45 protein-coding genes, 9 tRNA genes, 3 rRNA genes, 2 pseudogenes and 1 other annotated feature (2 of these 60 running past the window's edge) are annotated in these 57671 nt (G+C 46.5%); of the genes and pseudogenes, 54 read left to right on the forward strand and 5 right to left on the reverse strand.

Annotated features, from left to right (window positions below; translation table 11 throughout):
• The 35 genes from ACDJ59_RS01850 to yajC form a co-directional block, all read left to right on the forward strand.
• Positions 1-105, forward strand: the 3' end of a protein-coding gene (locus ACDJ59_RS01850; RefSeq protein ID WP_413407440.1) for a peptidoglycan DD-metalloendopeptidase family protein. Its footprint begins 744 nt before the window's first position; 105 of the gene's 849 nt are visible here — the last part of the coding sequence; its start codon lies off the left edge, out of view; its stop codon occupies positions 103-105.
• Complete coding sequence (locus tag ACDJ59_RS01855; protein WP_413407441.1) at positions 98-958, forward strand: M50 family metallopeptidase; 861 nt, start codon at positions 98-100, stop codon at positions 956-958. The genes ACDJ59_RS01850 and ACDJ59_RS01855 overlap by 8 nt, the downstream gene beginning before the upstream one ends.
• 106 nt (positions 959-1064) lie before the next feature.
• Entirely contained in the window at positions 1065-2315 is a 1251-nt protein-coding gene (locus ACDJ59_RS01860; RefSeq protein ID WP_413407442.1) for an Rne/Rng family ribonuclease, read from the forward strand.
• Positions 2316-2371: 56 nt separating this feature from the next.
• Positions 2372-2456 (forward strand) — a sequence feature (ribosomal protein L21 leader region).
• 14 nt (positions 2457-2470) lie between these two features.
• Positions 2471-2782: a 50S ribosomal protein L21 gene (gene rplU / locus ACDJ59_RS01865; protein WP_017692620.1), complete on the forward strand. Its 312-nt coding sequence runs from the start codon at positions 2471-2473 to the stop codon at positions 2780-2782.
• Positions 2783-2796: 14 nt separating this feature from the next.
• Positions 2797-3126 (forward strand): ribosomal-processing cysteine protease Prp, encoded by a 330-nt coding sequence (locus ACDJ59_RS01870; protein WP_036605912.1) that lies wholly within the window; start codon positions 2797-2799, stop codon positions 3124-3126.
• Between the two features lie 23 nt (positions 3127-3149).
• Positions 3150-3461 carry a 50S ribosomal protein L27 gene (rpmA, locus tag ACDJ59_RS01875; RefSeq protein WP_017692622.1) on the forward strand — a complete coding sequence of 104 codons (312 nt, stop codon included), beginning with the start codon at positions 3150-3152 and terminating at the stop codon, positions 3459-3461.
• Between the two features lie 90 nt (positions 3462-3551).
• Positions 3552-4349 (forward strand): Spo0B domain-containing protein, encoded by a 798-nt coding sequence (locus ACDJ59_RS01880; RefSeq protein ID WP_413407444.1) that lies wholly within the window; start codon positions 3552-3554, stop codon positions 4347-4349.
• Between the two features lie 17 nt (positions 4350-4366).
• Entirely contained in the window at positions 4367-5677 is a 1311-nt protein-coding gene (gene obgE, locus ACDJ59_RS01885) for a GTPase ObgE (RefSeq protein ID WP_413407445.1), read from the forward strand.
• A 228-nt stretch (positions 5678-5905) separates the two neighbouring features.
• The gene (locus tag ACDJ59_RS01890; protein WP_211084557.1) at positions 5906-6343 is read left to right on the forward strand and encodes an ACT domain-containing protein; all 438 of its coding nucleotides are present in this window, start codon (positions 5906-5908) and stop codon (positions 6341-6343) included.
• 58 nt (positions 6344-6401) lie between these two features.
• On the forward strand, positions 6402-7688 hold the full coding sequence (locus ACDJ59_RS01895) for a homoserine dehydrogenase (protein WP_017692626.1): 1287 nt from the start codon (positions 6402-6404) through the stop codon (positions 7686-7688).
• 115 nt (positions 7689-7803) lie between these two features.
• Entirely contained in the window at positions 7804-8874 is a 1071-nt protein-coding gene (gene thrC, locus ACDJ59_RS01900) for a threonine synthase (RefSeq protein ID WP_413407446.1), read from the forward strand.
• Positions 8871-9839: a homoserine kinase gene (gene thrB / locus ACDJ59_RS01905; protein WP_413407447.1), complete on the forward strand. Its 969-nt coding sequence runs from the start codon at positions 8871-8873 to the stop codon at positions 9837-9839. Before thrC ends, thrB begins: the two co-directional genes overlap by 4 nt.
• Positions 9836-10708, forward strand: a complete 873-nt coding sequence (pheA, locus tag ACDJ59_RS01910; protein WP_413407448.1) for a prephenate dehydratase — start codon at positions 9836-9838, stop codon at positions 10706-10708. The genes thrB and pheA overlap by 4 nt, the downstream gene beginning before the upstream one ends.
• 148 nt (positions 10709-10856) lie before the next feature.
• Entirely contained in the window at positions 10857-11741 is an 885-nt protein-coding gene (gene ilvE / locus ACDJ59_RS01915) for a branched-chain-amino-acid transaminase (RefSeq protein ID WP_413407449.1), read from the forward strand.
• Between the two features lie 195 nt (positions 11742-11936).
• On the forward strand, positions 11937-13559 hold the full coding sequence (locus ACDJ59_RS01920) for a LysM peptidoglycan-binding domain-containing protein (RefSeq protein WP_413407450.1): 1623 nt from the start codon (positions 11937-11939) through the stop codon (positions 13557-13559).
• 548 nt (positions 13560-14107) lie between these two features.
• Positions 14108-15660 (forward strand): 16S ribosomal RNA (locus tag ACDJ59_RS01925).
• 308 nt (positions 15661-15968) lie between these two features.
• Positions 15969-18894: ribosomal RNA gene (locus tag ACDJ59_RS01930) — 23S ribosomal RNA — on the forward strand.
• 74 nt (positions 18895-18968) lie between these two features.
• A 5S ribosomal RNA gene (gene rrf, locus ACDJ59_RS01935) occupies positions 18969-19085 on the forward strand.
• The 16S, 23S and 5S rRNA genes sit together here with 9 tRNA genes alongside, the layout of an rRNA operon.
• Before the next feature lie 83 nt (positions 19086-19168).
• A tRNA-Asn gene (locus tag ACDJ59_RS01940) sits at positions 19169-19244 on the forward strand.
• A gap of 4 nt (positions 19245-19248) precedes the next feature.
• Positions 19249-19320, forward strand: a tRNA-Glu gene (locus ACDJ59_RS01945).
• Between the two features lie 6 nt (positions 19321-19326).
• Positions 19327-19402: transfer RNA gene (locus ACDJ59_RS01950), tRNA-Val, on the forward strand.
• Positions 19403-19419: 17 nt separating this feature from the next.
• A tRNA-Met gene (locus ACDJ59_RS01955) sits at positions 19420-19493 on the forward strand.
• Positions 19494-19520: 27 nt separating this feature from the next.
• Positions 19521-19598, forward strand: a tRNA-Asp gene (locus ACDJ59_RS01960).
• A gap of 23 nt (positions 19599-19621) precedes the next feature.
• Positions 19622-19696, forward strand: a tRNA-Gly gene (locus ACDJ59_RS01965).
• Between the two features lie 6 nt (positions 19697-19702).
• Positions 19703-19779, forward strand: a tRNA-Arg gene (locus ACDJ59_RS01970).
• Between the two features lie 16 nt (positions 19780-19795).
• Positions 19796-19874, forward strand: a tRNA-Leu gene (locus tag ACDJ59_RS01975).
• A gap of 7 nt (positions 19875-19881) precedes the next feature.
• Positions 19882-19955, forward strand: a tRNA-Pro gene (locus ACDJ59_RS01980).
• A 201-nt stretch (positions 19956-20156) separates the two neighbouring features.
• Positions 20157-20849 carry a BofC C-terminal domain-containing protein gene (locus tag ACDJ59_RS01985; RefSeq protein WP_076320342.1) on the forward strand — a complete coding sequence of 231 codons (693 nt, stop codon included), beginning with the start codon at positions 20157-20159 and terminating at the stop codon, positions 20847-20849.
• A gap of 308 nt (positions 20850-21157) precedes the next feature.
• Positions 21158-21661 carry a crossover junction endodeoxyribonuclease RuvC gene (gene ruvC / locus ACDJ59_RS01990; RefSeq protein WP_017686765.1) on the forward strand — a complete coding sequence of 168 codons (504 nt, stop codon included), beginning with the start codon at positions 21158-21160 and terminating at the stop codon, positions 21659-21661.
• Positions 21658-22272, forward strand: coding sequence for a Holliday junction branch migration protein RuvA (gene ruvA / locus ACDJ59_RS01995; RefSeq protein WP_036616866.1), 615 nt, complete (start codon positions 21658-21660; stop codon positions 22270-22272). The genes ruvC and ruvA overlap by 4 nt, the downstream gene beginning before the upstream one ends.
• Before the next feature lie 55 nt (positions 22273-22327).
• Complete coding sequence (gene ruvB / locus ACDJ59_RS02000; RefSeq protein WP_413407451.1) at positions 22328-23338, forward strand: Holliday junction branch migration DNA helicase RuvB; 1011 nt, start codon at positions 22328-22330, stop codon at positions 23336-23338.
• Between the two features lie 105 nt (positions 23339-23443).
• Positions 23444-25531, forward strand: coding sequence for a SpoIID/LytB domain-containing protein (locus ACDJ59_RS02005; RefSeq protein ID WP_413407454.1), 2088 nt, complete (start codon positions 23444-23446; stop codon positions 25529-25531).
• A 6-nt stretch (positions 25532-25537) separates the two neighbouring features.
• A complete protein-coding gene (queA, locus tag ACDJ59_RS02010; RefSeq protein ID WP_405170511.1) occupies positions 25538-26566 on the forward strand; it encodes a tRNA preQ1(34) S-adenosylmethionine ribosyltransferase-isomerase QueA in 1029 nt (342 codons plus the stop codon).
• A 43-nt stretch (positions 26567-26609) separates the two neighbouring features.
• A complete protein-coding gene (tgt, locus tag ACDJ59_RS02015) occupies positions 26610-27746 on the forward strand; it encodes a tRNA guanosine(34) transglycosylase Tgt (RefSeq protein WP_413407456.1) in 1137 nt (378 codons plus the stop codon).
• A gap of 67 nt (positions 27747-27813) precedes the next feature.
• Complete coding sequence (gene yajC, locus ACDJ59_RS02020) at positions 27814-28125, forward strand: preprotein translocase subunit YajC (RefSeq protein ID WP_074096232.1); 312 nt, start codon at positions 27814-27816, stop codon at positions 28123-28125.
• Between the two features lie 123 nt (positions 28126-28248).
• Here yajC and ACDJ59_RS02025 read toward each other — a convergent pair whose 3' ends face one another.
• Positions 28249-28641, reverse strand: a complete 393-nt coding sequence (locus tag ACDJ59_RS02025; RefSeq protein ID WP_036616878.1) for a TIGR04086 family membrane protein — start codon at positions 28639-28641, stop codon at positions 28249-28251.
• 228 nt (positions 28642-28869) lie between these two features.
• Here ACDJ59_RS02025 and ACDJ59_RS02030 point away from each other — a divergent pair, with 228 nt between their 5' ends.
• The gene (locus ACDJ59_RS02030) at positions 28870-29583 is read left to right on the forward strand and encodes a YetF domain-containing protein (protein WP_413409691.1); all 714 of its coding nucleotides are present in this window, start codon (positions 28870-28872) and stop codon (positions 29581-29583) included.
• Positions 29584-29590: 7 nt separating this feature from the next.
• On the opposite strand, the gene spoVB is transcribed toward ACDJ59_RS02030, so the two are convergent.
• Positions 29591-31225, reverse strand: coding sequence for a stage V sporulation protein B (spoVB, locus tag ACDJ59_RS02035; RefSeq protein ID WP_413407457.1), 1635 nt, complete (start codon positions 31223-31225; stop codon positions 29591-29593).
• A 227-nt stretch (positions 31226-31452) separates the two neighbouring features.
• Between spoVB and ACDJ59_RS02040 the strand changes: the two genes are divergently transcribed.
• The 6 genes from ACDJ59_RS02040 (at position 31453) to ACDJ59_RS02065 (ending at position 37964) form a co-directional block, all read left to right on the forward strand.
• On the forward strand, positions 31453-31692 hold the full coding sequence (locus tag ACDJ59_RS02040; RefSeq protein ID WP_036617497.1) for a post-transcriptional regulator: 240 nt from the start codon (positions 31453-31455) through the stop codon (positions 31690-31692).
• 91 nt (positions 31693-31783) lie between these two features.
• Complete coding sequence (secD, locus tag ACDJ59_RS02045) at positions 31784-33034, forward strand: protein translocase subunit SecD (protein ID WP_051447453.1); 1251 nt, start codon at positions 31784-31786, stop codon at positions 33032-33034.
• On the forward strand, positions 33024-33932 hold the full coding sequence (gene secF, locus ACDJ59_RS02050; protein ID WP_413407458.1) for a protein translocase subunit SecF: 909 nt from the start codon (positions 33024-33026) through the stop codon (positions 33930-33932). The genes secD and secF overlap by 11 nt, the downstream gene beginning before the upstream one ends.
• A 73-nt stretch (positions 33933-34005) precedes the next feature.
• Complete coding sequence (locus ACDJ59_RS02055; protein ID WP_413407459.1) at positions 34006-34965, forward strand: cation diffusion facilitator family transporter; 960 nt, start codon at positions 34006-34008, stop codon at positions 34963-34965.
• A 40-nt stretch (positions 34966-35005) separates the two neighbouring features.
• Positions 35006-37414: a single-stranded-DNA-specific exonuclease RecJ gene (gene recJ / locus ACDJ59_RS02060; protein WP_413407460.1), complete on the forward strand. Its 2409-nt coding sequence runs from the start codon at positions 35006-35008 to the stop codon at positions 37412-37414.
• 37 nt (positions 37415-37451) lie between these two features.
• On the forward strand, positions 37452-37964 hold the full coding sequence (locus ACDJ59_RS02065; protein ID WP_017686780.1) for an adenine phosphoribosyltransferase: 513 nt from the start codon (positions 37452-37454) through the stop codon (positions 37962-37964).
• A 153-nt stretch (positions 37965-38117) separates the two neighbouring features.
• Here the strand turns inward: ACDJ59_RS02065 and uraA are convergent, their stop codons facing one another.
• Positions 38118-39434: a uracil permease gene (gene uraA, locus ACDJ59_RS02070; protein WP_413407461.1), complete on the reverse strand. Its 1317-nt coding sequence runs from the start codon at positions 39432-39434 to the stop codon at positions 38118-38120.
• Positions 39435-39807: 373 nt separating this feature from the next.
• Here uraA and ACDJ59_RS02075 point away from each other — a divergent pair, with 373 nt between their 5' ends.
• The 6 genes from ACDJ59_RS02075 to ACDJ59_RS02100 all read left to right on the forward strand — a co-directional run bounded on the left by ACDJ59_RS02075 (position 39808) and on the right by ACDJ59_RS02100 (position 45927).
• Positions 39808-41985, forward strand: a complete 2178-nt coding sequence (locus ACDJ59_RS02075) for a RelA/SpoT family protein (protein WP_036616894.1) — start codon at positions 39808-39810, stop codon at positions 41983-41985.
• Between the two features lie 12 nt (positions 41986-41997).
• Entirely contained in the window at positions 41998-42459 is a 462-nt protein-coding gene (dtd, locus tag ACDJ59_RS02080; protein WP_339185966.1) for a D-aminoacyl-tRNA deacylase, read from the forward strand.
• A gap of 76 nt (positions 42460-42535) precedes the next feature.
• A complete protein-coding gene (locus ACDJ59_RS02085; RefSeq protein ID WP_156946186.1) occupies positions 42536-42703 on the forward strand; it encodes a hypothetical protein in 168 nt (55 codons plus the stop codon).
• A 267-nt stretch (positions 42704-42970) separates the two neighbouring features.
• Positions 42971-43477, forward strand: coding sequence for a type 1 glutamine amidotransferase domain-containing protein (locus tag ACDJ59_RS02090; protein WP_036616900.1), 507 nt, complete (start codon positions 42971-42973; stop codon positions 43475-43477).
• Positions 43478-43581: 104 nt separating this feature from the next.
• Positions 43582-44028: a hypothetical protein gene (locus tag ACDJ59_RS02095; RefSeq protein WP_036616903.1), complete on the forward strand. Its 447-nt coding sequence runs from the start codon at positions 43582-43584 to the stop codon at positions 44026-44028.
• A 630-nt stretch (positions 44029-44658) separates the two neighbouring features.
• A complete protein-coding gene (locus ACDJ59_RS02100; RefSeq protein ID WP_413407462.1) occupies positions 44659-45927 on the forward strand; it encodes an SEC-C metal-binding domain-containing protein in 1269 nt (422 codons plus the stop codon).
• A gap of 29 nt (positions 45928-45956) precedes the next feature.
• On the opposite strand, the pseudogene ACDJ59_RS02105 reads toward ACDJ59_RS02100, so the two are convergent.
• Both ACDJ59_RS02105 and ACDJ59_RS02110 read right to left on the reverse strand, forming a co-directional pair.
• Positions 45957-47758 (reverse strand): annotated as a pseudogene (locus tag ACDJ59_RS02105) (response regulator).
• Between the two features lie 117 nt (positions 47759-47875).
• Complete coding sequence (locus tag ACDJ59_RS02110) at positions 47876-48463, reverse strand: sensor domain-containing protein (protein ID WP_413407463.1); 588 nt, start codon at positions 48461-48463, stop codon at positions 47876-47878.
• A gap of 204 nt (positions 48464-48667) precedes the next feature.
• On the opposite strand from ACDJ59_RS02110, the pseudogene ACDJ59_RS02115 reads away from it, so the two are divergent.
• From ACDJ59_RS02115 to ACDJ59_RS02140, 6 genes and pseudogenes are all read left to right on the forward strand, one after another.
• Positions 48668-50660, forward strand: a pseudogene (locus ACDJ59_RS02115) (serine hydrolase).
• A 695-nt stretch (positions 50661-51355) separates the two neighbouring features.
• Positions 51356-52609 carry a histidine--tRNA ligase gene (hisS, locus tag ACDJ59_RS02120; protein WP_017686789.1) on the forward strand — a complete coding sequence of 418 codons (1254 nt, stop codon included), beginning with the start codon at positions 51356-51358 and terminating at the stop codon, positions 52607-52609.
• 214 nt (positions 52610-52823) lie between these two features.
• Positions 52824-54602 carry an aspartate--tRNA ligase gene (gene aspS / locus ACDJ59_RS02125; protein WP_036616911.1) on the forward strand — a complete coding sequence of 593 codons (1779 nt, stop codon included), beginning with the start codon at positions 52824-52826 and terminating at the stop codon, positions 54600-54602.
• An 18-nt stretch (positions 54603-54620) separates the two neighbouring features.
• Complete coding sequence (locus tag ACDJ59_RS02130) at positions 54621-55379, forward strand: ThiF family adenylyltransferase (RefSeq protein WP_076320351.1); 759 nt, start codon at positions 54621-54623, stop codon at positions 55377-55379.
• A 475-nt stretch (positions 55380-55854) separates the two neighbouring features.
• Positions 55855-57153, forward strand: coding sequence for an NCS2 family permease (locus ACDJ59_RS02135; RefSeq protein WP_074096222.1), 1299 nt, complete (start codon positions 55855-55857; stop codon positions 57151-57153).
• 73 nt (positions 57154-57226) lie between these two features.
• Positions 57227-57671 carry the beginning of an ABC transporter ATP-binding protein gene (locus tag ACDJ59_RS02140; protein WP_413407464.1) on the forward strand. Its footprint extends 1355 nt past the window's final position, so 445 of the gene's 1800 nt are visible here — the first part of the coding sequence; it begins with the start codon at positions 57227-57229; its stop codon lies beyond the right edge, outside the window.

Genomic DNA, 57671 nt, shown 5'->3' on the forward strand with positions numbered 1-57671 from the left:
GGGAGTCTCAAGGCTACGGGTGGTGAACAACCGGCCACGCTCTATTTTGCGGTCAAAGAGGGGGAGGAGTACGTAGACCCGGCGGAAGTTGTTGCCCTTGATTAGGGTGTGGGGAGTCCGTATTACGTTTCATCCGTTTTTTGTAATTATTATGATGGCCTCCCTTCTGACTGGACATTTTATTGAACTTATTACGTTGTTTGCCATCGTATTCATTCATGAATGTGGACATGCTGCGGCGGCGGCACTTCTGGGCTATCGTGTCTTGTCGATCCAGATGCTTCCTTTTGGAGGAGTAGCGGTTATCGAAGATGGAGGTACGATCACGGCCTACCGGGAAATCATCATTGCTCTGGCTGGTCCATTACAAAACATCCTGATGGTTGGCGTGGTTATGCTGTTGCAGTATGGCAATCTGGGCGATCCGGTATTTCTCAACTATATCATTCAGGGGAACCTGCTCATTGCTCTCTTTAATCTGCTGCCTGTACTTCCTCTGGACGGAGGTAAAATTGTTCAGGCACTTGTCAGTCTGTGGGCACCCTACTATACAACATTAATGTGGACTTACAGAATTAGCATTCTGTGTAGCGTAGGGGTTATTTTATATGCTATCAGCCGATGGTTTACTGGAGACTACGGCCTACCGCTCAACATTCTGTTAATCGGCCTTTTTTTGTTCTATTCCAACGTAACGGATTATCGAAATGTGCCCTATCGCTTTATTCGTTTTCTGATGAATCGAGAGGGTGTGTTTGCTCGTCACGCGGCTACTGGCAGTTTGGCGCAGCCAATAATCTCATTCCCGGCGAAACCTTTGGACACTATTTTGCGTCTATTAAAGAGAGAAAGATACCATATGGTATACGTGATGAACAGACAGGGTCGAATTATGGCCGTATTGCCTGAGCAACGGATTATCGGGTCCTATTTTCAACAAAATGGTGATAAATTGTAGTGTTCTGGTGGACCTGTTCTGGAATGGGTTAATATATGTACAATGAGAATTGAAAAGATACTGAAATGGATGTGGATGATTTGAATTGTCTTCTAGAGGTGAAGCCATGAAACAAATGATAGTACATAATGAACATAACCTCATGCAAATGGCGCTTCTGGAAGAAGGCAAAGCTGTGGAATTTACGGCAGAGCGTACACGCGATCGTGGACTGCTGGGTTCCTTTTTCAAGGGACGGGTCGTGAATGTGTTACCAGGTATGCAGGCTGCTTTCGTGGATATTGGTCAGAAAAAGAATGCGTTTCTCTATGTGGACGATGTGTTGCATCCCCATCTGGAGAAACAGCCCAAGGTGAAGCCTTCCATCTCGGAGTTGCTTCGTCCGGGTCAGGAAGTCATTGTTCAGGTTCTGAAAGAACCGGTAGGAGGCAAGGGAGCCCGGGTGACGACTCATTATTCACTCCCGGGCCGTTGGCTTGTCTACATGCCTGTTGCTGACTATGTAGCGGTATCCAAGAAAATTGCCCGTGAAGGGGATCGTTCCCGTCTTAAGGCACTTGGGGAGCAACTGAGGCGGGATGAAGAAGGACTTATTATTCGGACCGTATCTGGAGAAGAGCAGCATGAAGCCATTAAGTCGGACTTGGAAACATTACGCGCGCAGTGGTATCTGATTCGTGAAAAAGCGGACAGTTTGCCTTCACCAAGCCTCTTGCATCGGGATCATAGCATGGTACAGCGAATCATCAGAGATGTGTATACGCCAGGGAGTGACGAAGTCATCACTGATAGTGAAGGACAAGCCCGTGAAGTAAAAGCATTGCTCGAAGAGATTAGTCCTGGTCATCAACCCAAAGTACAGGTGTATCGGGGAACAGAATCCATCTTTGCTGCCTATGGTGTGCAGGAACAGTTGAATAAGGATTTTGCCCGGAAAGTGTGGTTGCCCGGAGGCGGATACATTGTCATTGATCATACCGAAGCTCTGACTGTAGTGGATGTGAACACAGGCAAATATACGGGAGCTGGCGGTGACAGTCTGGAAGAGACCGTGACAGAGACCAACATACAGGCAGCAGTGGAGATTGCCCGTCTGATGCGCCTGCGGGATATCGGTGGCATGATTATTGTCGACTTCATTGATATGGAGGAAGCCTCGAATCGGCATGAAGTCGCAGCAACCTTGGAGGGTGAGCTCAAGAAGGATCGGACCAAAGCGTTTGTAATGGGTTGGACCAAGCTGGGTTTGCTCGAACTTACCCGTAAGAAAGTGCGGGAAGAAAGTACGTTACCCTATGAGGAGCCATGTTCTTCCTGCCATGGTACGGGAAAAAGATATATTTCACCTTTGCATTGATTTTTGATATATTGCGTGATATAATCTTCAAGTATGTGTTTAGCCTAATGGTCTTGCACATGCTGTAACCGCACTGGCCGGGTATAAGAACAGTTCCGTAAGGACACTGTCACCTGAGAACGGGCGAGTCTGAGACATGAGGAGGTGCAAGGCAAATGTACGCAATTATTGAAACAGGCGGCAAACAGTACAAAGTCCAAGAGGGCGATGTTCTGTTCATCGAGAAATTGACTGCGAACGATGGCGAAAGCGTAACGTTCGACCGTGTCCTGGCTGTATCTAACGATCAAGGTTTGACAGCAGGTACACCATTGATTTCCGGAGCTACTGTAACGGCTAAAGTGGAGAAACATGGCAAAGGACAAAAGGTTATCGTATACAAATACAAACCTAAAAAGAACTACCATGTGAAGCAAGGTCACCGTCAACCGTACACTAAAGTAACTATCGAAACAATCAAAGCGTAAAGAAGGTGCGATAAGTGATTATCGTTCAAATCTTTCGTGATGAGGACGGGAACATCGAACGTTTTTCTATCGAAGGGCATGCTAATTTTGCCAAGCGGGGAGAAGACATCGTATGTGCCGGGGTATCCGCTGTTACAGTGGGTACGGTGAACTCGATTGAAACATTGACCGGTGTCGAAATGGATGCCAAGATGAAGAATGGCTTTTTAAGCGGTTCTTTACCTTTGTTAGAGAGAGGGGAAACCTGGTCCCAGGTACAATTGTTACTCGAATCCATGGTGGTTATGCTCTCTAATATTGCAGAGTCATACGGGAAGTATATTAAAATACAGCAATTCAAATAAGCAAAGAAGGAGGACAACCAATCATGTTGAAATTAAATCTTCAGTTATTCGCATCGAAAAAAGGTGTAGGTTCCACGAAGAACGGACGTGACAGTAATGCTCAACGTCTGGGTGTTAAACGTGCTGATGGTCAAACTGTAACTGGTGGTAGCATTCTCGTTCGCCAACGCGGAACGAAAATTCACCCAGGAACTAACGTTGGCATCGGTAAAGATGACACTTTGTTCGCGAAAATCGACGGCGTTGTAAAATTCGAACGTTGGGGACGCGATCGCAAAAAAGTAAGCATCTATCCTGTTAATGTTGCTCCTGTAGCAGCAGCAGTAGAAGCGTAATATCGGCATTCCGCCTAAGGAGCCTTCGGCATTTTTGCCGAAGGTTTTTTGTATTCTACGGTTATTCGATAATGAACTGGCAGAAAAGACATGTTATACTTGGTTACGGTGGGTGTAGACCAACCGAGTTTTGTAGAACGGGGAGAAGCCATGAAATCTTGGAAAAGAGTGCCGTGGATTGCGGCATGTTCACTTCTGATTCCTTTGGTTTTCGTTATGTTGTATCCGGCGATGATCTCAAGCGTCGTGTGCGCATTGTGGTCCGTCGCAGTATTGCTCATTTCTGTGAATGCGATGAAGAAACAGGCGGAGGCGGAACGCAGAGCCATCATACAATCCATGGAAAAAACAGCAATTGCTTCATTAAATCATCATCGACACGACTGGATGAACGACCTTCAGGTGTTATATGGATATCTTCGGCTGGGCAAACTTGATAAATCCTTGCAATGTGTGGAAAGAATAAAAGAGCGGGTTACAGAAGAAAGCCGAATCTCCAGATTAGGCATTCCTTCCCTCGTATTTTATCTTCAGTCTTTTCGCGCCAGTGGAATCGCGCTGGACTTGCATGTGGAAATAGAAGATGAGTTGCAGCTTAGTGCTCTGGTCTCTCCCGAGGATGGCGAGTCACTTACCGGGGCGATTGCTGATGCAATCAGGGCCTATCAATATGGCGGCGGCCGGTCTTCTTGGGGAGAGGTTCGCAAACTGACCTTGAACTTCGGACAGGATCATGGAGATGTGGTTGTCCGACTGGATGGGGATCAAACACCCGATCCGGAAACACTGCGGCAGCTTACTGCCGTACTCAAAGGAAAAAAAGTCAGAACGGAGCAGATTCCGTCTGAGGATACGTTTATACAATTCAGAATGCCGTGTGGAATATAGGAAGAAGGGGTTAACCAATGTTTGTAGATAAAGCGAAGATTTATGTAAAAGCCGGAGACGGAGGGGACGGAATTATTTCGTTCCGTCGTGAGAAGTATGTACCAAACGGCGGACCTGCCGGGGGCGATGGAGGCAGAGGAGCTGACATCATTTTCCGCGTGGATGAAGGTTTGCGGACGTTGATGGATTTCCGTTACCAGCGTCACTTCAAGGCCCCACGTGGTGAGAAGGGACGTAACAAAAGTCAGCATGGTGCAAACGCGGAGAACATGATTGTGCGCATTCCACCAGGAACAATCATTTTGGATGAAGACAGTGGAGAAGTACTGGCGGATATGACACGTCACGGTCAACAGGTTGTTATTGCTCGTGGTGGTCGGGGCGGACGGGGTAACATCCGATTTGCTACACCGAACAATCCTGCACCTGAACTTGCCGAGAATGGTGAAGAAGGACAAGAGCGTTACATCGTACTCGAACTGAAAGTTATGGCAGATGTTGGTCTGGTTGGTTTCCCGAGTGTCGGGAAATCCACATTGCTTTCTGTCGTTTCGTCAGCCAAGCCAAAGATCGGGGCATACCATTTCACAACCATTACACCGAATCTGGGTGTAGTCGGTGTAGGAGAAGGCCGAAGCTTTGTCATGGCCGATTTGCCTGGACTGATTGAAGGTGCGCATGAAGGAGTCGGACTGGGACATGAGTTCCTGCGTCATGTTGAGCGTACTCGTATTATTGTTCATGTCGTAGATATGTCGGGTTCGGAAGGACGCGATCCTTTTGAAGACTGGCAGAAAATCAATGACGAATTGAAGTTGTACAATCCGCTTCTCGCTGAGAGAACGCAAATTGTAGCAGCTAACAAGATGGATATGCCAGACTCTGAAGCGAACCTGGAGCAATTTTTACAGCAAGTTCGTGAAGCTCAACCTGATATTGAAGTGATGCCAATTTCATCCTTGACTCGTAAAGGGATTCAAGAGCTCTTGTATCGTGCCGCTGATCTGTTGGATCAGGTTCCAGATGAACGAGTGGTTGAAGAGGTAGCAGATGTATCTGAACGTAAAGTATACAGTCTGGACAAAAAAGAAGACGATGGTTTCAAAATTGTGCGTGAGAATGAAATGTTCGTTGTCGAAAGTGCCAAGATTGATCGCATGATGAAACGGATGCAATTGAACTCACATGAAGCAATATTGAAACTCGCACGTACACTGCGTTATATGGGTGTGGACGCTGAGTTGCGTAAGCGCGGAGCTGTAGAAGGCACCATCGTGCGTATTGGAGACTTTGAATTCGAATTCGTGGAAGGCAGCAGTTACTACTAAGTAGCCGTCTTCCGTGGAGAGACAGATCGATATAGGAACGCAGAGAAGTGGGAAGTTGACCCGCAACTCTGCGTTTTTTTGTTTTTTCCTGACATGGGAGAGGGAGAAACTTGTATACTGTGAGGAACGTATTTCAAAAAATAGGCGTGTCATGTATTGCCCTTTTGTCATAGATCCTATATAATGTCCACTATATGAATACATGAGTCTTTGAGGAGAGGACGTTCTGTGAACGAACGCTATTACTTAGTACGGGAAGATATTTTACCAGAGGCAGTGGTGAAGACCATGCAGGTAAAAGAACTACTGGCTTCTGGTGATGTTAAAACAGTGCATGAGGCAGTTGAAAAGGTCGGATTAAGCCGGAGTGCCTTTTACAAGTACAAGGATGGAATACATCTAATCAACCAGCTTGAGCGCGAGAGAATTGTAACGATCTCCATTGATCTGGAGCATCAGTCGGGTATCTTGTCTCGTGTGCTTGGACATGTAGCTGGTTATGGAGCTAATGTACTCACAATTAATCAGAGTATCCCGCTTCAGGGAAGAGCCAATGTTGTCATTTCGGTGGAAACAACACATCTTCATGGCGAAATCGGTGAAATGCTGGATCGAATGCAAGATATGCCTGGAGTAAGACGCACACGTATTGTAGGCCAAGGGTAATTAGGCTTTAACATACAGGACTGACGGACAAGAATAGACATTAGGGGGTAGATCGTTAGTGAAACCAGTAAAAGTCGGATTGTTGGGTCTGGGAACTGTCGGAACGGGAGTCGTTCGCATTGTGGAAGGGAATCAGGAGGATCTGAGCAGTCAGGTTGGATCGCCGATTGTCATCGAGAAGATCGCAGTGAAAAATACAGAGAAAGAACGTGTTATTGCTGTAGACCGTGCCAAGCTTACGGAAGATCCTTGGGAAGTCATTCGTCATCCGGATATTGATGTCATCGTTGAAGTCATGGGCGGCATTGATCAGACGAAGGAGTATATTCTTGAAGCGTTGGAACGTGGGAAGCATATCGTAACAGCAAACAAAGATCTCATGGCACTTCATGGTACAGAGATTTTGGCGAAGGCACAGGAAAAACAATGTGACGTGTTCTATGAGGCGAGTGTTGCTGGAGGGATTCCGATCATTCGTACGCTGATTGAAGGTTTCTCTTCTGACCGGATTACCCGCATTATGGGGATTGTGAACGGAACAACGAACTTTATTCTGACCAAAATGAGTCAGGAGGGTGCATCCTATGAAGAAGTACTGGCTGAAGCACAGGCTCTGGGATACGCCGAATCCGATCCAACTTCCGATGTGGAGGGACTTGACGCAGCTCGCAAAATGGCGATCTTGAGTACACTCGGTTTCCGCACCAATGTGGAGTTGAAGGATGTAACCGTTAAAGGAATATCCTCCGTGACTCGTGAAGACATTATGTATGCCAAAAGACTGGGCTATGAGATGAAGTTACTTGGTATTGCGGACCGTATTGGCGATGAGATCACGATCAGCGTTCAGCCGACGATGGTTAGACAGAATCACCCGATTGCTTCAGTCAACGGTGTGTTCAACGCAGTATATGTACATGGTGAAGCTGTAGGGGAGACGATGTTCTACGGTGCGGGTGCGGGAGAACTCCCAACGGCAACTTCGGTTGTAGCTGACATTGTGGCGGTTACCAAAAACCTTAAACTTGGCGTGAACGGTCTCAAGGCAATTGTGCCTTATAAGATTAAGCGACTACAAAGCGACGAGCAGATCGTGTCGAAAAACTTTATTTTACTACACGTAGACGACAAAGCCGGTGTATTGGCACAAATCACACAAATTTTCGCAGAATATGATGTCAGTCTGGCGTCGGTTGTTCAACAGCCGAATGAGCACAACCCGGATGCAGAGATCATTATCGTTACACATAATGCAAGTAAGGCAAGCATGGATAAAGTGTTAAAACATTTTGAATCACTCAGCGTCATTCGCCGCATTAAGAGTGTTTACCGGGTCGAAGGATAATTGTCCTTATCCCATACGGCATCTCAATTATTTCAGTTATAACGTATAAGTTAATCATGTCCGGTTCAACAGGTCATCATTTCTGATTATTAAAACATAAAGGAGTTTACCCACAATGAGATATCAAGGACTTTTGCAAACGTACAGAGAGCACCTTCCAGTTAATGAAAATACACCCCTGCTTACACTTCAGGAAGGAAATACACCGTTGATTCATGCAGAGAATCTGTCTGAGGAACTTGGCTTGAATGTTTACTTCAAATACGAAGGCTTGAATCCTACGGGTTCTTTCAAAGACCGCGGAATGGTTATGGCTGTTGCCAAAGCACTGGAAGAGGGCAGTCGCACGATCATGTGTGCATCCACAGGTAATACATCAGCAGCGGCAGCGGCTTATGCCGCACGTGGTGGTCTCAATTGTATTGTGCTGATCCCGAATAACAACATTGCACTGGGTAAACTGGCCCAAGCCATGATCTATGGCGCCAAAGTGATTGCGATCAATGGTAACTTTGACCGTGCACTGGAGATTGTGCGTGAGATCACAGCCAAACATCCGATCACACTTGTAAACTCTGTGAATCCGTTCCGGATTGAAGGACAGAAGACAGCAGCGTTTGAAGTAATTGAACAACTTGGCGAAGCGCCTGACGTTCTGGCTATTCCAGTCGGTAATGCGGGGAATATCTCGGCGTATTGGAAAGGTTTCAAAGAATATAAAGAGGCAGGCAAATCCAGCACGCTTCCACGTATGGTTGGTTTCGAAGCAGAAGGTGCGATGGCCATTGTCAAAGGTGAGCCGATCCTTGAACCTGAAACAGTAGCAACAGCAATTCGAATCGGTAATCCGGCGAGCTGGAAAACGGCAGTAGCTGCAGCTGAGGAATCTGGTGGACAGATTAACTATGTAACGGATGAACAAATACTGACGGCGTATCGTACACTTGCTTCTCGGGAAGGAATTTTTGCTGAACCTGCTTCTGCTGCTTCCCTTGCCGGTGTATACAAACTGAAGAGTGAAGGGTACTTTAAAGGCGGAGAGACTGTAGTTTGTGTACTGACAGGTAATGGCCTGAAAGATCCTAATATTGCGATCAAAACAGTAGCGACTGAGCCACTTGTTGTTGAAGATACGGAAGAAGCAGTAATGGCGGCCATTGCACAACTGGAGCAGCAATCTGTATGAGTTTGCGTGAAAAGGTAACTGTAAAAATACCTGCAAGCACAGCCAATCTCGGTCCGGGGTTTGATACCCTGGGCATGGCATTGTCTTTGTATGCCTGGTTGGAAATGAAACCTGCCGAGCAGACAACATTTCATCTTCACGGCAATCATTTGACAGGCCTGCCTACAGATAAATCGAATTTGATTTACGAAGTGGCACAGATGGTATTCAATGAAGCCGGGGTGTCCTTACCTGAATTGGAGATTTCCATGTATTCCGATATTCCGCTCACGCGCGGGCTCGGGAGTAGTGCATCAGCCATCGTTGGGGCATTGGCAGCAGCGAATGTACTAATTGGCGCTCCTTTATCCGATGCCAAGCTTCTGGATATGGCCACATCCCTAGAGAAGCATCCTGATAATGTGGGAGCATCTCTGTATGGCGGTATTATTACGGCTGCATGGAATGGTCAACAGGTAGATCATATACGTATTGAACCACACCAGGATCTGCAGGCTTTGGTTATTGTACCTGAATTCCAGCTGTCTACTTCAAAAGCAAGGAATGTGATTCCAGAGCAATTTGGCATGTCTGATGTGGTGCATAACATTAGCAGATCCTCACTGCTCGTTGCCGCTTTGGCGAGTGGACGACTGGATATGATTCAGAAGGCGATGTCAGATCGAATTCACCAACCATATCGGGCATCATTGGTGCCAGGCATGGCTGAGATATTGGAACATGCCGTCGATCATGGAGCGTTGGGAGCTGCCCTGAGCGGAGCTGGACCGACCGTATTGACTTTGGTAGATCGTCATGACACCCGGAAAGAGGGATTGGAACAATATTTGCTGGACACCATGGAGCGGGAGGGCATATCTGCTTCTGCACTGTGGCTCGATCCGGATTTGGACGGTGTAACCGTGCTGCCTGATCAAGACGAACGTCCTTTTCTGGACAGAATCAAAGGGGAAGTTAATGCATGAAACGAATTGCAGTATTACCTGAAGGCTCAGTCTCTCATGAGGCAATTGATTTCCTTTTCAACGGGGAACCATTAAATTTGCTTCATTCCAAGCTGATTTCGGATGTGTTTAGAGCAACGGATAGCGGGAATGCAGAATACAGTGTCATTCCGATTGAAAATACAATTGAGGGTTCCGTTAGTCTGCATATGGACTGGCTTGTGAATGAAGTCGACATTCCAATGCAAGCGGAGTGGGTATACCCTTCCATCCAGAATGTCATTGGACATGGCTCGGAATTTAAGACAGAGAGCGGCGAGTATGACTTTGGTAGAATCACAAAGATTATGTCTCACCCTGTGGCTATTCCGCAGTGTCAGAATTTTATTCGGCTGCATTCGCCTGGGGCGGAGCTTGAAGGTGTGAACAGTACAGCCGAAGCTGTAGAAATTGTGAAAAAAAATCCGGGTAAGGGCTGGGTAGCGATCGGAACCAAGCTTGCAGCTCAGAAGCATGGCTTGGACATTATGGCTGAACGGGTTACAGATCATGACAACAACTACACCCGTTTTGTGCTCATTGGCCATGAACCTGTGAACATTCCACGTGAACCGGATCATGTAAAAACCAGCTTGCTGGTGACGTTGCCAGAAGATGCACCGGGAGCGTTGCATCAGGTATTGTCGGCTTTTGCATGGCGGAAGCTGAACTTGACTCGTCTCGAATCTCGTCCAACGAAGAAACGATTGGGCAGTTACTATTTTTACATTGATGTTGTGGAAACGGTCGATTCGGTATTGCTTACCGCAGCCATGGCAGAGATTGAAGCATTGAATTGTCAGGTGCGTGTTCTGGGTAGCTATCCTTGTTATACATATCCTTCGAGATAATTGACCTGATGGTGTTTGGGAATGTTAGAAGGTTGTCATAAGTCGGGGTAGAATGAGCGAGTAATGGCTTGTCATTTGGTGTACAATGGACGGGTTAATAACGTTTCGGAGTAAAGGGAATGGATATTTTATGGAGGTGCAGTCATCGGTGGCAGAACAATGGATCTATTTGGATGGTCAGTATGTGACCAAGGAGAACGCAACCGTTTCGGTGTATGATCATGGATTTTTGTATGGAGACGGGATTTTCGAAGGTATTCGGATCTATAATGGAAATATTTTCAGATGTAAGGCCCACTTGGATCGTTTGTATGATTCGGCAAAATCCATTAGTTTGAACATTCCGCTGTCCATTGATGAGATGCTGGAAGTCATGGCTGAAACGGTGCGCCGCAATGATATGCGTAATGGTTATATTCGTCTTATTGTATCGCGTGGCCCTGGTAATCTGGGGTTGGACCCGTTACGTTGCCCTAAGGCATCCGTAATCATCATCGTGGAGCAATTGGCGATCTATCCGGAGGAAGCGTATCTTACTGGATTGAAAGCCGTGTCGGTATCCCAACGCCGGAACATTCCGGACGCATTGAATCCGAAAATTAAATCGTTAAACTATCTGAATAACATCCTGGTTAAAATCCAGTCTAACTATTCAGGTGCTGGTGAAGCAATTATGCTGAACTCCCAAGGTTACGTAACTGAGGGTTCAAGTGATAACATCTTCATCATTAAAAATGGTGTAGTGTACACGCCGCCTTGTTATCTCGGAGCACTTGAAGGGATTACACGTCAAGCGATTATCGATCTATGTGGCGAACTGGAGCTGGAATTAAAAGAAGTACCATTCACCCTGCATGATGTGTATATCGCGGACGAAGTCTTTTTCACCGGGACAGCTGCAGAAGTTATCGCTGCATATGAAGTCGATGGAAGAACAATTGGCACGGGAGTAGCAGGTCCGGTAACGCTGAAACTGCTGGAAGCATTCCGTCAGATTGTTGACAAAGATGGATATAAAGTGTGGGAATCTTAAGTTAGAATTGCATAACATAGGGAACAGGAATCCTCCTTGTCCGATAAAATTCTGCATACCTGGCGTATGGGGATTTTAGAGACAGGAGGATTTTTTTTGTTTAGTTGATGTCATTAGCCCGGTTTCTGCATAGGATGTAGTAACGGTATGGGCGAATGTACTGCCCAAGTATGACGTCTAGGAGGTTAGTTCCCTGTGAAAATACACATGGTGAAAAAAGGCGACACATTATATCTGCTGTCCCAAAAATACAATGTAGCGCTGGACAAATTGATCGCGGCTAATCCGCAAATCACAAATCCCGACAAGCTGGATATTGGCATGAAGGTCAAAATCCCTGCCGAGCCAGTAACACCGAAACCGGAGGGTGTGCTCCACAGTCACAAGGTGCAGCAAGGAGATTCGTTATGGAAGTTGGCACAAGCCTGGGGAGTTCCTTTAAAAGATATGGTCAATGCCAATCCACAGTTGAAAAATCCGAATGCTCTGCTGGTGGGGGAGACAGTTTATATTCCATCTATTCACGCACAAGGAAACAGCACATCTAATTCGGGTGCCAGCAATATTGCTGCTCATGAAAAGTTGTCACCTGAAGGTAAGGAATACACGGGAGTCAAAGAACCGGAACCACCGGCTCCAGTTACGCCAACTCCCCCTGCTCCGGTAGCAGAGGTTCCTGTTCCGGTGCCTGCTCCACCACCAGCCAATACGGAGAAGCCGAATGTGAAGCCTGAACTGGAGGTACTGCCGCAGTTACCGGAGCTTCCTGAAGTGAAACCCGAAAAGGAAACGCACAAAAAAGAAGAGGTTAAACCCGAAGTTTATGTAAAACCGGTAGCAGAATCCAAGAAATACACAATGCCTAATCTATCGCCTGAAATTATGCCTTTGCCTGTAATGCCCAACACAAAGTCTCCAACTGAGGTTGCACCAGCAACGAAAAAGCCTTGTGGTTGTGGTAATAAGTTGCATCATGCGCCAGCCGAGCACCCTTATGCTCAAATCCAGGTTCCTGTACAAGAGGTGTACGGTGCTCAGCAAGACATGTACACGGCTGGAGCGAGTAACAATGCGTCGTTTCCAGGGATTCCGGAAGTTAGTCCTTATAGTGGCAGTGATCTGCCTAACAGTCCGTGGACTGGCGCGGAGCAGGGTTATAACCACAATAACGTTATGCCGAATCTGTCCGCAGACATGCAAAACAACTCATTTCCGATTGCGCCAGCTGGCGAAGTGAATAGTCCATTCCCAACGTATGCAGCACCTAGTCATATGAATCATCAGCCGCCTTTCATATCTCCATACTCAATGCTTCCGTACCCTCCATGCGGATGTGGCTCACATACACATATGCCTCAGTATACTTATCCTTCTCATGGTTATCAGGATCCGGCATGGAATATGTACGGTCCTTCGTACGGTATGCCGCCTGAAATGTCCACATCAACGATGCCAAACCAGCCTATTGAGTATGCTTATCAGAATCCGTACCCTACTCAGAACATGGTTCCCCCGTCCCCGCTTGGAGCATTTGGTGAAATGTATCCTCCTCAGGGGCAAGGGAAGGGTGGCAAAAAAGGGGGGCGTGAAGACGCTAACTTAAGTCAGGTAGCAATTGAAGAGGTTGGATCAGATTCGGAAGGGAAGTCCAAGCAAGCAGGGAGTAAGCCGGCCGCTGCAAAACGCAGAACAAGCAAGGCTCCTCTGAAGAATAAATCCAAGGTATCCGTGTCCGGGAAAACATCCAGAGAGGGTGCAGCTGCTTCCAACCAACGGAAATCTGATAAAAAGCGTCGTAATCCATGGATACAGAACTAACCTGGAGATTGCGATTGATGAATAAGTGAGGTGCCTGTTATATAAGCGGGAAGCCAGCTCTGTAATAGAGATCGGGCTTCCCGCTTACTTGAGTAAACATTGAGTTGCGTATAACGGAGATATAGTTGTTCAGGAAGTGCATAGAACGCATTTTATTGAGAAGTTGTTGTAAACCTTTTCATGAATGTGTTAAAATATTTGTACCCTATGAGCATGACCTAATATGATAGGACAAGATAGGGTACAGATATGATAGCTTTAGCTAATGTAAAACTACTAAAGAAAAGAAATGAAAAAAACTGTTGCATTACATTCAGCCGTATGATATATTATTTAAGTCGCCGCTGAAACACACGGCTGACACGGGAAACACAAGGGATAACAAAATAAGTTTGATCTTTGAAAACTGAACAACGAGTGAGTAAACATTCTGCTTGCAGAATGAAACGCGAAAGTTTGAAACAAGCCTTGGCTTGGATCGACTGGAGCACAAATGAGATTTTTAATCTCGTCAGATTCAAAATGAGCTTATCGCTCTTTTCAATACTTTATTGGAGAGTTTGATCCTGGCTCAGGACGAACGCTGGCGGCATGCCTAATACATGCAAGTCGAGCGGAGTTGATAGGAAGCTTGCTTCCTTGATACTTAGCGGCGGACGGGTGAGTAACACGTAGGCAACCTGCCCTCGAGTTTGGGACAACTACCGGAAACGGTAGCTAATACCGAATAATTGTTTTCTTCGCCTGAAGGAAACTGGAAAGACGGAGCAATCTGTCACTTGGGGATGGGCCTGCGGCGCATTAGCTAGTTGGTGAGGTAACGGCTCACCAAGGCGACGATGCGTAGCCGACCTGAGAGGGTGATCGGCCACACTGGGACTGAGACACGGCCCAGACTCCTACGGGAGGCAGCAGTAGGGAATCTTCCGCAATGGGCGAAAGCCTGACGGAGCAATGCCGCGTGAGTGATGAAGGTTTTCGGATCGTAAAGCTCTGTTGCCAGGGAAGAACGCTTGGGAGAGTAACTGCTCTCAAGGTGACGGTACCTGAGAAGAAAGCCCCGGCTAACTACGTGCCAGCAGCCGCGGTAATACGTAGGGGGCAAGCGTTGTCCGGAATTATTGGGCGTAAAGCGCGCGCAGGCGGTCATTTAAGTCTGGTGTTTAATCCCGGGGCTCAACCCCGGATCGCACTGGAAACTGGGTGACTTGAGTGCAGAAGAGGAGAGTGGAATTCCACGTGTAGCGGTGAAATGCGTAGATATGTGGAGGAACACCAGTGGCGAAGGCGACTCTCTGGGCTGTAACTGACGCTGAGGCGCGAAAGCGTGGGGAGCAAACAGGATTAGATACCCTGGTAGTCCACGCCGTAAACGATGAGTGCTAGGTGTTAGGGGTTTCGATACCCTTGGTGCCGAAGTTAACACATTAAGCACTCCGCCTGGGGAGTACGGTCGCAAGACTGAAACTCAAAGGAATTGACGGGGACCCGCACAAGCAGTGGAGTATGTGGTTTAATTCGAAGCAACGCGAAGAACCTTACCAGGTCTTGACATCCCTCTGATCGATGCAGAGATGTATCTTCCCTTCGGGACAGAGGAGACAGGTGGTGCATGGTTGTCGTCAGCTCGTGTCGTGAGATGTTGGGTTAAGTCCCGCAACGAGCGCAACCCTTATATTTAGTTGCCAGCACTTCGGGTGGGCACTCTAGATAGACTGCCGGTGACAAACCGGAGGAAGGTGGGGATGACGTCAAATCATCATGCCCCTTATGACCTGGGCTACACACGTACTACAATGGCCGGTACAACGGGCTGCGAAATCGCGAGATGGAGCCAATCCCAACAAAGCCGGTCTCAGTTCGGATTGCAGGCTGCAACTCGCCTGCATGAAGTCGGAATTGCTAGTAATCGCGGATCAGCATGCCGCGGTGAATACGTTCCCGGGTCTTGTACACACCGCCCGTCACACCACGAGAGTTTATAACACCCGAAGTCGGTGGGGTAACCGCAAGGAGCCAGCCGCCGAAGGTGGGATAGATGATTGGGGTGAAGTCGTAACAAGGTAGCCGTATCGGAAGGTGCGGCTGGATCACCTCCTTTCTATGGAGAATCGTTTCCCGAGTGGAAACATTCAAATACGCAGCTCAGCTGCAAAACACTCACTCGTTGCTCAGTTTTGAGAGCTCAAACTCTCAAACAGCTTGCTTTTGCATGGAGCTTGTTCTTTGAAAACTAGATATCGAAACGAAACAAACGCGAATTAGAACATTCCTTTAAGCTGAACTTGTGCAAACAAGTCAAGTGTATAAAGGTAGTTAAATTGCTTTTGTGATGGTATCGGGTGAGAGCGACTTTTGGCTTTGCGCAAGCAAAACAAGGGAAGCGAGCGACCGAAACCGGAACAAAATGGTTAAGCTACTAAGAGCACACGGAGGATGCCTAGGCGCTAGGAGCCGATGAAGGACGTGGCGAACAACGAAACTGCCTCGGGGAGCTGTAAGCAAGCTTTGATCCGGGGGTGTCCGAATGGGGAAACCCAGCTGGGGTAATTTCCAGTTACACCTAACTGAATACATAGGTTAGTGTGAGGCATACCAGGGGAACTGAAACATCTAAGTACCCTGAGGAAGAGAAAACAATAGTGATTCCGTCAGTAGCGGCGAGCGAACGCGGAGAAGCCCAAACCAGAGAGCTTGCTCTTTGGGGTTGTGGGACGTCTCACATGGAGTTACAAAGGAACCGGTTAAGCGAAGAGGTCTGGAAAGGCCCGCCAAAGAAGGTAAAAGCCCTGTAGTTGAAAGTCTGTTCCCTCCGAGACGGATCCCGAGTAGTGCGGGGCACGTGAAACCCCGTATGAATCCGGCAGGACCATCTGCCAAGGCTAAATACTTCCTAGCGACCGATAGTGAAGCAGTACCGTGAGGGAAAGGTGAAAAGCACCCCGGAAGGGGAGTGAAATAGAACCTGAAACCGTGTGCTTACAAAAAGTCAGAGCCCGTTTTAGGGGTGATGGCGTGCCTTTTGTAGAATGAACCGGCGAGTTACGTTCCCGTGCAAGGTTAAGGTGAAGAGCCGGAGCCGTAGCGAAAGCGAGTCTGAATAGGGCGACATAGTACGTGGACGTAGACCCGAAACCGGGTGATCTACCCCTGTCCAGGGTGAAGGTGCGGTAACACGCACTGGAGGCCCGAACCCACGCATGTTGAAAAATGCGGGGATGAGGTGGGGGTAGCGGAGAAATTCCAATCGAACTCGGAGATAGCTGGTTCTCCCCGAAATAGCTTTAGGGCTAGCCTCGGAAAACAGAGTCGTGGAGGTAGAGCACTGATTGGGTGCGGGGCCCGCAAGGGTTACCAAGCTCAGTCAAACTCCGAATGCCATAGACTTACTTCCGGGAGTCAGACAGTGAGTGCTAAGATCCATTGTCAAAAGGGAAACAGCCCAGACCATCAGCTAAGGTCCCCAAGTGTGTGTTAAGTGGGAAAGGATGTGGAGTTGCACAGACAACCAGGATGTTGGCTTAGAAGCAGCCACCATTGAAAGAGTGCGTAATAGCTCACTGGTCGAGTGACTCTGCGCCGAAAATGTAACGGGGCTAAACACACCACCGAAGCTATGGCTTGATGCTTTGCATCAGGGGTAGGGGAGCGTTGTATAAGGGTTGAAGGTGTACCGTAAGGAGCGCTGGACATTATACAAGTGAGAATGCCGGTATGAGTAACGAAAAGATCAGTGAGAATCTGATCCGCCGAAAGCCTAAGGGTTCCTGAGGAAGGCTCGTCCGCTCAGGGTAAGTCGGGACCTAAGGCGAGGCCGAAAGGCGTAGTCGAAGGACAACAGGTCGAAATTCCTGTACCACCGTAAGCCGTTATGAGCAATGGGGGGACGCAGTAGGGTAGTGACGCGGACTGATGGATGTCCGTCTAAGCAGTAAGGCTGATGTGTAGGCAAATCCGCACATTGTAAGGCTGAGCTGTGATGGGGAGCGAAAATTATAGTAGCGAAGGTCATGATCTCACACTGCCAAGAAAAGCCTCTAGCCAGGTGAAGGTGCCCGTACCGCAAACCGACACAGGTAGGCGAGAAGAGTATTCTAAGGCGCGCGGAAGAACTCTCGTTAAGGAACTCGGCAAAATGACCCCGTAACTTCGGGAGAAGGGGTGCCCCGGTAGTGTGAATAGCACGAGGGGGCCGCAGTGAAAAGGCCCAAGCGACTGTTTAGCAAAAACACAGGTCTGTGCGAAGCCGTAAGGCGAAGTATACGGGCTGACGCCTGCCCGGTGCTGGAAGGTTAAGGGGAGTGGTTAGGAGCAATCCGAAGCTGTGAACCGAAGCCCCAGTAAACGGCGGCCGTAACTATAACGGTCCTAAGGTAGCGAAATTCCTTGTCAGGTAAATTCTGACCCGCACGAATGGCGTAACGACTTGGGCGCTGTCTCAACGAGAGATCCGGTGAAATTTTAATACCTGTGAAGATGCAGGTTACCCGCGACAAGACGGAAAGACCCCATGGAGCTTTACTGCAGCTTGATATTGAATTTGGGTACGATCTGTACAGGATAGGTGGGAGCCTTTGAAACGTGAGCGCCAGCTTGCGTGGAGGCAACGTTGGGATACCACCCTGATCGTATCTAGGTTCTAACCTGGTACCGTAATCCGGTGCGGGGACAGTGTCAGGTGGGCAGTTTGACTGGGGCGGTCGCCTCCTAAAGAGTAACGGAGGCGCCCAAAGGTTCCCTCAGAATGGTTGGAAATCATTCGAAGAGTGCAAAGGCATAAGGGAGCTTGACTGCGAGACCTACAAGTCGAGCAGGGACGAAAGTCGGGCTTAGTGATCCGGTGGTACCGCATGGAAGGGCCATCGCTCAACGGATAAAAGCTACCCTGGGGATAACAGGCTTATCTCCCCCAAGAGTCCACATCGACGGGGAGGTTTGGCACCTCGATGTCGGCTCATCGCATCCTGGGGCTGAAGTAGGTCCCAAGGGTTGGGCTGTTCGCCCATTAAAGCGGTACGCGAGCTGGGTTCAGAACGTCGTGAGACAGTTCGGTCCCTATCTGTCGTGGGCGTAGGAAATTTGAGAGGAGCTGTCCTTAGTACGAGAGGACCGGGATGGACGTACCGCTGGTGTACCAGTTGTTCCGCCAGGAGCACCGCTGGGTAGCTATGTACGGACGGGATAAACGCTGAAAGCATCTAAGCGTGAAGCCCCCCTCAAGATGAGATTTCCCAGTATGTAAGACCCCTTGAAGACGACGAGGTAGATAGGCTGGGGGTGGAAGTGCAGCAATGCATGGAGCTGACCAGTACTAATCGGTCGAGGGCTTATCCAATAGCAAGTTGTAATTCGCGTGTTTCGTTTCGAATCTAGTTTTCAGAGAACGATCTCTGAAATGTAAGCTACGCGTTTGGTGGCGATGGCGGAGGGGTTCCACACGTACCCATCCCGAACACGACCGTTAAGCCCTCTAGCGCCGATGGTACTTGGACCGCAGGGTCCTGGGAGAGTAGGACGCCGCCAAGCGAACTCTTTCATCATACATAGAAAACAGGCTCTGCATGTTAATGTTGTACGATGAATTGCATTTGCACTGCAAATGCATATATTCCCTGATAGCTCAGTTGGTAGAGCACTCGACTGTTAATCGAGTTGTCACAGGTTCGAGCCCTGTTCGGGGAGCCATTAAGGCCCGTTGGTCAAGGGGTTAAGACACCTCCCTTTCACGGAGGTAACAGGGGTTCGAATCCCCTACGGGTCATATTATGGAGGCTTAGCTCAGCTGGGAGAGCATCTGCCTTACAAGCAGAGGGTCGGGGGTTCGATCCCCTCAGCCTCCACCATATAAACTTTATAACGACGCGGGGTGGAGCAGCCCGGTAGCTCGTCGGGCTCATAACCCGAAGGCCGCAGGTTCAAATCCTGCCCCCGCAATTATACTTTCCTTTGAGAAAGTGATCTGGAACCGTGGTGTAGTTGGCCTAACATGCCTGCCTGTCACGCAGGAGATCGCGGGTTCGAATCCCGTCGGTTCCGCCATTTTTATATTAATAATACCGTGTGCGGAAGTGGCTCAGCGGTAGAGCATCGCCTTGCCAAGGCGAGGGTCGCGGGTTCGATTCCCGTCTTCCGCTCCAATATTTGCGCCCTTAGCTCAGCTGGATAGAGCGTTTGACTACGAATCAAAAGGCCGGGAGTTCGAATCTCTCAGGGCGCGCCATTATAACTTCAAATTTGCCGGCGTGGCGGAATGGCAGACGCGCTCGACTCAAAATCGAGTGGGAAACCGTGGAGGTTCGAGTCCTCTCGCCGGTATATATAACGGGATGTAGCTCAGCTTGGTAGAGCACCTGGTTTGGGACCAGGGGGTCGCATGTTCAAATCGTGTCATCCCGATCTCTAAAAACACTATCTACAATTAGATAGTGTTTTTTTATATTTATCTATATAAGATTATATAAATGCAGGATCCGGTATTAACTATGACAAATTCTCTAAGCTAACACATGCGTGTTCCTTCTTCAGACAACAAGTTCTGTGCATAAAGCCTCAATCTTTAGGTCACAATAGGTTTAAAAAGTGATAGAAGGGGTTCATGTGAACACGTTTAACTTCAGAAAACAATTCAAGAGACGCTGGAGACGGTGGAAACGAACAGTATGGATGACGGCGGCTCTGCTTGCAGTTACCATATTGGCTTACAGCGGGTTGTCTATCTCATCGGCGATAGAGCGTTTGCTGACAACTAATTTTAGTGAGGCAACGAGTGTAATGGGCCCTGTTACGCAGGAAACAAGGTCTGAACAGGAGATTCAGGCGTTAGTAGAGCAACTTGATTCTGATCCGGATCATTTAACAAGTGTGGTTTTGGAGACACAGTACATCTGCGGAGTGGAAACAGAGCAGTTAGGCAAGATGGCTAGACCACAGTTGAAGATGCTGCTGGCTCAACATCCGGAATGGGATGCTACCGTTGGAACATCAGATGAGTTGCATTTGAAGCAACGTGTAGATGACCTTTCACCGCTTTGTAAACAACAGGCTTATATCAGCATAGATGCTGTAGGGAACCTTAATTTGTACGAGGGTAAGCCAGCAGAAGAGAAGGTTATTCGTACGTTCTTTCAATTGGATGTAGGGACGTTGGAAAGTTCTTTGCCTGAAGGCGTACTGGAGCAATTGCAGCAAGGTATTCGGATTCAGGACAAGGATGAATATGATAGCGTGATCTCTACGTTCAGTGACTATGCCGTAGATGAAGATCATCATTTAATCCGTAATGGCGGGTAATCCAAACGTCCTCACCTACGGTATTAAAATTGTGAAGTACTGAAACGATGGTGGCAATAGCAATAACATTGGTGGTTTACGTAACCAAGCGATAGAATCTAAAATACGTGGAATGTGGTGAAGGACATCGAAGAGATGTCCTTTTTGTCGTTTGAACTGAAATAGATGAAAATACGTATAAACATGTAAAAAATTCACGAATAAAGACGAGTAATCAGTTAAACAAAGTTTTTCCTGCCGCAGGGTCTATCTTTTGTTATAATGAAATGAACGATACATATGTTCGCTTTTGTGAGGGAGAGATGGTTTTGCGTTTTTTGGGAATTGACCCGGGTATTGCGATTGTTGGTTTTGGTTTTGTGGATAAAATCGGCAGTAAGGTGGTACCCGTACAATATGGATGTATTCAGACGGAAGCTCATACCCCTGAAGAGGAACGGTTGCTTCACGTATATGAAGGTATGGTGCAATTGATTGATAAATACAAACCGGACGCAGTAGCGCTGGAGAAGCTTTTTTTCAATCGGAACGTTACAACAGCGATGTCTGTCAGTCAGGCTAGAGGGGTCATGGTACTCGCTGCCGCACAGAAGGGTTTGCCTATTGCAGAGTATACGCCAATGCAGATCAAGCAGGCTGTTGTGGGGTACGGTAAAGCGGAGAAGAAACAAGTACAGGAGATGGTCAAAATGTTTTTGCGTCTTCAGGTCGTTCCTAAGCCGGATGACGTAGCTGATGCATTGGCTGTAGCCGTGTGCCACGCACACTCTTATACATTAAATTCCAAGTTGAATGAGGTATTGCGAAAATGATTGATTTTCTAAGAGGACAGTTCATTCATGTAGAGAATGATTATATTGTGCTGGATGTTCATGGTGTAGGGTATCGCGTATTCTGTCCAAATCCATTTGCGTTTGCGAAGCAAGAAGGCGAAATTACCGTGTACACTCACCATCATGTGCGTGAGGATGCGATGTTGCTGTTTGGATTTGTTACACGGGATGAGCAGCGTTTGTTCCGTAAACTGATTGAAGTATCCGGTATCGGTCCAAAAGTAGCTCTGGGCATACTCGCTGGAGGTACACCAGAACATGTGGTTACGGCGATTTATCAGGAGAATCTTACGTTCTTGACCAAATTGCCGGGCATCGGCAAGAAGACTGCACAACGCATGATTCTGGATCTCAAGGATAAGTTGGATAGCTTTGGCGCGGCAGCGTATGCAACAGGGTTGTTCGCTCCTCCGTCGGAAGAGTCGGGAAGTGGTTCAGCCTGGGATGAGGCACGTGAAGGTCTCAAGGCACTTGGGTATACTGACAGTGAGCTTGATAAAGTATGGCTCAAATTGAAAAAGGATGTTACTACAGCAGATTCCGTTGATGTGTTGATGAAAAAGGCGCTGCAAATGCTGTTTACGGGATAATACAAATTGCATATTATAATATAGCTGTAGCCTGCAAAAAAAGGTAGGGATGAACATGGATGATCGGATTATTTCCGCGAACCTGATGATGGAGGACCAAAATGTTGAGTTGAGTCTCCGTCCCAGGTATCTGAATGAATATATCGGGCAGAATCAGGTGAAGGAAAATTTAAAGATATATATTGAAGCTGCCAAATTTCGTAATGAGGCATTGGATCACGTTTTGTTATATGGACCACCTGGACTTGGTAAAACAACACTTGCCAATATTATTGCCAACGAATTGGGCGTTAATTTACGAACTACTTCAGGCCCGGCCATTGAACGCCCGGGTGATCTTGCAGCATTGTTAACCAATCTGCAGGAAGGCGATGTCTTGTTTATTGATGAGATTCATCGTTTGCATCGTACGGTTGAAGAAGTCATGTACCCTGCTATGGAAGATTCGGCATTGGATATTATGATTGGTAAAGGTCCAAGTGCACGTTCCGTTCGGCTGGATCTGCCATCATTCACTCTGATTGGGGCTACAACGCGTGCTGGCTTGCTGTCTGCGCCACTTCGAGACCGATTTGGTGTTATCAGTCGCTTGGAATTCTATACGGTTGATGAGCTGGCTTACATCGTCTCACGATCTACAGAAATTTTGGGTGTGGAGATTGTGGGAGATGCTGCTGAAGAGATTGCATTACGCTCACGTGGGACACCAAGGATCGCCAACCGTTTGTTAAAACGAGTACGCGACTTTGCACAGGTACGTGGTGATGGGATTATAACGCAGACACTGGCGGAAGAAGCGCTGCAACGTCTCCAGATCGATCCACGTGGCTTGGATGACATTGACCATAAGATGCTTAAATCTATGATCAACAGCTTCCGGGGAGGCCCGGTAGGCCTAGATACAATTGCCGCTACAATCGGTGAAGAAAGTCAGACCATCGAGGATGTCTATGAACCATATCTGCTTCAGATTGGTATGATTCAGCGTACACCAAGGGGCAGGATCGTAACAGATCTCGCTTATCATCACTTGGGTCTGCCTGTTCCACCAAGAGACGGGAAATAATCGAACCTGTTGAACATGCTCATTTGAACGTTCACCATAAACATTGAAATAATCACGTGTTAATCCGATATAAAATGAAAGAAATGCACGGAGAGGAGTCTGATTGTGGGAAAAGCAATACGAACGAAGAAGTGGAGTCGTCGATTGAAGGTACTGGCGGCAGCTCTTTTGACAGTGGGTTGTCTGCAAGTGCCTGCGTATGCAGCAGGAAATGATGGACAGACGATCCGGGTAGCCATGTTTGCGAATCTGGGTAGTACGTATAAATCAACTACACCACTCATTACGCTTGAATCGACGGGACAATGGAGCATCCAATCGGAGAGTGGCGCAAATGTAAGCCTTCCGGCAGGGCAAGTCCGTTTCAGTGCAGATGGATTCCGAGTGAAAGTGTTGGAAACAGCGGACTTTAAGGCAGCATCTGCAGCAGCAAAATTGTTGCAGGCAACCGCGGATAAACCTTTGCTGTTCACAACGTCTGTGAATGGAAATGCCATTTACCAGCTCTACACAGGCAACTATGCAACGGAGGCACTGGCTGGACAAGCTGTTACACGGGTACAAAAGGTAGCAGCAGCTCAATTGGCTGGTCAAAAGCCAGCTGTAACGGGAAGTAAACGCCTGTCTGCTGGAACCTATGGTTCGATTCAGGAAGCAGAGGCAGCACAAGCCAACCTTTTATCAGCAGGAGTTAGTAGTGCCTATCCAGTCCTTCAACTGAGTGGGGGAAGCCAAGCATACGCGGTATGGGTGGGTGAAGCTTCAACGGATGCGGAATTAACCGCATTGAAGAACAGTGTGGAAGCCAAAGCTCCGGGGGTAAGCCTTTCACCTGTCAACACTAATGCAGGGCTCATCATCCGCCAGGATGCAGGATTAAGTACGGATGCACTCAAAACAGCTCCGCATTACACCATTGCAGGTACTGAATCCAAAGCATTGGTACAAGGGAATGGCAATGGTATCAAAGTAGTGGAACGTTCCCAGCGAACGTATCGTGGAGATATGGAAATCAGCATCGTAAGTGGTGATCTGGCGTTGGTCAACGTCGTTCCACTGGAGCAATACCTGTACTCTGTTGTAGGGGCAGAGGTGTATTCCTCCTGGCCTGCTGAAGCTCTGAAAGTTCAAGCCGTAGCTGCTCGATCCTACGCGCTTCAACAGGGTGAACGTTTCAAAATTGCGAATGTCGTGGATACAACGCTCAGCCAAGCCTATAACGGGATTGGTTCGGAGAACGATAAAGTAACTAGCGCAGTGGATGCAACGGCTGGAGAAGTGGTCAAGAGCGGTGGGAAAATCATTGAAGCTGTATTCTCCTCCAATGCTGGCGGCCAGACGGCTCATCCTTCTGAGGTATGGAACGGCGGAGCAGGCGTGTTCACCAATGTGGTTAGCTCAGGAGATACATCAGCCCAGGCAGGATTACATACGTGGTACCATGTGCTGCTGGGTACAGGCGTTAGCGGGTACATTCGTGAGGACAACATCAAAGAATTAACGACCAAGACCAATGCAGGACTGGCAAAAGTGACGGTAACGGCTCAGAATACCAATGTGCGTGCCGTTCCGTTAATTCAATCCACCGTTGAACCTGTAGCCAAAATGAATCCAGGCAACGAAGCTGTTGTACTGGCAAAAGTAGCTCAATCCAACGATTATGCTTGGGTGAGAGGACCTTTCACGTCTGCCCAGTTGGTTAAATCCCTTCAGGGTAAAACAACAGCGTCTGTTCCTGCTTCAATCTCAACCTTGGAAGTGACCAAGCGTGGACCTTCCGGAAGAGCACTTGAAGTCACTGCCAACGGACAGGCTATGACGGTGAAATATGCCGATACATACCGCTCTGCGCTCGGTGGATTACCGAGCACTTTATTTGATATTGCAGGGACCGGAAGTTATACTGTATTAGGCGCTGACGGCAAAACAGCCAGTAAAACCGGCTCAAATGGTGCCTCTGTATTGTCTTCTTCTGGCGCAGGAACATCATCCGGTAATGCACTTGTAGTTATGAGTGGTGATGGTCAAGCGAGAGCGGTGACGCAGGGTCAGACCTTCATGTTCATCGGTCAGGGTAATGGCCACGGATTGGGCTTGTCCCAATGGGGAGCCAAAGGTATGGCAGATGAAGGGTATGATTACCAGGCAATATTGAAACACTATTATCAAAATGCGACTATTGTTAAGGAATGAAACTAAATGAATGTGAACTTATATGATTTTGAATTACCAGAGCAATTGATAGCACAGACACCGTTGCTTGATCGCACGGCATCCCGTTTGCTCACCTTGAACAAAGATAGTGGTGAGATTAATCATCAAACGTTTCCTGATATTATCGATTTTCTGAATCCCGGCGATACATTGATTCTGAATGATACACGTGTTCTACCAGCCCGTCTGTTCGGTACAAAAGAAGATACCGGAGCAAAAGCGGAAGTGTTATTGCTCAAAAATGTGGAAGGCGACAAGTGGGAAGCACTGGTTAAGCCGGGTAAAAAACTGAAAGCCGGTTCGGTCATCGTATTCGGTGAGGAACTCAAGGCAATCATTGAAGAAGAGGGCGAGATGGGGGCACGTACACTTACGTTTACGTATGATGGAATCTTCCAAGAGATTTTGGACCGTCTGGGTGAGATGCCGTTGCCACCTTATATCAAGGAGACATTGGATGACCGCGAACGGTACCAGACCGTGTATGCCAAGCATGAAGGATCGGCGGCTGCACCTACAGCAGGATTACACTTTACGGATGAGCTGCTGGACCAGATTCGTGCCAAAGGTGTTAATGTGGCCTTCATTACGCTTCACGTAGGACTGGGAACATTCAGACCAATGTCGGTTGACGTTGTTGAAGATCATGTTATGCATGAGGAGTATTACTCCTTGTCACAAGAAACGGCAGATCTGATTAACCAGACCAAAGCGAATGGACATCGTGTTTTTGCGGTTGGGACAACGAGCTGTCGGACTTTGGAAACGGTAGGCAGCAAATTTGAAAATGGAATACTGCAAGCGAGCAGCGGATGGACCAGCATTTTCATCTATCCGGGCTATTCCTTCAAAGTGATCGATGGGATGCTTACGAATTTTCATCTCCCGAAATCCACGTTGGTTATGTTGGTCAGTGCACTAGCAGGTAGGGAACATATTATGCAGGCATATGAGGAAGCCATCCAAGAGAAATACCGGTTCTTCAGCTTCGGCGATGCCATGTTGATATATTAGTATAACGATATAACGATTAACTTTTAGAGGATGATTAAAACCAATGGCAGCAATTACGTATGAACATATCAAAACTTGCAAACAATCCGGTGCACGTCTGGGACGTGTACATACACCTCACGGTATTATTGAGACACCAACCTTTATGCCTGTAGGTACACAGGCGACTGTCAAAACAATGAGCCCTGAAGAGTTGAAAGAAATGGATGCTCAGATTATTTTGAGTAATACCTATCACCTGTTTCTGAGACCAGGACATGAAATCATCCGTGAAGCTGGCGGATTGCACAAATTCATGAACTGGGATCGTCCAATTCTGACGGACAGCGGCGGATTCCAAGTGTTTTCTCTCAGCGAGATGCGCAAGATTACGGAAGAAGGCGTTAACTTCCGTTCTCATCTGAATGGAGACAAGAAGTTCCTTTCTCCTGAAGTGGCGATGGAAATCCAGAATGCACTTGGCTCCGATATTATGATGGCGTTTGACGAATGCCCACCGTATCCGGCTGAATATGAATATGTAAAAAAATCACTCGAAAGAACAAGCCGCTGGGCAGAACGTTGTCTCGAAAGTCACGATCGTCCACATGACCAAGGTCTGTTTGCCATCGTACAGGGAGGCATGCATGAAGATCTTCGCCGTCAGAGCGCCGCAGATTTGACTTCCATGGATTTCCCGGGGTATGCTATTGGTGGACTGAGTGTTGGAGAACCGAAACATTTGATGTATGGTGTATTGGATTACACGTTACCTTTGTTGCCGTCCAATAAACCACGTTATTTGATGGGGGTAGGTTCGCCCGATGCGTTGATTGAGGGATCTATTCGTGGAGTGGACATGTTCGATTGTGTTCTGCCTACTCGGATTGCCCGTAACGGAACAACGATGACCAGTCAAGGACGTCTGGTAATTCGTAATGCCAAGTTTGCAACCGATTTTGGACCATTAGATCCTGAATGTGATTGCTACACTTGTCGCAACTATTCCAGAGCTTATCTGCGTCATTTGATCAAAGCAGATGAAACATTTGGCCTGCGTTTGACAACGATCCATAATCTTCATTTCTTGCAGAATTTGATGCGTAATGTACGTAAAGCCATTATGGAAGATCGTTTGCTTGATTTCCGGGATGAATTTTTCGATCAATATGGTCTTCATGACAATGACAAAGGTTTCTGATTGAGTTTTTGAGGAAACCGGCGTAACAAGCAATATCTGTATGTATAGTCGATAAGGGGGAGTTTGAATGTTTCAGGGAATGACTCTAGCAGGAGCACAAGGCGGTGGAATCGTATCTTTGATTGTACCTTTGGTACTCATGGTTGCGATCTTCTACTTCTTGATGATTCGTCCACAGAACAAAAAGCAAAAGCAACGGAATTCGATGCTGAGCCAATTGAAAAAAGGCGATAAAATTGTAACGATTGGTGGCCTTCACGGTACGATCGCTGAGATTACGGATGATGTGGTTGTATTGCGTGTAAACGATGTAACTAAGCTTACATTTGACCGTAATGCAATCAGCACGGCTGTAGCTCGTGATACGGCTGTTGAATAGTACTGTAACATAGAATAACGAGGGTGCGTTTGTGGCGTATTCCCTAGTAGAGAACCGGATCTCCTTGGAGACCGGTTCTCTTTTTTGATTTATGAGGGAAGGTCGATGTTCTTTACCAGTCAGTTAGGAGCGATGCGTATTAACACCGAACATGCCACCGAGAGCTGAAATGAAGAACGCGCTAAGCAGTTGTAAACTATCCTTCCAATTAAACGAAGCATCCAGCGCAAGAAATCCGATTAACAGCACAAGGAGTCCATATACGATTCCGGTAATCCCACCGTAGTACCATCCTTTTTCACCAGAACGTTTGCCTGCCACAAAACCACCAACCAATAATGACAAGCCATGAACAACATAGGTATACAACGAGAGGTCCTGTTCCCGCATTCCGCTCATCCAGAGAAACAAGGAGAGAATAAATGCCCCGATAAACATCCATACAAAAGCCTGACAGAGGCCTGACAGAATCGGATTGGACACTCGAAACGAAACCAAGCGGCGGATCAATTGCATGAAGCAACCCCCTTGTACAAGTTATAAGTTAATACAGTGTATGGTCAAGCCTTCGGACTTATGAACTGTTTTCCATTAAATGAACGGATTATTTCTGCATGAGCATGTAAGGTTCAGGTCAAAATAGGGATTGCAATACCCAGCTAACTGTTAAAAACTCAGTTTCGAAGGAGGACCCCTGTTGTGAACTTCCCAGATGTCGGATCACATATCTTTCGAACCATTCTCATGTACTTTCTGGTGTACTGTGCAATGAGGGTTATGGGTAAACGTGAGATAGGTAAGCTATCCATGTTTGATCTTGTCGTGTCCATCATGCTTGCTGAAATGGCTGCTTTTGTCATTGAAGATATTGATAAACCACTCTCTTATGGGATTGCCCCCATGCTTACCTTGATCATTGTACAGATCGGAATGGCCTTTATAGGTCTTAAAAGTCGGCGTCTCCGCCTGATAATTGATGGCAAACCTACTGTTTTGATCTCCAAAGGCGTTCTTCACCGGGATGAGATGCGGAAGCAACGATATAATCTGGATGATCTATTGCAACAACTCCGTGAACAGAATGTTGACAGTATCGGTGAGGTTGATTTCGCTATTTTGGAGACCACAGGCAAGCTGACCGTTTTTCCCAAGGATAAGAATACTTCTAACGACAGCAATTCTTCCGGTTCTGACTCAGAAGATTCTTCTTCCAGTAAATCCAAAACGGGAAAAAACCAGATTGACGGATTTCCAAATATTAAATATGAAGGTCTGCCACTCCCCTTAATTATGGACGGAAAGGTCCAGGATCAGAATCTGGAGATCATCCAGAAAACGAGATTTTGGCTGAAAAATCAAATTCAACATAACGGAATTTTGGATTTCAAGGATGTATTTATATGTTCCATTGACCACAATGGGAAGATATATGTCAGTCCAAAAGATGATAAAAAATAAATGAAAATCATTTGCCTGACCGGCGCTTGAACCATGAACCAATCAAAGGAGCACGGGACAGATCATGAAAGTCAATCATTTTGGTCCAGCCCATGACGATGAAATACACGATAAGCCCGACAAAAGGAGCGAGAAGCATCCTCACCCAAAAAGGCAATATCATGGCAGTCTCTTCGTATACGAGTAGGGTCGCTGCTCCCATGATAAACATTCCTGCACCCGTCTTGACCCAATCCATCATTTTGAAGCGGAATTGTAGCAGGCTACGTACGCTTTGGGCATGTAAAAGGGTAACTACCGTAGAATTCACACAGATGGCGATGACTGCACCAAAGATGCCATATTCAGGCCGGGAAGCAAGCGTTAAAATCAACGTGATTTTGATAACAGCACCGATAAACGTATTCAGCAATGCTTTACCCGGACGGTCAAGAGCTTGTAGTGCAGCTTGAAGAGGAGCTTGAATATAAATGAACAAAGCAAAAGGAGCCATTAGCTTCAGCATGCTTCCGATCGATGCATCATTATATAGAACAAGACACATCGGTTCGGCAAGCACATACATAAACACGGAAAACGGAGCACCTGTCACAAGTGCCAAACGTAAGGCCTGATGCATTCTTTTGTGAATCAGTGCGCGATCTCCCTGAGCAGAAGCTTCGGACAGTGAAGGCACAAGTGATGTCGCGAGCGATGAGGTTAGTGCCCCCGGCAGCAGCAGCAAAGGAATAATCATACCTTGTAATGCACCATATTGTGCTGTAGCGAGCCCTTTGGATATGCCTGCCAGAGCCAGACTCTGGGCAGTAACGATGGTTTCGGCCAGATAGGATAAGGAGCCAACCAATCGGCCTGCTGTAACAGGAATAGAGATTGCAAGCAAACGCCGGATTAATCCCGGCTGTGGAGTACCCGTTTCTTTCAGAACTGAAGGTATTGGGTTTAAAGGCTTGGCTGAAGGTTTGGTTGTGAGATCGGACATGTTCTGTTGCATAGCGAGCGGTAACTCTTTCTTCTGCCTGTTATACTTCCACAAGAGTACAAGCATACCGCCGAATTCTCCAACGAGCGCTCCCAGCATGGCACCAGCAGCAGCTTGGGCAATACCGTGGGGGAGGAGAAGCCAGGCAAACCAAATGACACAGACGATACGAATGATGGTTTCAACAATGGATGAAATGGCAGTAGGCATCATGTTTTGCTTACCTTGGAAATACCCTCTGTAGACAGCAGATACGGCGATAATGGCAATCATGGGGCTCATACTAACGAACGTATGGTACACCCGCTCATCTGTGAGCACGTATTTGGTAACCCAGGGTGCAAATAGGATGCACAAAAACATGAATACAACACCCAGGGTCAACGTAAAGCTTAAGCTTACTTGCAGGATTCGCTGAGGGGAATAACGATTGGCACCGGTATCAGCTTCGGCTACGAGTTTGGCTACGGCGAGCGGAATACCACCCGTAATTAATGTCACCAGTACGATAAAAAAGGGATAGCTCAATTGATAGATGCCAACACCTTCTGCACCAATGATTCGTGGCAGCGCAATGCGCGGAATGAAACCAAGTATTCGATTAATTATGCCTGCCGCGAGCAGGATCATGGCCCCCTGGATAAATGTCTGTTTCTTCAAGACTACCCCTCTTTCCCGGTTGAAAGTACAGGCTATCAACATAAACGGGACAAAGCCGTTGTTCTTCATCCTATGCCAGTCCTTTATCTTCTCATGACAACTTGGACACGATTAACAAAAAGAACCATAATCAGCAAGAAGGAATATGATCAGGCGAAGTCGAATCATGTAATATTGATGCCGCATAAAGGCTTGGATGTACGAAGGGAGGCTCCCCGTTGGAAGAAATGAATGATGTGGAGTTGGAACAGTCAATAGAGATGCTCTGCCGTAGCAAAGCGGAGGAATTAAGGCTTGTCGGTTACGAATATGTCACCAGCAAAGATGTCTGGAATTGCGTCAGTCATAAATATGAAAAACAGGGCATTCCACCGCTTCACCAGCTGGTGAACGACATTTTGTCACTGAAAGCAACAAGCTTTATGAACTTTATGACCGTGTCTGCATACCGGGGGTCCTCTTTCTAGACGAAAGGGATCTTTTTTGTTGAAAATTGACTGCTTTTTACGGCATCGCTATAATAGGAATATTGAGAACGAAAGGGGATCTAGGAACGGCATGAAAAGAATTATCAGTTTCATTCTGGTCGTGCTTGTCACCACAGGGGTAATGGTGGGAACAAGCCCGGAACTGCTCAAAAATATACGCTTGGGCCTTGATTTAAAGGGAGGCTACGAGATCTTATATGAAGCAGAGCCGCTCGAAGCAGGTCAACAAGTCACCAAAGCATCTTTGGTGCAAACGGCCAAAAGTCTTGAAAGCCGCGCCAACGCGCTCGGAACAAGCGAACCGGAGGTAACCACTGAAGGAAGCAACCGGATTCGATTGAAGTTGGCAGGGGTTACGGATGAGGCTGAAGTTAGAGCCAAAATGAAAGAGCCGGCTGTTTTGACCTTCCGTAGTAAAGCTGAGAACGACAAGGAAGGCGAATACACCAAAATTGAGCTTCGCGGAAATGAATTTGTTGAGAATGCAGCCAAAGTTGTGTTCACTCAATTGAATGAGCCGATGATTGACATTCAAGTGAAAGACAAAGCCAAATTTTCCGAGATTACCAAACGTTTGATCGGACAACCTCTCGCTATTTATTTGGACGATGAGCTTCTATCTGCTCCAACCGTTAGACAACAGTTGACAGATGGTTCCGCTCAGATTTCGGGTGCTTACACACGTGACGAAGCAAACCAGCTTCGTGACACCATTAACCTGGGTGCATTGCCACTGAAACTTACAGAGAAGTATTCACAAAGTGTTGGTGCAACACTTGGTAAGCTTTCTCTGGATCAGACCATTAAAGCGGGATTGATTGGTTCCGTTATTATTCTAGTGTTCATGATTGGGCTTTATCGCATTCCTGGTATTATTGCGAGTTTTGCCTTGATCACACATACGTGGCTGGTACTTGCAATCTTCTATTTAGGAGAATTCGTGCTTACCCTTCCAGGTATTGCGGCGTTTATCCTGGGTATAGGGATGGCGGTGGATGCCAATATCATCACGTACGAACGGATTAAAGAAGAGATGCGCAGTGGTAAGTCGATCTTGTCTTCGGTTAAAGCGGGTGGTAAACATTCCTTCCGAACAATCATTGACTCCAACATCACAACCATTATTGCTGCGGCTGTTATGTTCTTCTTGGGAACAGGTGCGGTTAAAGGTTTTGCACTCGTGCTGATTTTTGATATTGTCACCAGTATTATCACGAATATTTTCTTCTCCCGCTTCCTGTTGACCCTGCTTGTACGGGGTAACGTGTTGAAGAAGCCTAAGTACTTCGGAGTGAAGGAGAGTGAAATTCGTGCGCTTTAATTGGAATTTTGATTACGTTAAAGGTAGTAAGATTGCCTATATCTTCTCGATTATTCTGACGGTTACGGGGATCATTAGCATTCTGGCTTTGGGTTTGAATTATGCGGTTGATTTCCGTGCTGGATCGAATGTGGATATCTCGGTATCCAAAGCAATCACAGCGGAGCAGATTAAACCTATCGTTAAGGACATCGGTGTTGATGAGGGTGATGTTACCATTACACCGGGGGCTGACCGTGTAAATGTTCGTTTCTCCAATGAATTGGATGAGACCCAAGAGAGCAAATTTAAACAGGAATTTACCAAACTGGATGCATCGGCTTCCTATGAAGTAAATACCGTTGATCCAGAGATGGCCAAAGAATTGGAGCGCAACGCGATCTACGCGGTACTCATTGCAAGTATCGGGATCATGATCTATGTTGCGATCCGGTTTGAGTGGCGCTTTGGTTTGGCTGCGGTTATCGCACTCTTCCATGATGCATTTGTTGTAATAAGTGTGTTCTCTATCTTCCGTTTGGAAGTCGATCTGACCTTTATTACTGCAGTATTGACCATTGTTGGGTTTTCGATCAACGATACGATCGTTATCTTTGACCGGATTCGTGAGAATCTGCGTTTTGCCAAAAAGACAACCAAAGCCGACCTACGCGAGGTAGTCAATCGCAGTTTGGCTCAAACGATGACACGTTCCCTGAATACAACATTCACCGTGTTTGCAGCTTCAATCTGTTTGTTCATATTTGGTGGAGAATCCATTCGCATGTTCTCGCTTGCGATGGTTATCGGAACACTGTTTGGCGCATATTCTTCAATCTATATCGCTGCTCCACTATGGTTGATGCTCAAAGGTAAACAAGTGGATAAGCCAAAAACAGTAGCTAAAGAATCTAACTAAACATCTTATTGTGAAGCCGCGTCTGCCAGGCGCGGTTTTGCAACTTTATGTACAGAATTAAGGGGGAATATTCATGACCAGAGAACATATCCCATCAGCTCAGGCTGCCACATGGAGCGGTATTGCCGGTAATATGGGACTTGCGGTGATCAAAGCGGGAGTCGGTTATATGGCAAACAGCAAATCATTGCTCGCTGACGGCTTGTATTCTGCTTCTGAAGCTGGTTCTGCCCTGGCTGGTCTCTTTCCCTCCAAGTCTGTACGCGATAAGAGCAAGGCTCGCAGGGGACGGTTTAAAGAACATTCACGTGTTGCTAGACCCGGGATCTCAGTATTGTTATCTGTCCTGATCCTCATGGGTGGATTGCAGCTTGCCATCTCTGCATTGGGTAGTCTATCCGGGAGTGAACCGGAAGCACCTGGCAAGTCGGTACTTTTGGTGGCTGTTGCAGCTTTGGCTGTGAAGGAAGCTATTTTTCAATTTCAGTACAGATATTTCCGTAAACGAAATCAGTCTCAGGCGCTGACCTATGCACAGCAACATCGCCGTGCACTCTATTGCTCGCTCGCCGTATTAATCGGTATTATCGGTTCGATGGCTGGTGAAGAGACGGGCTTGAGCATGTTGCTCTACCTGGACCCCACGGCTGCGTTGATTGCTTCCTGTTTTGTGCTTCACAAGGGTTACCGAATGATTGTGGACACGGTATATGGTTCACTTGTTCAGGAACTGGAGCAGGAAGAAGCGTCCGATTTCAAAGAGACCGTACAGCGGGTATATGGCATCATTACCATTGAGCATTTGGTTGCACGTGAACAGGAACATGACGTTACGATTGAGCTGGTCATTAGTGTGAACCCGAGAATCTCGATACTAGAAGCACAGGAAATTGCTAATCGGGCCAAGACTCTACTGTTAACTCGGTTCAGTCATGTGAAAGAAGTACAGATTCAAGCGATACCTTATGATCCAGGTTATCCCTATAAATCCAATCATGAACTGCCCGATCACGAAGCGACATTAATTCAGTAGTGAAGCGCGGGTCCAGTAGATCAGGAAAGGAGCGTTATCATTGCTTTATTCGCAATACCGGTGGAATACACCGAATATCGATTTGGAGGCGGCTGCGGGACTCTCGCAGGCGCTTTCCGTTTCACCCCTTGTTGGACGTTTGCTTGTGAGTCGAGGAGTGCACAATGAGAAGGAGGCCGAACGTTTTTTGCATCCTGACCTTAATCAGATGCATGATCCCTATCTGCTCCTCGGCATGAATGAAGCTGTACCACGTATCAAGCTGGCATTGGAGCGGGAAGAACATATTTTGATCTACGGGGATTATGACGCTGATGGCGTATCCAGCACATCGCTCATGATCCATTTGATGCGTCATCTTGGGGCTTCGTACGATATATATATCCCTCATCGCTCGAATGAAGGGTATGGATTGCACAACCATGCTTTGGATTGGGCCCATCAACAAGGCGTTTCATTGATTATTACCGTGGACACCGGAATCAGTGCTGTTGAACAGATTGCCTATGCGGCCACGCTGGGCATCGAAGTCATTGTGACAGATCACCACGAACCGCCTGAAATTTTGCCCGAAGCCTTTACACTTATTAATCCAAAACTTCCGGGATGCCCGTATCCTTTTAAAGGTTTGGCAGGAGCGGGAGTAGCCTTGAAGCTCGCTCAGGCATTAATCGGGGAAGTGCCCGGTGAATGGATGGAGATTGCCGCCATCGGCACCGTTGCCGATCTGATGCCTTTGGAAGGGGAGAACCGGGTTATCGTTAGTTATGGAATAGAATCGATGCGTGGTTCACGTCTTCCTGGTGTAAGTGCATTGCTGGAAATCAGTGGTGTGGACCAGAGTCAGGTGACTTCAATTAATATTGCCTTTGCCATGGCACCTCGTATTAATGCCAGTGGACGTTTGGATCATGCCGGGAGAGCGGTATCCCTTCTCACTACCGAGAATTTGGATGAAGCTCATACGCTTGCGGGCCAGCTTGATCTATTGAATCGGGAGCGGCAGCAAGTCGTAGAGGGCATATTACAAGAAGCAACGGCACAGTTGGAACAAAAGATACAGCTTCGTTCAGGGTCCGTTCCAGATGTAATCGTATTGGCTGGAGAGGGCTGGAACGTCGGAGTGGTTGGTATTGTGGCTTCCAAATTGCTGGAGCGTTATTACCGACCTACACTTATCCTTGGGATCGATCCAGAGAGTGGGGTCTGCAAGGGCTCTGCGCGCTCCATTGAGGGCTTGGATATCTATCAGGCGCTCACAGTCAATAAACATACTATGGACCATTACGGGGGACATCCTGCTGCAGCAGGTATGACCTTGCATCGGGATCAGCTGGAAGAACTTGAGGCTGGTTTGAATGAGTTTGCTGCATCTGTATTAACTGAAGAGGACTTTGTACCTCAACGTCTTGCGGATGATGAATGCAGAATCAGTGATGTTCCACTGAAAGTCATCCAGGAGATTGACAGATTGCAGCCTTTCGGTATGAGCAATCCTTCGCCACGGTTTGTGTTGAGAAGCGTGACTGTGAAGGAAACCAGAACGATGGGACGAGAGAAACGCCATCTGAAATTGGTTCTGGAGCAAGATGGTCAGCAACTGGAAACGGTGGCTTTTGGTAAGGGAGCGTTAGCAGAGTTCCTTCTCCCAGGTTCCGTTATTGATGTGATGGGAGAACTGTCCATTAATGAATGGAATGGGATGAGAAAACCTCAATTGATGCTTCAGGACATTCATGTTCCTCAGGTCCAAGTATTTGATTTGCGCGGTAATGCCGAGCCATTGAATGCGATGAAGCATTTCTTGAACTCACTTGAGGTGCATCTGCGATATAAATCTGGTTCTGTTGGTGCTATTGTTCGGAAAGAAACAGATGTTTCCGAGGGAAATTCATTGTATGAACCTTGCCTTTGGGTATATGATAGAAAGGTCGGGTTATTTCCATGTAATGCTGCTGCACAGCATTATGGACAGGAACAAGTCCGGACGTTATTTGTGTTTGATACGCCGGAAACCCCGGAACAACTTAATGCCATGCTGGCTTTGTTCAGTGGAGCTGAGAATATCATCCTTCTGCACGGATCAGGCAACCGCCGAGATCGCCTTCAGATGCCTTCCAGAGATCTCTTTAAGCGTATTTATATGCAGGTGTTGAAATGGAAAGCTGAACCCGTGGAGGAACAAGAGATTACTCCTGTGCTCAGTCGTCAGTGTGGTTGTTCGCCGCGCATGATTACGATGATGTTGGATGTATTCGAAGAGTTATCCTTCATTACCCGTGATAACGGCAAAATTGCGTTTGTGGATAACCCGCCTAAGCGTGAACTAACCGCTTCACGTCACTATCAGGCGCTCGAAAATATGGCCGAGATAGAACAGGTGATGCTGGATGCAGCCACACCGCAACTGACACAATGGATGATATCCCGGATGAAGGGCGTATCTTAGATGGAAGTTTGTGTATTTATTTTAGGAGGAGATTATTTTGGATTTTAAAGATTATATTCGTGTCATTCCTGACTTTCCACAACCGGGAATCAGCTTTAAGGACATTACAACATTGTTGAAGGATGGAGAAATGTACCGCAATGCGATCAATGAACTGAAAGTGATGGTTTCTGATCTCAAAATTGACGTTATTGCTGGACCTGAAGCACGTGGTTTCGTTGTGGGCGCCCCTCTGGCATACGCTCTTGGTGTCGGTTTTGCTCCGATTCGCAAAAGTGGAAAACTGCCTGGAGAGACGATTGAAGTTGGTTATGATCTCGAGTATGGCAAAGATACACTCGCGATGCACACAGATGCGATTGAAAAAGGTCAAAATGTCCTGATCGCAGATGATCTGCTCGCAACGGGTGGAACGATTGCAACTTCCATCAACTTGATTGAACAATTGGGTGGGAAAGTTGTCGGAGCTGCCTTCCTGATTGAGCTGTCTGATCTGAATGGTCGTGCTAAATTGCCAGAAATCGATGTATTCACATTGATGAATTATTAAGCTGAAATCTCTACATGTACCGCTGTGATGAAACATGAATTGTTTTTTCCGTTTCCCGGGAAATAATATACAGCATTAATGATTATCAAAAAGCCTGTTCTTCCAACCGTAAGGTTAGGGAGAACAGGCTTTTTGATGTGTATACGATGCAAATTAATCGGGCGTTTTTTCAGTGATAGGCTGTTTACGCGAATCGTCATTCAACCAACCCAGCACTTCAAACAGTTTGAACAACAAGCTCATCAGGATTCCGACGATGGTTGCCAGTGCCATCCCTTTCAGATGAATACCGTAGAAGGTAACTTCTGTACCACTTAGCCCAATGACCAGTACAAGTGTAGTAAGCAGAAGATTGGTCGGTTTGGCAAAATCGACTTTCTGTTCAACCAGAATACGCAGACCGGATGCTGCGATAACCCCGAACAGAAGCAGGGATACGCCACCCATAACAGGCACAGGGATATTGGCTACAAGCGCCGAGAATGTTCCTGAGAAGGAGAGTACGATTGCAATGACTGCTGCGCCACCAATGACATATGTGGAGTATACGCGAGTCAGTGCCATAACACCGATGTTCTCACCATAGGTTGTATTAGGAGTAGATCCTACAAACCCGGACAGAATGGTGGAGACCCCATTACCAAGCAGGGAACGATGAAGCCCAGGGTCTTTCGAAAGATCTTTGCCTACAATGCTGCTCGTTACAAGCAAATGTCCAATATGTTCAACGATAACCACAAGCGCTACAGGTAAAATGGTGAAAATAACGGACCAGTCAAATGTAGGCGTTGTTACGGTTGGTAGTGAGATGAAATCAGCGTTTGCAATAGCCTGTTTATCAACCAGACCCATAGAATAGCCAAGGATATAACCGACTACAATACCGATTAGAATATGAATGATTTTGGGGAATCCACGGAATGTTACGGCTCCAATGACAGTGATACCAAGCGTGGCCATGGATAAAATAATGGGTTTGGCCTGCGGCACCCAGTTCGGGTTAGCAACAGGATCAGAGTTAATCAATCCTGCCATACCAGCTGCAACAGGTACAAGCTCCAGACCGATCAGAGCAACGATGGCACCCATAACTGCTGGTGGGAAGACTACGTTAATCCATCCGGTACCCGCAAATTTAATAATGAGGGCCACGAAACAGAAAACAAGTCCTGTTATGATAAAAGCTCCAAGTGCCATGGAGTAGCCATTCTCAGGATGTTGTTTTAATACCATTGTGACAGGTGCAATAAAGGCAAAACTGGACCCGAGATATGCAGGGATCTTTCCTTTACACATCAGTATGTACAACAGTGTTCCAATTCCGTTCATAAGCAGGATCATACTTGGATCAACACCGAACAGGTTTGGTACAAGTACCGTACTGCCAAACATGGCGAACAAATGCTGAAGGCTAAGCAGTGAACCTGAGCCAAGTGGCATCTTTTGATTAACCTGAATTTCGCGTTGCAATGAATTTCATCTCCTTTTCCGAAACACAAACTTTCAATAGATTACAGAGTTTCTCTTAATTAAGCAATAACATTTTTGACGTAGCAGAGCGATGGAATTTATATTTTCATGAATTTTCCTTCTATTTCAGCAAATAACGGCAATAATACATAAGAAATAAGAAATACATCCAATCCCCTGTGAGTCATAGGGAAACGGGTTAAAAGTAATTCAGATCACCTATATAAAAATTGGATAAGCGCTCTTATTCGTCAGCAGTTGACGGGAAACGGGCGAAGCGTCATAATTATAGGAAATTACTTTTACGGGGAACCTGTGTTGCAGCACTGTCACGGGTTCCATTTGGTATAGAAAGGACACGGAACAGATCAGAATGGGCATAGAGCAATTACTCGAGAAGGCCGGGGCATATATCAAAGAACCCGATCTGGTGCGCATACGAGAAGCTTACGAATTTGCTGATCAGGCCCACCATGGACAGACGCGAAAATCGGGAGAACCGTATATTCTGCATCCGCTTGCGGTTGCCGACATTGTTGTGAACATGCAGATGGACACCATCTCCATAATAGCAGCGCTTCTTCATGATGTAGTAGAGGATACTACGGTCTCACTTGAAGAGATCCGCAATCATTTCGGCAATACGTGTGCCATGCTTGTTGACGGCTTGACGAAACTGGAACGTATTCAGTTTCGCTCCAAGGAAGAACAGCAGAACGAGAACTACCGCAAAATGTTCATCGCCATGGCGCAGGACATCCGTGTCATCGTGATTAAATTGGCTGACCGTCTGCATAATATGCGGACACTCAAATTTCAGTCGGAAGAAAGCCAGCGCCGGATTTCATATGAAACGCTGGAAATTTTCTGTCCGATTGCAAACCGTTTGGGTATCTCTGCAATCAAATGGGAAATGGAGGACATCGCCCTCCGTTATTTGAATCCGCAGCAGTATTACCGAATTGCAAACCTGATGCACAAAAAACGTGCGGAACGGGAGCAATATATTGATACGGTTATGGATGGAATTACGAACAAGCTCGATGAGATGGGAATTCAGGCAGACCTTTCGGGTCGCCCGAAACATATCTACAGCGTGTTCAAGAAAATGACTACCAAAAACAAGCAGTTTAACGAAATTTATGATCTGCTTGCCATTCGTATTATTGTGGATAATATCAAGGATTGTTATGCTACCCTGGGAATTATACACACGCTATGGAAACCGATGCCTGGACGCTTCAAAGACTACATTGCGATGCCGAAGGCGAACATGTATCAATCGCTGCATACAACGGTAGTTGGTCCCAATGGCGAACCAACAGAAGTACAGATCCGGACATGGGATATGCACCGGACTGCTGAATTTGGTATTGCTGCCCACTGGGCCTACAAAGAAGGCGCTGCGAACGGAAATCATTTTGAAGATAAGATTACGTTCTTCCGTGAAATTCTTGAACTTCAAAACGAAGCACAGGATGCATCAGAATTCGTAGAGTCACTCAAAATGGATTTCTTCTCGGATCTGGTATTTGTATTTACGCCAAAAGGAGAAGTCATCGAATTGCCAATCGGCTCTGTTCCTTTGGATTTTGCTTATCGAATCCATACGGAGGTTGGTAATCGGACCATTGGTGCCAAAGTAAACGGTCGGATTGTTCCGCTCGATTATCATCTAAAGACAGGTGATATCATCGAAATTTTGACGTCCAAACATTCTTACGGACCGAGCCAGGACTGGATGAAAATTGCGAAATCTTCTCATGCACGAGCAAAGATCAAGCAATGGTTCAAGAAGGAACGCCGTGAAGAAAACGTTGAAAAAGGTCGGGAGAGCTGTGAGCGTGAACTGAAACGCATGGGGCTTGATCCTTCTGCGTGGATGACGGATGACAAGTTGATGGAAGCTGCCAAAAAATATGCGTTTAACGATATTGATGACATGCTTGCGGCTGTTGGATTCGGTGGGATTACTGCTGCACAGATTGTAACCAAAGCAACCGAAAAACTGCGTAAAGAGCAGGAAGAGTCCAGTTTGCTGGAATTAAATTCCGAGATGCGCGAGCTGAAACCTGCGCCTGAGCGCAGAAATCGACCAACCAACGGTATTCGTGTCAAAGGCATCGATAATCTGCTTGTTCGATTCGCACGTTGCTGTAATCCTGTACCTGGGGATGACATTATCGGATACGTTACACGCGGACGCGGCGTTTCCGTACACCGTAGTGACTGTCCGAATATCCCTACAAGTGCAGACGGTGAAGAAGCAGCACGTGTTATTGAGGTCGAGTGGGAAGAGAATATCGAAGCAAGTTACAGTGTGGATATTGAGATTACAGGCCATGATCGGAATGGCTTGCTCAATGAGGTACTTCAGGCTGTATCTGAAAGTAAAACCAATATATCTGCCGTTACAGGACGGACAGATAAAAATAAATTAGCATTGGTGCACGTCACAATTCTGATTCGTAATACGGATCATCTGCAATCCGTTGTAGAACGGATCAAACGTGTGAAAGATGTCTATTCGGTGCATCGGATTATGCAGTAAGGAGCCTGTAAGATGAGGGTGCTTGTACAACGCTGTAAAGAGGCTCAGGTGACTGTGGGAGACGAGCTGACAGGTAAGATCGAATCCGGATTAATGCTGCTTGTGGGCATTACCCATGAGGATACCGCGAAGGATGCCCAGTATCTGGCTGACAAAGTTAGTGGGTTGCGGATATTTGAGGATGATCAGGAGAAGATGAATCTCAGTCTGCTTGATGTAGGCGGTGCTGTATTGTCTGTTTCCCAGTTCACCCTGTACGGAGATTGTCGCAAAGGAAAGCGCCCAAGCTTTGCGGCTGCGGCCCGACCTGAAGCGGCAGAACTGTTATATGAAACGTTTAATCAACTGCTACGGGATAAAGGTATTCAGGTGGAAACCGGGCGTTTCGGAGCGATGATGGATGTAACATTTACCAACTGGGGACCCGTGACTTTGATGCTTGAAAGTCCAGTTCGTCAGGAACCAAGTGCATAATTCCATGGGGTTCAGGCCATAATAAGGGATAATTCGTTGATGACTATTTCATGATCAAAGGAGTATCCATCCAATTATGCGCCAATCTGCGAAAGAAACACGTACCCGTACAGAACCTTTGTTACTCCCTGGCAACCTGTATGAATCATTGCACCTTGCCCGTTCGGCTGCTGAGTATGTTGCAACGATCTGGGCACTTCAGGATTCGGACAAAGGGAAGCAGAGTCATCTTCCGCGATCTTGAATGTTTACACAGGGATATAAACATCCGATATTTGGATTATACAGATTCTGAAAAAGTCCTGATTCCTTCCCGAGTCAGGACTTTTTGTCGTGAGTAGAACTTTTTAAGTGTTTGTTTGACGACTTCGTACAAAATGAAATTACATTGAATTGTTATAAATTGCTCTGGTGAGGGTAATAACAAAACGAGGCACAACGAAGTACACCAATGTACTGCAAGACCCGATTTTATAAAGAAAGTTCGAACACGGAAAGGAGAACATACGTTATGAGTAAAGTTGCTTTTTTATTGGCGAATGACTTTGAAGATTCGGAGATGCAGGTCCCGTATGACGAAGTAAAAAAAGCTGGACATGAAGTGGAGATTATCGGATTAAAAGCCGGTGAGACCCTTAAAGGTAAAGGAGGAAAGGCCTCCTATACCACAGATAAGGCGATTGGTGATGCATCCGCTTCAGATTATGATGCAGTCGTGATTCCTGGTGGATCATCCCCTGAGAATTTGCGAAGTGATGCGCACATTTTGAAGTTTGTCACCGAGATCAACAGTGCGAAGAAACCAATCGCAGCGATCTGCCATGGTCCGCAAATTTTGGCTAGTGCCGGTCTGTTGAAAGGCCGCACGATTACATCCTATCCACCGCTTAAGGATGACATGGTAAACGCAGGGGCAGAGTTCAAGGATCATGAGGCCGTTGTGGATGGAAACTATATTACATCCCGTACGCCTGAAGATGAGCCAGCGTTTGTACGTGAACTGCTAAAAGTTATATAACTTCAGCTAGTGCAACTGACATATATTGATGTATCTTAACTACGTTACATCGTGACGTTTACAAACTTCACGTTGCATTTCATTCCGAAAAAGGAGGGTTTGACATGACAAAACATATTCAGGCGTATTTTCGAACCGAGGACGAGGCAGAGGGAGCAAGAACTTCGCTCCAAACGTTCCGTACAGAGCATTTGGAAGTAGGTCAACTGGACAGTGCGGTAGGTAGAGACACGCGTGTTATGGTGCCACTGGTGCCTTATAATACAGCAGGTGGCGTAGGTACCAACGGTGCAATGGGTGTAGGTGCAGCCCCTGGTGTTCCAGCTAGCGAAAATGTGATCCCTGTTGTAGCCAATGTGGACCGTGATGCAGAACGGGATACTCGTGACAGAGTGAATGAGGATGGAGACCTGCTGAACGCTGCAGATGTGTCTTCGGCCGATTATGATGATCTGCATTATGTTCTGTCTGCCAAAGTAAGAGATGAGGATTATGACGAGATTGTTCATAAGCTTCGTTCCAACCATGCCTATGTGGAAGATTTGAATTAACGTGTAGATACTTCTTGGCCCTTGCACTGCTCGACCACACAGTCGAGTGATGTGCAAGGGCTTTTTAATCAGGAGGATATTAAAAACTAATTTATAAAGCGCTATCATTTTTGTAATATTACTGTAATATTAGATACATAAGCCTTTAACATAGTGGGCTTATAATAACACACATGACCCCCTTTTTTTATATATCCTTTGAGCCTGCACACCGTGTGCAGGCTATTTTTTTTGAGCTGAGAATGTGTATGTTTTGGGTAGAGCTTACCCCTTTATTCAATTTTTGCTAGAATAGAGAGATGGGTTTATATATTCTACAGCGAATTGTTTTCATAGTTGGGCTACATTGGACGGTAAATCTAGCTCCAGCGATTGGGTTCAGGCGAATCCAATCCTATGACAGAGAGTATGAGGAACTCATCGCCAGAGTGATCCGTCATATTCCAGATGAACATATACTCGCTGAAACGGCCCCGCCTTTTTTATATAAATACGGGACAGCTGTTTCTGCTTGATCGATGGAATTTGAAAGTTATATAGAATGCCTCGTTTGAGAAATGACACCTACAATGCTAAAGCAACAGAGTTCTCATGCGAATGGCTAGAGACAGATTTAAGGGGGAATTAGTTTTGAGTAAGGTTGGAAGAAATGATTTATGCCCATGCGGTAGTGGGAAAAAATATAAGAAATGTTGTCTGAATAAGGAGTCCTCTGCAGTAGAATCCATACTGGGGATAATATCAACGGAGCAACCGGTTCGGGAAGCCTCCATTCAGCCTGAGAGCAAACTGACCTTGACCAAGCTGAAAAAGATGGTGGCAAGCGATTTGAAATGGGAGCACCCGGCTCACGAACAGCTGGCCCTGCAGACTACTGAGAACATGAGGAACCAATACGAGCCAGAGGTAATTTTGGAAGCTCTGGTGTTATGGAACGGCTACTCCCGTCAGACCCGCCCTACTGTGAAGAAGACAGGCTCGTTCTCTGCTGCAATTGAGTATTTGCTGTCCGAGGAATACGGCTTCAATGTCTCAAAGGCTGAGCTGGCTGATAAATATGAGGTAACGACAGGCACGATCTCCCGGAAGGTTAAGGAGATGAATAGTTACATCGAAGAATACGGCATGGGCGGTGAAACGGACGAGCTATTGATGCTGAACGGTCCAGGCACATCGAAAGACAAAGCACAGGCTCTGCTGTCTAAGGCGAGGGAAGCGAGCTCTTCCAAACGGAGAGTACATCTGGCGGAAACAGCGCTGGAGATGTATCCTGACAGCTCTGATGCGTATCTTATTCTAGCTGAGGAATCGGACAATGAGAATGATGCACGATCTTACCTCAAGGAAGGAATCGCTGCTGGCAAACGTGAACTGGGCGAACTGTTCTTTGAGGAGAACAAAGGGGACTTCTGGGGGCTTCATGAGACTCGTCCCTATATCCGGATATGCAAAAGCTATGCCGAATCCTGCTGGTTTGGCGGAGATACGAAAGAAGCAGCACAGATCCTGGAGCATATGCTAGAGCTTAATACGGAAGACAATACCGGAGCACGTTACCTGCTCGCTGCTGTGTATTTGTACAGCAACCAATTGGATCAGGCAGAGCAATTGCTAGAGAAGTATGGAAAAGGTGACGCTGCTACTGCCTTTGCTTATGACCAGATCATTCTGGAGTATAAGAAGAACGGGATCACCTCCCAACTCAAAATGCTGTACCGTGTGGCTCGGGGTGTGAACAAGCATGTGCCTGATTACCTGCTAGGTTTGAAGAGACTGCCGCATAACCTCCCTGATTTTGTCGGATTGGGCGATTCCGACGAAGCGATTGAATATGTCATTATGCACTCCCGGCTATGGGCGAGCGCGCCGGACTTGCTGAAGTGGATGCTAAAACAATAGAGGTATGAGAAGGCAATAGAAGTTGGAATTCATCTGATGAATCCAGCTTCTATTGCTTTTTGTACAGCTTCTTCCCGATTACGAACGCCCAATTTCATATAGATTGCGGAGGCATAGTTCCTCACTGTGCCATCAGATAAATATAATTTGGCGGCAATGGTTTTATAGCGTAGACCTTTGCAAACAAGCTGTAATATTTCCATTTCCCTTGAAGTCAGGCCGAAGTTCTCCGATGTATTGGGTTCCAACATTTTATTTCCAGTCTTGTCCATTTCGAGCTTTTCAAATAATTTATGCGACATCTCTTGATCAATCAGTGTGCCCCCGCGATAGACAAGACGAATCGTTTCAGCAAGTTCACGGGGTTCAATAGATTTCAATAAGTAGCCATCTGCTCCGCTTCGCAGAACTTCAAGGGCCTGTTCAGTATCCTGAAACGTGGTTAGCACTAGAATTCGAATGTGCGGCCATTTTTGTTTAATTACTTTGGCTGCTGAAATTCCATCCATATTGGGCATGTCCAAATCCAAGAGTACCACCTGGGGTTGATCCTGTTCACATCTCTCAATGGCTTGTAAGCCGTCCTCAGACATTCCGACCACTTGCAGATCATTGTGCCCCTCCAGAATGGTCCGCAGGCTTTCCCGGATGAAGGGTTGGTCATCCACAATCAGTAAGCGAATAACCTCATCCGATAATTCCACTTGTCTTGGCAATGTGCAAGTCACGAGCGTTCCTTCCCCGGGTTCGGAATAAACAGAAACTTGCCCTTGCAGATTCATGGTGCGCTCTTTCATCGCGTTCAAACCAAAGCCATCCTGCCATTCTTCCATTCCTTTACCGTTGTCCTGAATTTCCAGTCTAGCTTGCCGTTGCTCAAATTTTAGAGTAGCGGTGATTTCCGTGGACTCCCCATGCCGTACGGCGTTAGTTAAGGATTCCTGCAAACAACGATAGAAGGCCATCTTGGCCAGCTTGGGTAATGGGTATTCCTCTCCAAAGGTTCGGAAATGAACGTTTACTCTTGCTTGTGCTTGAAAATCTTCTACTAATTGCTGCAACGATTGAATTATCGGCAGTATCTCCTGCGGGGATTCTATCTGATGCAAGTATCCTCTGACTTCTTTTAGACTTCTGCGGGCTAGATTCAACAAAGAACCGACCTTCTGTTTCCCTGTTTCTGTAGAAAGTTCAGGACGCAATGTTTCTAACCCCATGATGATAGAGGTAAATAGGAATGTCCGATGGTATCATGGAGATCTTTGGACAGCCGATCACGTTCTTCGGCTAGCGTGATGCGTTCAATTTGGGAAAAATACTGTTGTAGGACCGTATTCTGTTCCCGGATGATTTCACTCTGTCGATGATTGACCACCAGCAAATGAAAGGCAAATCCAATGGCATAAGCGAGTCCAATTTGGATCATCATGACCCAATAATTGCTCTGATGGGATAACACATTAATCAAAATCGGCAAGAGCAGGATCGTTATGGGCCCTGTCCAACGATAGGATTGACGAGCGCTATTCACCGCAATCAGAAAAGCATAGGTCAGAAACGCGAGATAAGCTTCAGGAAACAAAGATGATAAATACAAGCATAGTCCGCCCGAAAAAATAATTTCTGTAAGCAGATAATATTTATAGCTGAGCTGCAAACAAAGCCAGGGAACAGAAAAAGCGAAAACCTGCCAAAAAATCAAAGCCCAAAGCGGGAGGGGGATCTGCTCATGCAACTGTACGGTGGTGAACATGAGAGAAATACTAAAAATAAGCCGAAATATGAACATGATCCAGTCATACCAGAACCACTGTTTTACCGTTTCAAACAAGTTCCTCACCCCAAGATACTCAGTCTTCTATGTCTTTTTATTTACAATATTAAATCTAAATCCGATTATATGACAATTTCTGCGTAAAGATTTCTAATGTAAATTGTAACACAGTAACTATCGGTTCAAGCTTTTTGTCATTTGACGCGTGTAGCCGCCGATTAGAAGAACCAAGACCTTTAATATCCAGGAACTTATAAAAGCGAAAATAACCCCCATAGCCATAATAAAAAGAGATTTCATGAAGGTATCTATCTGTATCCCAAAAAATTGGATATCAAAGATAGGAAAGAACAGCGGAGTTAGCATTAACAAAAGAGGCATCAGGCAGAGCAAAGCAGCACATAGGAGACATAGAAGACCAATCCATAGCTTCATCATCAACCAATAGATCGCGACCCAGTTACGTATATTCATAAGTTCCTCTTTAGCCTGAGCCCATAAGGATTGCTCTGATCTTATTCTCCGTTCGTAAGGCTGAGTGGTGATATCGGTGTATATCTTCGTTTGTATACGTTCGAATTGCACGAAGGTTAGCGTGGTTCGCAATACTTGTGTGAGCAGGGGAATGCCTGCGACTGTAAAAGAAAGACCTAAACCTAAAGTCAAAGTAATCAAGTAAAAGCAAAAGTAAAATAATCCTGTAGCAAAAGTGAGCAATAAGAAGTATCCATTTTGGAAAAAGCAACGGATCGTTTTATTCATGAATGTTCCATCGTCCCTTCAATGTAATAGCCAAATCATACCGATTCTCGTGTCACTTAATCCAGTGAGAAAATGTCATATGACATTACTAGGGGAACCAGAGGAAGTGGTGACGAAATGCAACTTGTTCGTATGACAAACGCTTTGCAATACTGGGTAGGCCAAGTGGTCATAGGGCAAATATGATAAAGGGAGATAGGAAACATGAGAAAGGCAATTCGCAATACCAGTCTTGCAGTTCTACTAATATCTGCGAGTATCGTAACAGGTTGTACAGCTACTAATGGTGCAGTTGCATCAGATCAGAAATCAACAGAGAAAGTCAGTTTGGAAGGGCCAAAAGATTCAAAGGAAGTAGAGGCGTTCGCTAATTCTGTATTTGCGGATAAGATGAAAAAATATAATACTGTCGGCTCCAATTTTGTAGTCGTTAAGGATGGGAAAGTGCTTTTAAGTAAAGGGTACGGTTATGCAGATAAGGAAAAGAAGGTACCCGTTGATAAAGATACTGTTTTCCAAATTGGATCTGTTACCAAGTCTTTTACAGCATTGGCGGCTATGCAGCTTGTCGATCAAGGGAAGATCGATCTTAAGCATGATATCCAAGAATATCTCGGCGAAATGAAAGTACCTAATAAAACGGGAAAACCGCTGACGATGTTCGATCTGCTTACCTATACGAGCGGGGTGGACTTGCCGGATATCGTGACTGATTTTTCGGTTGAGTATTTGAATAAGGACATTCCAATGAAGGGGTATCTCAATCAGAATATACCGACTGTGGTAAGACCTCCGGGAGAAGCTTATACGTATGACAATTATGGTTTTATGTTGGCGGGATATGCAGTAGAGAACGTAAGTGGCATGCCTTATTCTCAATATATGGAGAAAAATGTATTCAAACCATTAGGGATGAACAAGACCAGTGTTAGATTAACTCCTGAGGTATTATCCAATGTGGCTGCACACTATGGACCGAGTGGTGAGCTCCAGCCGACAATGGGATTCGCACCGTCCGAGAAGCCTGAGGGAGGCATGACTTCAACAGGTGGAGACATGGCCAAGTACTTGATTATGCACTTAAACAAAGGAGAGTTTGAAGGCAAAGAAATCGTCAGCCCAAAAAGTATCGATTTGATGCATACCTATCAGGTTTACGCTGATCCTACAATCCCCATCACAACCGTTGGTTTTGAAGGGTACTTTAACAATGTAATGAATGGGCAGCATGTGATACTCAAAGGGGGAAATGTTCCGGGGCATTCCTCTTTGATTGCTATCTTGCCAGAGAAGAATACTGCTATTTACTTGTCTTACAACAACGATTCAATGATGAGTCTAGATGTGTACGAGGCATTTATGAATCACTATTTTCCTAAGACTGTAAAAACACAGCCATCCACCTATTCGAACGTAAGCAAGCAAGCAGCTCAAGCTTACGTTGGATTATACAAAAACACACGTTTACATTCGATAAGGACTAAAATTTCTTATGCGAATGGGAATTTGTTGATGGAAACGGGGACTACCGGCAAGCATACGCTGAAAATGGTTCATCCGCTTCTATTTGAGGATGAAGCCGGTAATAAAATGGCATTCAAGAAAGATAAATCCGGCGATATCACCTATTTCTATTATACGAATCCTAAAGGAATGGATTTCGTTGCTCATGCTCAAAAAGTAAAGATGAAAACTGCATTTTCCGATGTGCCCAATAACAGTGTATATAAATCGTATATTGATAATCTAAACGGATTAGACATTATGGGAGCCCAGTCAGGTAACCGCTTTGATCCAAAAGGAAAGATGACACAGGGAGAATTTTCGGATGTATTGCTACGCGCCCATGGTATGCATACGTTTCCGGATGAATTTCGTGAGAATAAGAAACGGATGATAGAGGGAATTCCCAATTTTCAACCAAAGTCCTTAATTACAAGACAAATGGCGGCAGTTATGATTCAAAATCTGAAGCATGCAGCGCCTGGAACGAATGTTAAACTGATCGGCAAAACGGATTCATGGGCGGTTGATGCGATCACTGCGCTTGTTTCTCAAGGCATTGTAGACCCGGATACGAAGATTAATTCGAATCAGACTGTTGATTTCCGGTCCAAACAAACTTTGAGTCGCCAAGAAGCTAGGTGCCCTGCTTGATATAGCTTTTGATTACTACACCTTACCAATCAAACCCTGAATTGAAACGTATTAAAGTGAGGCGTTGGGTGGAATAGCCCTCACTTTTTATGTACCAGTGAGCGGATCGAAGCCATAGAAAGGGGGGGGGCCTTCCCCTGCTATGGCTAAGGCCGTCCGCAGCACCCAGCGCACACTGGCAACTTTCATCATAGGAAATACTATGACTCATTCTTCTTCCGTCAGTATGAGCGAAACTTTTTTTGTGCTAACTTTCATGTTATCCCTTGACTTTAGCACTGCGGTTCATTACAATCAGAAAATAATACGTTGACTATAGTCAACTTAAGTCGTTTCTTGAACTATATTATTGATTTGATGACGGGACCAAGTACTCCGTGCCCACATGACCAGAGAGGAATCCCCAGGCTGTAAGGATTCTCTTGATGAGCGGACGAATGACTTCCCCGAGAACAGACAGCGAACACAGCAGACTTGATCTGTTGACCAGTAGCTGGCCTGCGCAGGACGTGCGTTACACGTAGAGCGGAAAATCTGCTTGATCCTAGGTGAGTTTGACATTCCTGATCATCAGATGAGACCTGAGCGGCTAAAGTGTCAGGATTCCGGAATGTGGGTGGTACCACGGGTGAATGTATATTACACAATCTCTCGTCCCTTTGTTTGCTATACATAGCAGACAGGGCGAGGGATTTTTTTGTTATATAGAGAAAATCAATGCTGGAGGGATGAACGATGGCTTTTCAAAAACCGACTGGAACGCAGGACTTACTGCCTGGAGTTGTCGAGAAATGGCAGTACGTAGAAGAAAAAGCACGAGATCTGTGTCGACGGTTTAATTACCGTGAGATTCGTACACCGATCTTTGAACAGACTTCTTTATTTGTACGCGGTGTAGGAGAGACTACCGATATCGTTGAGAAAGAAATGTATACCTTTGATGACAAAGGCAATCGCAGCATGACTCTTCGTCCAGAGGGAACAGCAGGTGTTGTCCGTGCGTATGTAGAGAATAAAATCTACGGCGAACCGGATGTGAGCAAGCTCTATTACATCGGTCCGATGTTCCGGTATGAGCGTCCGCAGGCAGGCCGTCAGCGTCAGTTCCACCAGTTTGGTGTAGAAGCCATCGGTGCGCTGGACCCTGCGATTGATGCGGAAGTAATCGCACTAGGTTACCAGTTGTGTGTAGAACTCGGCTTGAAGGATGTCAAAGTGGAGATCAACTCCGTTGGCAACTCAACCAGCCGTGCAGAATACCGCGAGACGTTACTTGGGTTCCTTAGACCGATGAAAGACAGCCTGTGTAAGGACTGCCAGTCCCGCATGGAGCGTAATCCGCTGCGTGTACTCGACTGTAAAGTCGATCAGGACAAATTCGTTGGGGCACCGTCCATACTGGATAGCCTGGATGAAGAGTCTTTGAATCACTTTGCCAAGCTGCAGGCATACCTGGATGATTTCGGAGTGGATTATGCTGTGAACAATCGTCTGGTACGGGGCTTGGATTATTACACACTGACTGCGTTTGAATTAAAAGCCCAAGGTATTGGAGCAATAGATACGGTTGGCGGCGGTGGTCGTTACAATGGTCTGGTTGGAGATATCGGGGGACCTGATCAGCCGGGCATCGGCTTCGGTATTGGTCTGGAGCGTATTCAACTGATTCTGGAGCACCAAAATATTGAGGTTACTACGCTGGCTCCACTGGATGTGTACTTTGTTGCTCTGGGAGAGGCTGCTGATCGTGAAGTGAACCGTCTGTTGTTCAAACTTCGTCAGTCTGGACTGTCTGGTGAACGTGATTATCTGGGCCGCAAGATGAAAGCACAGATGAAATCAGCTGACCGTTTCAAATCCCGCTATACCGCCATCCTTGGTGACGACGAGCTGGAGCGTGGTGAGATCGCCCTCAAGTCGATGGATACGGGTGAGCAACAAACCGTGAAGCTTGATGATCTGGTAGCGGCAATTCGCGAAGGTAAATAAGCACGAAGTTTTACATTAAGTCTTAAACATTCAAGTAAAACAATTGATCCGGCAAAAGTACTGAGGTTCACCGACGTTTCCAAATTAAGCGGAAGTTGGCGACCCAGAGGTAACATGCCTTTTCGAATACATGGTCTACACGTAACCGGACTGTTAAAGAGCAGGCACTAACTGCCCATACAGAACGGAAATTCACATAATGAGGAGTTTGGTTATGAAAAGAAGTCATCATTGCGGCGCATTAACACCCGCACACATCGGTGAAACAGTAACATTGAACGGTTGGGTTCAGACCCGCCGTGACTTGGGGGGCGTACTCTTCATCGACCTGCGTGACCGCAGCGGGATTGTACAAGTTGTCTTTAACCCGGCTTATTCCGGTGAAGCTCTGCAAATCGCAGATCGCGTACGTAGCGAGTATGTTATCGCTGTAACGGGTAAAGTTGTTAAACGTGATGCTGAAACAGTTAACAAAAACCTGCCTACTGGCGAAATTGAAGTTCAAATTACAGAAATCGAAGTGCTGAACGCAGCTAAAACACCTCCATTCTTCATTGAAGATGGTGTCGAAGTTGATGAATCCCTTCGTTTGAAATATCGTTACCTGGACCTGCGTCGTCCGGAAATGTTTGAAACACTGAAACTGCGTTCCAAAGCATCCAAAGTGTTCCGTGACTACCTGGATGGAGAAGAGTTCGTTGAAGTGGAAACACCAATCCTGACCAAGAGCTCCCCGGAAGGTGCGCGTGATTATCTTGTACCGAGCCGTGTGCATGAAGGTGAATTCTTCGCCTTGCCACAATCCCCACAAATCTACAAACAGTTGCTGATGGTGGGTGGCGTTGAGCGTTATTATCAGATCGCTCGCTGTTTCCGGGATGAGGATCTGCGTGCAGACCGTCAACCAGAATTCACTCAAGTCGACATCGAGACTTCTTTCTTGCAACAGGATGACCTGCTGCCAATGATGGAAGAACTGATGGCCAAATTGCTGCGTGAAACCAAAGGCATTGAGCTGGAACTACCTTTCCAACGGATTACGTATGCAGATGCAATGGGTAAATACGGTTCAGACAAACCAGATCTGCGCTTTGGTATGGAACTGGTTGAAATGAACGATATCGTAGCAAACAGTGGTGTAAAAGTATTTGCTTCTGTCATCGAAAAAGGTGGAGAAGTCAAAGTATTGAACGCTAAAGGCTGTGGCACATGGAGTCGTAAAGAGATTGATGATCTTGGACCATTTGCTGCACGTTACGGTGCGAAAGGTCTGGCTTGGATTCAAGTGAAAGACGGCGAGTTCAAAGGGCCAATCGTGAAGTTCTTCACGCCCGAAGAAATCGAAGCTGTCAAAGAACGTACTGGTGCTGAAGATGGAGACTTGTTGCTCTTCTCCGCAGACACGAAAAAAGTGGTTGCTGACGTTCTGGGCGCATTGCGTCTGAAAATCGGCCGTCAACTCGGACTGATTGATGACAGCAAATTCAAATTTGCTTGGGTTGTGGACTTCCCACTCCTCGGATATGATGAAGATGCGAAACGTTATGTGGCAGAACACCATCCGTTCACACGTCCAAAAGACGAAGATGTACATCTCTTCGACACTGATCCGGGCGCAATCCGTGCTCAAGCCTATGACCTTGTTCTCAATGGTTATGAAGTAGGTGGCGGTTCGATGCGTATCTACAAACGTGATGTTCAGGAGAAAATGTTTGCTGCCCTTGGACTTTCTACAGAAGTAGCGAATGAGAAATTCGGCTATCTGCTGGAAGCATTCGAATATGGAACTCCACCACATGGTGGTATTGCCTTTGGTCTGGACCGCCTCGTGATGTTGCTGGCGGGCCGCACGAATCTGCGTGAAACGATTGCCTTCCCGAAAACGGCAAGTGCAACGGATCTGCTCATGAATGCACCATCCGAAGTGGATGACTCTCAATTGGAACAACTTCACATCCGTGTAGCCCGTAAACCGGTAGCGGAAAAGAAATAAAGGAGGCATCGATTCTCAATGCTCCATCAATTTTCAAGAACAGAACTTGCGATCGGACCGGAAGGTCTGGACACGTTGAAGAATAGTACAGTCGCTGTGCTCGGTATTGGCGGCGTAGGTGGAATTGCTGTAGAAGCTCTTGCACGTAGCGGCGTTGGGCGTATCATCCTGATTGATAAAGACGTCGTGGATATCACCAACATTAACCGCCAGATTCATGCTCTGACCACGACTGTAGGGCAGAAAAAAGCGGACCTGATGGTGGAACGTGTGAAACTGATCAATCCGGAATGTGATGCAATTGCCCTGAATATGTTTTACACGGAAGAAACGTATGAGGAATTGTTCAAATATGAACTGGATTATGTGCTGGATGCATCCGACACGATTATCTACAAAATCCATCTCATTAAAGAGTGCCTGAAACGTAAAATTCCGATGATTTCCAGCATGGGTGCGGCGAATAAAATGGACCCTACGAAATTCCAAGTTGCAGATATTTCGAAAACGACCATGGACCCGATTGCCCGTGTTGTGCGTACGACACTTCGTAAAGACGGCATCAAAAAAGGTGTGAAAGTGGTCTTCTCGACTGAAAAGCCGATGAAACCGCGTGAGGACGTAACACAAAAAATCGTTCCCGAGAATGCTCCGGAAATTCGTAAGGCTAAACAGCCACCTGCGAGTAACTCATTTGTGCCTCCGGTAGCCGGACTGATTATGGTCAGTGTTGCGATCAAGGATTTGTTAGAAATTGCAGAGAACAAGCAGCAGTAACTTGCTGCCAACTGAAGAAGCGTGGATGCTGATAAGGCATCTGCGCTTTTTTGTGTGATCATACTTCGCAAGAGAGGAGCGGATGGGACGTCAATCGTCTATGATAGCCGAACTGTATTCATAGATAAATGTCAGAGTTACGTCATGTACTTCAAAGTCAAAACCGTGTATGATATTCACTGCTGCGCGAAATGATGATACATACATAATGAATTTGCGGCATATAGGTTCAACTTAACTTTTTACACGAGAACGGAGAGGACAGAAAAAAGCTGGAGAAGCGAAGCGTTCGCCTAAAAGCTTTCTGAAAGAAAGCTACATCGGAAGCATACGCTATAAGCGGATTTTCCCCTTGGAGAAGGAAATGCAAAAAATCTGGGGATAACAGCGATCGAAAGGTTATTCTGTCATCGGAGTGGCAAGTGTAAACATTCTTTAGTTGAATTTATAATTAGAGAGAGGGGAATAGAACGAAATGAAACACGGATGGATGACCAGACGTCTTGGCATGGAGCCAGGAGACCAGTGGAAAAAGGAAGTTGTGGCGGGAGCCATTTCCTATTTTGCCGTGGTCTATATCGTTATGGTCAATGCTACAATTCTTTCCGATGCCGGAATGCCCTTGCAGGCAGCTATGGTTGGAACCCTGCTGACGTCCATTGCAGGCTGTTTGCTCATGGCATTTGGCGGAAAATCACCGATTATCGTAGTACCCGGAATGGGGATTAATGCATTTTTCACGTATACACTTGTACATTCCATGAAATTAAGCTGGCAAGAAGCGCTGGCCGTTGTAACCGTTACAGGTATACTGTTTGCCATTGTTGCGTTTACGTCACTATACAAAATGATCAGCGAAGCAATCCCTAAAAATCTGCAGCATGGCATTACGGTCGGGATTGGTTTGTTCCTCACATTTATCGGTTTACAAAAAAGTGGAATTGTCATCGCACACCAGACTACGTTTGTTGCGATTGGGCACTTCAATGATCCGAATGTCATTACAGCCTGCGTTACGCTGGTGCTTGCCTTGATTTTATTTATACGTAATGTACAGGGTGGACTTCTCATCAGTATTCTGGTCGGGACAGGCCTTGCCTATGTACTTGGTGCAGTGAACCCGGGTGAATCCGTATCAGCGATGGATGCGCTGCGTCAATACGGTGGGTTGTTTGGCGAATTGTCTTTGATGAAGCTGGCTGATGTTGCATTCTGGATCGCGGTATTTTTGCTACTGCTAATTGTGGTGTTTGAAAATATAGGATTAATTACGGCTCAGACACAGATGATTGGTCGTCCAGAGCGGTTCAAAGGTAGTCTGCGTGCTCTATCCATTAGCACCGTGCTGGCAGGTATATTCGGAAGTAGTCCTCCGGTTGCTGCAGCCGAGACTACAGCCGGAATTGCGGCAGGCGGTCGCACAGGTTTAACTCCGCTCGTCACAGCCGTGTTATTCGGAGCTACTTTTTTCTTCATCCCGCTACTCGGTTACATTCCTGACAGTGCAATTGCTCCCATTTTGATCATTATTGGTGGCCTGATGGTGCAAGGTGTGAAAGATATGGATTTTGGTGACTTTACAGAGGCGTTCCCGGCATTTCTGATCATGGTCATGATTCCATTTACATATAGCATCGTAGACGGTATGGCGTTTGGATTTATTGCCTATCCATTAGCGAAGCTGGCAGCAGGTCAAGGTAAACAGGTACCTGTGGTCATGTATGGCATTTCCATCCTCTTTTTAGCCAATTTTGTGTTGCATGGAGTTTTGTAATAACAAAAGGCAACGTCATGTAAGTTCATACGTATGATCTCTGGTGAGCAGTTGGAGAACGGGAGGAACGGGAATGGAAGAGCAGCAACAAGCAGGGCAGAATGAACCGAAGGTAGGAAAAAAGGGATTTAAGGATTTCGTCAAGCTTATCGCTTCCACGAATCCGCCAAAACTCATTTTGATTCTTGCCCTCATCTTAACCCTGATTCAAACAACAGCCGGACTGATCGTGCCATTGATGACCAAAGGTCTGATTGATGGACTTACCACTTCGGCACTGAACAAATCTGTGATTTTATTGTTGCTGGGGGCATTTGTGATTCAGGCGATTGCCTCGGGTATTAGCATTTATATGTTAAATTACGCCGGACAACGCGTGGTCGCAACACTTCGCACCAAGCTGTGGAACAAGGTATTGTCGCTGCGAATGCCGTATTTCGATCGCAATCGTACAGGCGATACCATGAGTCGGATTACGAATGATACAAGCCAGATCATGACATTGATCGCAGACTATC

This window comes from Paenibacillus amylolyticus, from assembly GCF_047302515.1.
In the GTDB taxonomy this organism is placed as follows: Bacteria; Bacillota; Bacilli; order Paenibacillales; family Paenibacillaceae; genus Paenibacillus; species Paenibacillus amylolyticus_G.

Bases quoted from the DNA above. Each gene is read 5' to 3' on its own strand.
- ACDJ59_RS01860 (WP_413407442.1), top strand. From the start codon at position 1,065: ATGAAACAAATGATAGTACATAATGAACATAACCTCATGCAAATGGCG.
- rplU (WP_017692620.1), top strand. From the start codon at position 2,471: ATGTACGCAATTATTGAAACAGGCGGCAAACAGTACAAAGTCCAAGAG.
- rpmA (WP_017692622.1), top strand. From the start codon at position 3,150: ATGTTGAAATTAAATCTTCAGTTATTCGCATCGAAAAAAGGTGTAGGT.
- ACDJ59_RS01880 (WP_413407444.1), top strand. From the start codon at position 3,552: ATGTTATACTTGGTTACGGTGGGTGTAGACCAACCGAGTTTTGTAGAA.
- obgE (WP_413407445.1), top strand. From the start codon at position 4,367: ATGTTTGTAGATAAAGCGAAGATTTATGTAAAAGCCGGAGACGGAGGG.
- thrC (WP_413407446.1), top strand. From the start codon at position 7,804: ATGAGATATCAAGGACTTTTGCAAACGTACAGAGAGCACCTTCCAGTT.
- thrB (WP_413407447.1), top strand. From the start codon at position 8,871: ATGAGTTTGCGTGAAAAGGTAACTGTAAAAATACCTGCAAGCACAGCC.
- pheA (WP_413407448.1), top strand. From the start codon at position 9,836: ATGAAACGAATTGCAGTATTACCTGAAGGCTCAGTCTCTCATGAGGCA.
- ruvA (WP_036616866.1), top strand. From the start codon at position 21,658: ATGATTGATTTTCTAAGAGGACAGTTCATTCATGTAGAGAATGATTAT.
- ruvB (WP_413407451.1), top strand. From the start codon at position 22,328: ATGGATGATCGGATTATTTCCGCGAACCTGATGATGGAGGACCAAAAT.
- queA (WP_405170511.1), top strand. From the start codon at position 25,538: ATGAATGTGAACTTATATGATTTTGAATTACCAGAGCAATTGATAGCA.
- tgt (WP_413407456.1), top strand. From the start codon at position 26,610: ATGGCAGCAATTACGTATGAACATATCAAAACTTGCAAACAATCCGGT.
- yajC (WP_074096232.1), top strand. From the start codon at position 27,814: ATGTTTCAGGGAATGACTCTAGCAGGAGCACAAGGCGGTGGAATCGTA.
- ACDJ59_RS02025 (WP_036616878.1), bottom strand. From the start codon at position 28,641: ATGCAATTGATCCGCCGCTTGGTTTCGTTTCGAGTGTCCAATCCGATT.
- ACDJ59_RS02030 (WP_413409691.1), top strand. From the start codon at position 28,870: ATGTACTTTCTGGTGTACTGTGCAATGAGGGTTATGGGTAAACGTGAG.
- ACDJ59_RS02040 (WP_036617497.1), top strand. From the start codon at position 31,453: ATGAATGATGTGGAGTTGGAACAGTCAATAGAGATGCTCTGCCGTAGC.
- secD (WP_051447453.1), top strand. From the start codon at position 31,784: ATGAAAAGAATTATCAGTTTCATTCTGGTCGTGCTTGTCACCACAGGG.
- ACDJ59_RS02055 (WP_413407459.1), top strand. From the start codon at position 34,006: ATGACCAGAGAACATATCCCATCAGCTCAGGCTGCCACATGGAGCGGT.
- ACDJ59_RS02075 (WP_036616894.1), top strand. From the start codon at position 39,808: ATGGGCATAGAGCAATTACTCGAGAAGGCCGGGGCATATATCAAAGAA.
- dtd (WP_339185966.1), top strand. From the start codon at position 41,998: ATGAGGGTGCTTGTACAACGCTGTAAAGAGGCTCAGGTGACTGTGGGA.
- ACDJ59_RS02085 (WP_156946186.1), top strand. From the start codon at position 42,536: ATGCGCCAATCTGCGAAAGAAACACGTACCCGTACAGAACCTTTGTTA.
- ACDJ59_RS02090 (WP_036616900.1), top strand. From the start codon at position 42,971: ATGAGTAAAGTTGCTTTTTTATTGGCGAATGACTTTGAAGATTCGGAG.
- ACDJ59_RS02095 (WP_036616903.1), top strand. From the start codon at position 43,582: ATGACAAAACATATTCAGGCGTATTTTCGAACCGAGGACGAGGCAGAG.
- ACDJ59_RS02110 (WP_413407463.1), bottom strand. From the start codon at position 48,463: ATGAATAAAACGATCCGTTGCTTTTTCCAAAATGGATACTTCTTATTG.
- hisS (WP_017686789.1), top strand. From the start codon at position 51,356: ATGGCTTTTCAAAAACCGACTGGAACGCAGGACTTACTGCCTGGAGTT.
- aspS (WP_036616911.1), top strand. From the start codon at position 52,824: ATGAAAAGAAGTCATCATTGCGGCGCATTAACACCCGCACACATCGGT.
- ACDJ59_RS02130 (WP_076320351.1), top strand. From the start codon at position 54,621: ATGCTCCATCAATTTTCAAGAACAGAACTTGCGATCGGACCGGAAGGT.
- ACDJ59_RS02135 (WP_074096222.1), top strand. From the start codon at position 55,855: ATGAAACACGGATGGATGACCAGACGTCTTGGCATGGAGCCAGGAGAC.